Annotated in this window: 56 protein-coding genes and 1 pseudogene (2 of these 57 cut by a window edge); 28 read left to right on the forward strand and 29 right to left on the reverse strand. The window is 65.3% G+C overall.

What is annotated here, in order from left to right; genetic code table 11:
* Positions 1–382, forward strand: the final stretch of a protein-coding gene (locus MJQ72_RS19180) for a S8 family serine peptidase (protein ID WP_256464204.1). The gene continues 2,516 nt to the left of window position 1, outside the view; only the last 382 of its 2,898 coding nucleotides appear in the window; its start codon lies beyond the left edge, outside the window; it ends in the stop codon at positions 380–382.
* Positions 383–460: 78 nt separating this feature from the next.
* On the opposite strand, the gene MJQ72_RS19185 is transcribed toward MJQ72_RS19180, so the two are convergent.
* Complete coding sequence (locus MJQ72_RS19185; protein ID WP_240600732.1) at positions 461–889, reverse strand: SSI family serine proteinase inhibitor; 429 nt, start codon at positions 887–889, stop codon at positions 461–463.
* 376 nt (positions 890–1,265) lie between these two features.
* Here MJQ72_RS19185 and MJQ72_RS19190 point away from each other — a divergent pair, with 376 nt between their 5' ends.
* The 3 genes from MJQ72_RS19190 (at position 1,266) to MJQ72_RS19200 (ending at position 4,492) form a co-directional block, all read left to right on the forward strand.
* A complete protein-coding gene (locus tag MJQ72_RS19190) occupies positions 1,266–1,808 on the forward strand; it encodes a sigma-70 family RNA polymerase sigma factor (protein ID WP_240600733.1) in 543 nt (180 codons plus the stop codon).
* A gap of 473 nt (positions 1,809–2,281) precedes the next feature.
* A complete protein-coding gene (locus MJQ72_RS19195) occupies positions 2,282–3,202 on the forward strand; it encodes an SDR family NAD(P)-dependent oxidoreductase (RefSeq protein WP_240600734.1) in 921 nt (306 codons plus the stop codon).
* A gap of 264 nt (positions 3,203–3,466) precedes the next feature.
* Positions 3,467–4,492 (forward strand): transcriptional regulator TrmB, encoded by a 1,026-nt coding sequence (locus MJQ72_RS19200; protein WP_240600735.1) that lies wholly within the window; start codon positions 3,467–3,469, stop codon positions 4,490–4,492.
* A gap of 17 nt (positions 4,493–4,509) precedes the next feature.
* Here MJQ72_RS19200 and MJQ72_RS19205 read toward each other — a convergent pair whose 3' ends face one another.
* The 19 genes from MJQ72_RS19205 to wecB all read right to left on the reverse strand — a co-directional run bounded on the left by MJQ72_RS19205 (position 4,510) and on the right by wecB (position 26,552).
* Positions 4,510–5,385, reverse strand: coding sequence for an alpha/beta fold hydrolase (locus MJQ72_RS19205; RefSeq protein ID WP_240600736.1), 876 nt, complete (start codon positions 5,383–5,385; stop codon positions 4,510–4,512).
* A gap of 21 nt (positions 5,386–5,406) precedes the next feature.
* Positions 5,407–5,643 carry a hypothetical protein gene (locus tag MJQ72_RS19210; protein ID WP_240600737.1) on the reverse strand — a complete coding sequence of 79 codons (237 nt, stop codon included), beginning with the start codon at positions 5,641–5,643 and terminating at the stop codon, positions 5,407–5,409.
* 520 nt (positions 5,644–6,163) lie between these two features.
* Complete coding sequence (locus tag MJQ72_RS19215; protein WP_240600738.1) at positions 6,164–7,363, reverse strand: FAD-dependent oxidoreductase; 1,200 nt, start codon at positions 7,361–7,363, stop codon at positions 6,164–6,166.
* The gene (locus MJQ72_RS19220; RefSeq protein ID WP_240600739.1) at positions 7,356–8,267 is read right to left on the reverse strand and encodes an alpha/beta fold hydrolase; all 912 of its coding nucleotides are present in this window, start codon (positions 8,265–8,267) and stop codon (positions 7,356–7,358) included. Before MJQ72_RS19220 ends, MJQ72_RS19215 begins: the two co-directional genes overlap by 8 nt.
* A gap of 140 nt (positions 8,268–8,407) precedes the next feature.
* Complete coding sequence (locus MJQ72_RS19225) at positions 8,408–9,178, reverse strand: 2-oxo acid dehydrogenase subunit E2 (RefSeq protein ID WP_240600740.1); 771 nt, start codon at positions 9,176–9,178, stop codon at positions 8,408–8,410.
* Positions 9,175–9,402 carry a hypothetical protein gene (locus tag MJQ72_RS19230; RefSeq protein ID WP_240600741.1) on the reverse strand — a complete coding sequence of 76 codons (228 nt, stop codon included), beginning with the start codon at positions 9,400–9,402 and terminating at the stop codon, positions 9,175–9,177. The genes MJQ72_RS19225 and MJQ72_RS19230 overlap by 4 nt, the downstream gene beginning before the upstream one ends.
* Entirely contained in the window at positions 9,399–11,333 is a 1,935-nt protein-coding gene (locus MJQ72_RS19235) for an HAD family hydrolase (RefSeq protein WP_240600742.1), read from the reverse strand. Before MJQ72_RS19235 ends, MJQ72_RS19230 begins: the two co-directional genes overlap by 4 nt.
* Positions 11,330–12,355 carry a 3-oxoacyl-ACP synthase III family protein gene (locus tag MJQ72_RS19240; protein ID WP_240600743.1) on the reverse strand — a complete coding sequence of 342 codons (1,026 nt, stop codon included), beginning with the start codon at positions 12,353–12,355 and terminating at the stop codon, positions 11,330–11,332. Before MJQ72_RS19240 ends, MJQ72_RS19235 begins: the two co-directional genes overlap by 4 nt.
* A 13-nt stretch (positions 12,356–12,368) precedes the next feature.
* Positions 12,369–13,373, reverse strand: a complete 1,005-nt coding sequence (locus MJQ72_RS44645; protein WP_315860908.1) for an acyltransferase domain-containing protein — start codon at positions 13,371–13,373, stop codon at positions 12,369–12,371.
* Positions 13,298–15,250, reverse strand: coding sequence for a type I polyketide synthase (locus tag MJQ72_RS19250; RefSeq protein WP_256464205.1), 1,953 nt, complete (start codon positions 15,248–15,250; stop codon positions 13,298–13,300). Before MJQ72_RS19250 ends, MJQ72_RS44645 begins: the two co-directional genes overlap by 76 nt.
* Positions 15,247–15,495 (reverse strand): acyl carrier protein, encoded by a 249-nt coding sequence (locus MJQ72_RS19255; protein WP_240600744.1) that lies wholly within the window; start codon positions 15,493–15,495, stop codon positions 15,247–15,249. The genes MJQ72_RS19250 and MJQ72_RS19255 overlap by 4 nt, the downstream gene beginning before the upstream one ends.
* A 35-nt stretch (positions 15,496–15,530) precedes the next feature.
* Complete coding sequence (locus MJQ72_RS19260) at positions 15,531–17,231, reverse strand: acyl-CoA dehydrogenase family protein (protein ID WP_240600745.1); 1,701 nt, start codon at positions 17,229–17,231, stop codon at positions 15,531–15,533.
* Complete coding sequence (locus tag MJQ72_RS19265) at positions 17,228–18,997, reverse strand: acyl-CoA dehydrogenase family protein (protein WP_240600746.1); 1,770 nt, start codon at positions 18,995–18,997, stop codon at positions 17,228–17,230. The genes MJQ72_RS19260 and MJQ72_RS19265 overlap by 4 nt, the downstream gene beginning before the upstream one ends.
* A 29-nt stretch (positions 18,998–19,026) precedes the next feature.
* Positions 19,027–20,775 (reverse strand): fatty acyl-AMP ligase, encoded by a 1,749-nt coding sequence (locus tag MJQ72_RS19270; RefSeq protein ID WP_240600747.1) that lies wholly within the window; start codon positions 20,773–20,775, stop codon positions 19,027–19,029.
* 221 nt (positions 20,776–20,996) lie between these two features.
* The gene (locus MJQ72_RS19275; RefSeq protein WP_240600748.1) at positions 20,997–21,596 is read right to left on the reverse strand and encodes a lamin tail domain-containing protein; all 600 of its coding nucleotides are present in this window, start codon (positions 21,594–21,596) and stop codon (positions 20,997–20,999) included.
* Between the two features lie 101 nt (positions 21,597–21,697).
* Positions 21,698–22,060 carry a helix-turn-helix domain-containing protein gene (locus tag MJQ72_RS19280; RefSeq protein WP_240600749.1) on the reverse strand — a complete coding sequence of 121 codons (363 nt, stop codon included), beginning with the start codon at positions 22,058–22,060 and terminating at the stop codon, positions 21,698–21,700.
* A 15-nt stretch (positions 22,061–22,075) separates the two neighbouring features.
* Positions 22,076–23,725 (reverse strand): DUF2334 domain-containing protein, encoded by a 1,650-nt coding sequence (locus MJQ72_RS19285; protein WP_240600750.1) that lies wholly within the window; start codon positions 23,723–23,725, stop codon positions 22,076–22,078.
* The gene (locus MJQ72_RS19290) at positions 23,722–25,386 is read right to left on the reverse strand and encodes a DUF2334 domain-containing protein (RefSeq protein ID WP_240600751.1); all 1,665 of its coding nucleotides are present in this window, start codon (positions 25,384–25,386) and stop codon (positions 23,722–23,724) included. Before MJQ72_RS19290 ends, MJQ72_RS19285 begins: the two co-directional genes overlap by 4 nt.
* Positions 25,386–26,552 carry a non-hydrolyzing UDP-N-acetylglucosamine 2-epimerase gene (gene wecB, locus MJQ72_RS19295; RefSeq protein WP_240600752.1) on the reverse strand — a complete coding sequence of 389 codons (1,167 nt, stop codon included), beginning with the start codon at positions 26,550–26,552 and terminating at the stop codon, positions 25,386–25,388. The genes MJQ72_RS19290 and wecB overlap by 1 nt, the downstream gene beginning before the upstream one ends.
* A gap of 407 nt (positions 26,553–26,959) precedes the next feature.
* On the opposite strand from wecB, the gene MJQ72_RS19300 reads away from it, so the two are divergent.
* Positions 26,960–28,249, forward strand: coding sequence for a glycosyltransferase family 2 protein (locus MJQ72_RS19300; RefSeq protein WP_240600753.1), 1,290 nt, complete (start codon positions 26,960–26,962; stop codon positions 28,247–28,249).
* A 36-nt stretch (positions 28,250–28,285) separates the two neighbouring features.
* Entirely contained in the window at positions 28,286–28,939 is a 654-nt protein-coding gene (locus MJQ72_RS19305; RefSeq protein ID WP_240600754.1) for a hypothetical protein, read from the forward strand.
* 115 nt (positions 28,940–29,054) lie between these two features.
* On the opposite strand, the gene MJQ72_RS19310 is transcribed toward MJQ72_RS19305, so the two are convergent.
* Entirely contained in the window at positions 29,055–29,357 is a 303-nt protein-coding gene (locus MJQ72_RS19310; RefSeq protein WP_240600755.1) for a hypothetical protein, read from the reverse strand.
* A 79-nt stretch (positions 29,358–29,436) separates the two neighbouring features.
* On the reverse strand, positions 29,437–29,919 hold the full coding sequence (locus MJQ72_RS19315; RefSeq protein ID WP_240600756.1) for a bifunctional DNA primase/polymerase: 483 nt from the start codon (positions 29,917–29,919) through the stop codon (positions 29,437–29,439).
* Positions 29,920–30,561: 642 nt separating this feature from the next.
* Between MJQ72_RS19315 and MJQ72_RS19320 the strand changes: the two genes are divergently transcribed.
* The 15 genes from MJQ72_RS19320 (at position 30,562) to MJQ72_RS19385 (ending at position 47,111) form a co-directional block, all read left to right on the forward strand.
* Complete coding sequence (locus tag MJQ72_RS19320; RefSeq protein WP_240600757.1) at positions 30,562–31,377, forward strand: helix-turn-helix transcriptional regulator; 816 nt, start codon at positions 30,562–30,564, stop codon at positions 31,375–31,377.
* A gap of 5 nt (positions 31,378–31,382) precedes the next feature.
* On the forward strand, positions 31,383–31,580 hold the full coding sequence (locus MJQ72_RS45100) for a DUF397 domain-containing protein (RefSeq protein WP_396426963.1): 198 nt from the start codon (positions 31,383–31,385) through the stop codon (positions 31,578–31,580).
* Positions 31,581–31,893: 313 nt separating this feature from the next.
* A complete protein-coding gene (locus MJQ72_RS19330) occupies positions 31,894–33,867 on the forward strand; it encodes a hypothetical protein (protein ID WP_240600758.1) in 1,974 nt (657 codons plus the stop codon).
* Complete coding sequence (gene pgsB, locus MJQ72_RS19335) at positions 33,824–35,197, forward strand: poly-gamma-glutamate synthase PgsB (protein WP_240600759.1); 1,374 nt, start codon at positions 33,824–33,826, stop codon at positions 35,195–35,197. The genes MJQ72_RS19330 and pgsB overlap by 44 nt, the downstream gene beginning before the upstream one ends.
* Complete coding sequence (locus tag MJQ72_RS19340) at positions 35,095–35,571, forward strand: poly-gamma-glutamate biosynthesis protein PgsC/CapC (RefSeq protein WP_240600760.1); 477 nt, start codon at positions 35,095–35,097, stop codon at positions 35,569–35,571. Before pgsB ends, MJQ72_RS19340 begins: the two co-directional genes overlap by 103 nt.
* 17 nt (positions 35,572–35,588) lie before the next feature.
* Positions 35,589–36,380, forward strand: coding sequence for a hypothetical protein (locus tag MJQ72_RS19345; RefSeq protein ID WP_240600761.1), 792 nt, complete (start codon positions 35,589–35,591; stop codon positions 36,378–36,380).
* A 3-nt stretch (positions 36,381–36,383) separates the two neighbouring features.
* Positions 36,384–37,127: a BTAD domain-containing putative transcriptional regulator gene (locus MJQ72_RS19350; RefSeq protein WP_396426964.1), complete on the forward strand. Its 744-nt coding sequence runs from the start codon at positions 36,384–36,386 to the stop codon at positions 37,125–37,127.
* Between the two features lie 114 nt (positions 37,128–37,241).
* The gene (locus MJQ72_RS45105) at positions 37,242–37,370 is read left to right on the forward strand and encodes a keywimysin-related RiPP (RefSeq protein ID WP_396426965.1); all 129 of its coding nucleotides are present in this window, start codon (positions 37,242–37,244) and stop codon (positions 37,368–37,370) included.
* A 69-nt stretch (positions 37,371–37,439) separates the two neighbouring features.
* Positions 37,440–39,233: an asparagine synthase-related protein gene (locus MJQ72_RS19355; protein WP_240600763.1), complete on the forward strand. Its 1,794-nt coding sequence runs from the start codon at positions 37,440–37,442 to the stop codon at positions 39,231–39,233.
* Positions 39,230–39,484 carry a lasso peptide biosynthesis PqqD family chaperone gene (locus tag MJQ72_RS19360; RefSeq protein WP_240600764.1) on the forward strand — a complete coding sequence of 85 codons (255 nt, stop codon included), beginning with the start codon at positions 39,230–39,232 and terminating at the stop codon, positions 39,482–39,484. The genes MJQ72_RS19355 and MJQ72_RS19360 overlap by 4 nt, the downstream gene beginning before the upstream one ends.
* Positions 39,481–39,909: a lasso peptide biosynthesis B2 protein gene (locus MJQ72_RS19365; RefSeq protein ID WP_240600765.1), complete on the forward strand. Its 429-nt coding sequence runs from the start codon at positions 39,481–39,483 to the stop codon at positions 39,907–39,909. The genes MJQ72_RS19360 and MJQ72_RS19365 overlap by 4 nt, the downstream gene beginning before the upstream one ends.
* The gene (locus MJQ72_RS19370) at positions 39,906–41,735 is read left to right on the forward strand and encodes an ABC transporter ATP-binding protein (RefSeq protein WP_240600766.1); all 1,830 of its coding nucleotides are present in this window, start codon (positions 39,906–39,908) and stop codon (positions 41,733–41,735) included. The genes MJQ72_RS19365 and MJQ72_RS19370 overlap by 4 nt, the downstream gene beginning before the upstream one ends.
* A 121-nt stretch (positions 41,736–41,856) precedes the next feature.
* A complete protein-coding gene (gene fxsT / locus MJQ72_RS19375) occupies positions 41,857–44,298 on the forward strand; it encodes an FxSxx-COOH system tetratricopeptide repeat protein (RefSeq protein WP_240600767.1) in 2,442 nt (813 codons plus the stop codon).
* Positions 44,299–45,742: 1,444 nt separating this feature from the next.
* Positions 45,743–46,636 (forward strand): DUF6192 family protein, encoded by an 894-nt coding sequence (locus MJQ72_RS19380; RefSeq protein WP_240600768.1) that lies wholly within the window; start codon positions 45,743–45,745, stop codon positions 46,634–46,636.
* A 4-nt stretch (positions 46,637–46,640) separates the two neighbouring features.
* Positions 46,641–47,111, forward strand: coding sequence for a hypothetical protein (locus MJQ72_RS19385; protein ID WP_240600769.1), 471 nt, complete (start codon positions 46,641–46,643; stop codon positions 47,109–47,111).
* A gap of 212 nt (positions 47,112–47,323) precedes the next feature.
* Here the strand turns inward: MJQ72_RS19385 and MJQ72_RS19390 are convergent, their stop codons facing one another.
* Positions 47,324–47,713 carry a hypothetical protein gene (locus MJQ72_RS19390; protein ID WP_240600770.1) on the reverse strand — a complete coding sequence of 130 codons (390 nt, stop codon included), beginning with the start codon at positions 47,711–47,713 and terminating at the stop codon, positions 47,324–47,326.
* Positions 47,714–48,568: 855 nt separating this feature from the next.
* Between MJQ72_RS19390 and MJQ72_RS19395 the strand changes: the two genes are divergently transcribed.
* Positions 48,569–49,033 carry an RICIN domain-containing protein gene (locus MJQ72_RS19395; protein ID WP_240600771.1) on the forward strand — a complete coding sequence of 155 codons (465 nt, stop codon included), beginning with the start codon at positions 48,569–48,571 and terminating at the stop codon, positions 49,031–49,033.
* Here MJQ72_RS19395 and MJQ72_RS19400 read toward each other — a convergent pair.
* Both MJQ72_RS19400 and MJQ72_RS19405 read right to left on the reverse strand, forming a co-directional pair.
* Complete coding sequence (locus tag MJQ72_RS19400; RefSeq protein WP_315860909.1) at positions 49,003–49,203, reverse strand: epoxide hydrolase N-terminal domain-containing protein; 201 nt, start codon at positions 49,201–49,203, stop codon at positions 49,003–49,005. The genes MJQ72_RS19395 and MJQ72_RS19400 overlap by 31 nt on opposite strands.
* 60 nt (positions 49,204–49,263) lie before the next feature.
* On the reverse strand, positions 49,264–50,349 hold the full coding sequence (locus MJQ72_RS19405) for an epoxide hydrolase family protein (protein ID WP_240600772.1): 1,086 nt from the start codon (positions 50,347–50,349) through the stop codon (positions 49,264–49,266).
* A 166-nt stretch (positions 50,350–50,515) separates the two neighbouring features.
* Here MJQ72_RS19405 and MJQ72_RS19410 point away from each other — a divergent pair, with 166 nt between their 5' ends.
* Positions 50,516–51,079 (forward strand): TetR/AcrR family transcriptional regulator C-terminal domain-containing protein, encoded by a 564-nt coding sequence (locus MJQ72_RS19410; RefSeq protein WP_240600773.1) that lies wholly within the window; start codon positions 50,516–50,518, stop codon positions 51,077–51,079.
* Here the strand turns inward: MJQ72_RS19410 and MJQ72_RS19415 are convergent.
* Positions 51,018–51,497, reverse strand: coding sequence for an amidohydrolase family protein (locus MJQ72_RS19415; protein ID WP_240600774.1), 480 nt, complete (start codon positions 51,495–51,497; stop codon positions 51,018–51,020). The genes MJQ72_RS19410 and MJQ72_RS19415 overlap by 62 nt on opposite strands.
* Positions 51,498–51,748: 251 nt before the next feature.
* Between MJQ72_RS19415 and MJQ72_RS19420 the strand changes: the two genes are divergently transcribed.
* The 4 genes and pseudogenes from MJQ72_RS19420 to MJQ72_RS19435 all read left to right on the forward strand — a co-directional run.
* Complete coding sequence (locus tag MJQ72_RS19420; RefSeq protein ID WP_240600775.1) at positions 51,749–52,072, forward strand: hypothetical protein; 324 nt, start codon at positions 51,749–51,751, stop codon at positions 52,070–52,072.
* A gap of 16 nt (positions 52,073–52,088) precedes the next feature.
* On the forward strand, positions 52,089–52,454 hold the full coding sequence (locus tag MJQ72_RS19425) for an ANTAR domain-containing protein (RefSeq protein ID WP_240600776.1): 366 nt from the start codon (positions 52,089–52,091) through the stop codon (positions 52,452–52,454).
* Positions 52,451–53,233, forward strand: coding sequence for a GAF and ANTAR domain-containing protein (locus tag MJQ72_RS19430; RefSeq protein WP_240600777.1), 783 nt, complete (start codon positions 52,451–52,453; stop codon positions 53,231–53,233). The genes MJQ72_RS19425 and MJQ72_RS19430 overlap by 4 nt, the downstream gene beginning before the upstream one ends.
* 66 nt (positions 53,234–53,299) lie before the next feature.
* Positions 53,300–53,842, forward strand: a pseudogene (locus MJQ72_RS19435) (transposase); the annotation flags it as partial.
* A gap of 12 nt (positions 53,843–53,854) precedes the next feature.
* Here the strand turns inward: MJQ72_RS19435 and MJQ72_RS19440 are convergent.
* From MJQ72_RS19440 to MJQ72_RS19450, 3 genes are all read right to left on the reverse strand, one after another.
* Entirely contained in the window at positions 53,855–54,472 is a 618-nt protein-coding gene (locus MJQ72_RS19440) for an IS30 family transposase (protein WP_240601370.1), read from the reverse strand.
* Complete coding sequence (locus tag MJQ72_RS19445; protein WP_240600778.1) at positions 54,409–55,128, reverse strand: helix-turn-helix domain-containing protein; 720 nt, start codon at positions 55,126–55,128, stop codon at positions 54,409–54,411. The genes MJQ72_RS19440 and MJQ72_RS19445 overlap by 64 nt, the downstream gene beginning before the upstream one ends.
* A 720-nt stretch (positions 55,129–55,848) precedes the next feature.
* Positions 55,849–57,129 (reverse strand): hypothetical protein, encoded by a 1,281-nt coding sequence (locus MJQ72_RS19450; protein ID WP_240600779.1) that lies wholly within the window; start codon positions 57,127–57,129, stop codon positions 55,849–55,851.
* A 460-nt stretch (positions 57,130–57,589) separates the two neighbouring features.
* Here MJQ72_RS19450 and MJQ72_RS19455 point away from each other — a divergent pair, with 460 nt between their 5' ends.
* Positions 57,590–57,671: the start of an aldehyde dehydrogenase gene (locus tag MJQ72_RS19455; RefSeq protein ID WP_240600780.1), read on the forward strand. Its footprint extends 1,523 nt past the window's final position; the window shows 82 of its 1,605 coding nt (coding positions 1–82); it begins with the start codon at positions 57,590–57,592; its stop codon lies off the right edge, out of view.

Raw genomic sequence — 57,671 nt, forward strand, 5'->3', positions numbered from 1 at the left:
ATGCCTTGATAGCTGGCGGAAGTGTAGCTACCAACCGCTCATCACCATTGGCTACCAACTCGGACTTGATCTGCTCAACCAGGCACCCGCCGGTCAGGTCCACGTCTTCGATGTCACGGCAGGTCACCACGACGGCGCGCAGGGAGCGGGCCGGATCAGCGAGTTCCGGCTCTGGTACTCGACGAACGACGGCTCCTCATGGAACCAAGCGGAGGTGGTTCGCGCCGGTGACGGCCGCTACACGGTACGGGTTCCGCATCCGAAGCTCGGCGACACATCGGGGTTCGTCTCGCTTCGCGCTGAAGCTTGGGACACCGCCGGAAACCGGATGAGTCAGACTCTCGACCGCGCGTACGCGCTGACGGACCATCCCGCCCCGTAACGCTGTATCCCCGGTCGCCGCGCGAGGAGAAGCGATCCTCTTCGCGCGACGATCGGCATGCTGAGGCTCCAGTGCACTCTAGAACTGGAACACCGGACCGGTGCTGGTGCGGAGAATGCACTGGTTCCGGTAGATGTGGTTGAAATAGACCGGCAGCCCTCGCCACTCGCCCATCGCGGTGACTTTCACCGGAGCGTAAAGTCCGCTGCAGGGTTTGCCGGGTACGCCGGGCAACCTGTCGAGGTTGCCGCGGGCGATATCGAGATCATGGCAGGCACCGGCTCCGTGGGGATGATTACCGCCCGTCGGGTCACAGTACAGGTATCGCGAGCGCGCGACGACCGACCCGGCCGGCCCATCGGATACCTTCAGTTCCATTTGTATGAACGGCTGTGACTGTCGAGCCGGTCGTTCTGCTGTGGCTGCGGCGCTTGTGGCACCGACGGTGCCGGCGTGCGCGAGAAGGATCATGGCCAGGAATGGCCAAAGAGAGTATTTGTAGATCACTTCGAAACTCCGCTTTCTTCCCCTCGGCGAGATGAGGGGATCACATGGCGCAGGGTGCTTGGTCTACGTGCTCATCGCCGACGATCGGCAGAGACCTCAAGGCAAGGGCCAGGCCGCGGCCATCCACTTCCTCGACTTCACCTTGCTTTCGGGTCGCGGGGTCGGATCTCGCATGATTAGCTCGAATGGCTGCCGCGCGTACCACCGCACGGTCGAGCGGGGCGCGTGTGGAAATACTCCTGCGTAGGAGGCTTACGGCCCTGGTTTTTCCGTCCTAGGAAGGTTAACGTTCGTTCATGAAGCGGTCCTGACCCGCCTGTGACCGCTAGTGGAACAAATGCGTCGGCCGAGATTCGATACACGGGAGCGACTTCTGATGCCGATCCGGGAGCGCCGAGGGACGGCGAGCGTTGTGGCACCGGGGGATCGTCATGATGACTTGTCCAGTACCTACTGGCGGGAAGCCGCCAAATTGCGCGGATTTCTGATCCGGGTTGCGGCGAGCCGGTGTTCCTCGAGTTCCGATCCAGAGGACATCGTGCATGAGGCGCTCGTTCGCGCAGCGTGTTATCCCGACCTTGATCTGGAGCGCCTTCCGCAATTTCTCGTCACGGTCGTGATCAGGCTGTGCATCGACGAAAGCCGCCGTACCACGGTGGCCGTACGGATGGCCCGGGATCGGCGGTTGTTCCCCGCCAGTTCGCAGGACCCCTCCGAGTCCGTGTGCGACAGGGCTGAGGCGCAATGGCTCGAGCGCCGACTTGCCAACTTTTCTTCGCGCGACCGGAAGTTGGTGTCGATGGTTACGGACGGCCTTCCTTCCGCGGAGATCGCGAGAGTGCTGCACATCACCCAGCAGGGAACGTATTCGGCGCTCTATCGAATTCGCCGCCGGATCAACAGCTGCTACGCGGGCTAGAAACCTGAATCGTGCTCACGACCGATTGGGCTGCAATACTTTCTTGAACCGAGTTCAACCGGCGCGGTCCGGACTTCCTGTTGTGTCATGCGGGTGATGGCGCGATGCGTCCAGATGGTCGTCGCCTGGAAGATGCGGCTCCGGCGGCCAGGAAACCTCGATCGAAAACAATTCACGTCTTACTCGGGGGATGTAATCAAAACACACGATCGGGTGTTGTGTGTAATTTGGGGTCGCGCCAGGATTGCAACACGTTAAGCATCGGTCACGCGCTGACCGCCGGTTGGGCGAGATTGGGGATGATCGAAGCTTGGGTTCGTAACTCTGCGATGCAGTGTTTCCTCATGATTTGTGCCCTTGTTGTCAGTGTCCTGGCCATGCCGGGCGCGGGTGGCCGGGGCGTTCGGCTGGGGGATTGAGCGCCGGTTCCGCGCGTGATGGCGCGGACGTCGGTGGATAAAAGGTCGTGATACATGGAAGCAGCGAAAGACAATTCAGCTACTCGTGGCCGGTCGGAATGGAGAACTGTCGCATCGCCTGGGCAAAGGTTGTTGGCTCTCGTCACCGGGGCGACCGATGGGATCGGCGAAGCGGTGTCGCATCGTCTCGCCGGGATCGTCGACACTCTTCTGGTGCACGGTAAGTCGGCGTCACTGTTGAGCGCGCTCGCCGCCGAGCTTGCTCCCGCTCATCCTGGCACCAGTATCGTTCCGGTCTTGGGCGACCTGCGTTCCTTCGCTGACGTGAGACGGATGACCGCGTCGATTCGGATGACCTTCGACCACATCGACATTCTCATCAACAACGCCGCGACCGCCGGCCGGCATCCACGTGCAGTGACCGAAGACGGTAACGAGTCTATCTTCCAGGTGAATTATCTTTCTCCGGTTCTGCTTGTGGCAGAACTCTACGATCTGCTGCGGGCGGCCCGATGCTGTCGTGTTGTCAACGTTGTCTGTGATATACATCGTCAGGCGAGGGCGATCGGCTCGGGCTGCGACGACAGTCGACGTTATCATCCCCTGATCGCCTACGCGCAGTCGAAGTTCGCCTTGGCGGTGCACACCGCGACCTTGGCGTCGGCTTTCGCGGAAAGTCGATGTACGGCCGTTTGCCTTGATCCTGGCGTCGCTGAAACCAAGTTACGGCGAAAGCTGGTGGTGCTGCCGGGAGGTGTGGTTTCCGAGGCGGCCGACAACGTGCTGTACGCCGCCACGATGCGGCCGATGCCTCGCGAATTCTATCTACGGGGGAAAGAGATCGTGCAGCCGGAACCCGAGCTGCTCCGCGCTCACGTCCAGCGAGAACTCGAAGTGATGACCGTGGGTGCGCTCGGCAGGCGACTCCCCTGGGGGGAAACATCGGAGACGGGACCTTCCACGGCTTGCTGTTGACGAAATCGGTCTAGCTGTGGAAGTGCCGAGTGGAACAGTGCTGCTCCACGTGTTCCACCCGGCATCCCTCTCCAGTCGCCGTCCCCTGGCGACTTCGCACTCCCTTGTGGCGATTTCGTACCCACTCCTTGCACTGCCGTGGGTCTTATGATTCCGGATGAACACGCGAACCGTCAATCTCAGTCTATGGCGTATTCTGGCCAGTTTCGACTTCTCGCCAGCTTTGCCGTCAGATCGAGCTGAGGTAAGCGAGAGGATCGAATCATGCTTGAGATTGTAGGCTTGGACGCGGCGGCGCAGACCGTGTATGAGTTCCTCGTCGACAGCCCACCGGTCACTTTCGATGATATCCGCGGTCAAACCGGGCTCGGCGGAGAGCAGCTTCGGCGACTGCTGGACAGGCTGGAGGCCCTTAGTCTGGTCATCCGAACAGAACACAGTCCACCGGCGTTCACGACTCCCGCACCCGATGCCGCGCTCGAGGTGCTGCTCCTCGAACAACAGGAGCGGATCAAGCGTGCCCGGATCTATGCCGAGCAACTCTCGGCCCGAAATCTCCGTACCGCCGCCGGCTGGGAGCCCTCCGAACTGGTCGAGGTCGTCACCGGCGCGGACGTGGTCGCTCAGCGGGTCGAACAGTTCCTCCGCGGCACCAGCAAGGAGATCCGCTTCGTCGACAAGCATCCGTATGTGGTGGCGCCCAAGGTTCTCGCTCCGGTCGAGGCTCAAATGCTGGAACGAGGAGTCGTGTTCCGAGCGCTTTATGACACGGCAGGACTGGCGACACGCAGTGTGCAGACCGAGGTCGAACCCGCGATCGCGCGAGGAGAGCAGGCGAGGGTGCTGCCCGAGGCACCGGTCAAACTGATCTTGTCGGACAACCGCCGTGCCATGCTGCCACTTCAGGTGGATCCGACAATGGTCGAGAGTGTTGTCATCGTTCATCCCTCGGCTCTGCTGGACGCACTGGGTGCGTTTTTCGAGGTTCTGTGGCGATCGGCTGCTCCGCTGTCGGCAGCGGAGCAGGGGGAGTTGTCCGCGGACTCGGTCGGCGTCGAAGATCTCCGGCTCATCGGTTTGCTCACGGCAGGACTGCCCGACCAGGCCATCGCCCGGCAACTCGGGTTGTCGTATCGCACGTTCCAGCGGAGACTGGTCTCCTTGATCGAATCGCTGGGTGCCCGGACCCGCTTCCAGGCAGGCCTGCAGGTGGCCTTCCGCGGCCTGGTTCCCAACCCGGTCGCGGACAGCACCCAGCGATCGACCTCTCGAGCTCCGCTGGATCCCTGACCCCACGGTGGTGAGGTTCAGGACCTGGCAGGCGCCAAGGTACGGAGAAAGTCGATCACCACCGGAGTGACGGTCTCCATGTCTTCGGTGTGCGGATAGTGCCCGGCCCCAGGGACCATCACGACGGTCGCCGGACCGCCGAGACGAGCCGCGGTGTTCTGCGCCTCGACGCCTGCGTCCCGGAAGTCCGGATCCTGGTCGCCCATCAGAACGAGCGTGGGGCAGGTGACCTGGCCGAGCGCCTTCTCCGCAGAGGCTCGGCTGCTCTTCAGCATTTCCCTGGCGGCCACGAACCGGCCGGGCTCAGCGAGATTGTCGGCCAGTTCCTGATGGCGCACCTCGAAATTGGCCGGTTTCTCGAAGCCGAAAAGCTTGGGCCAATAGGACATCCACAAGGTCTGTCCCAGTCGCGGTAGAGTCGCCAGCCGCATCATCGCCCGCTCGGCCTGGCCGAGCTGCACGTCCCGGACGACGGCGCCGCTGAGAATCAGCCCGGAGACCAGATCGGGCGCTTTGCTCGCGGCGATGACGGCGGCGCCACCGCTGAAACCGTTTCCGATCAAGATCACGGAGTCCGCATCATGCGCGCGGGCGATGGCAAGCAGATCATCGGCGACGTCGTCGGCCGAATAGGACGGCCAGTCGACGCTCGAACCGCCATGGCCTCGCAAATCAGCGGAGATCACCTTGAATCCGGCGGACGCCAGGTCTTCGGCGAGATAGGTGTAGGTGCTCCTGAGATCGCCGAGGCTGGGGGAACACACGACAAGTTGCCCTTCCCCGATCACCGTGCAGGCGAGCTTTCCGTCGTGTCGTTCCACAAAACCGGTGCTGCCGTTCATAAGTGCCTTTCGAAGAGGGTGCCGCCCGGTCCGACGACCGGGCGGCACCACGGGATCAACGCCTGTGGTGGATCAGCAGCCGATGGTCAGATACTGATCGAGGCGCAAGAGCTTCCCGGCCAGCTCTCCGGAAACACACCCGCGGTCGGCATGGACCATCCCGGCCAGCCCGCCCAGCCGTACCCCAAGGTCCATGCCGCTCGCCGTCACCGCTTCCTGCCGCGGTGCCGCCGCGGCGGTCGAGGGAGCCACGAAGGGGAGGGCGATCGCGGCTGCGGCGATGAGCAGAACCGAGAAGATTCGACGCACGCTGGTACCTGCCTTTCTTTGTTCGTTGAGGACGCGGCGATTCTTTCCGGGGTTCGCGGTGGATCGGAAGAAGCCAGCCGGCTGGCTCCCTCCGTGGCAGATGGTGCGAGGCCGAACGGGTGACACCGGGTTGTTAGGAGGAACTTCTGTTGATGGGTAAGGCAAAGGTGTCGTGTCGACTCGCTGTCGTGAGTGGCGATTCGTGTTCTAAGCCGAATCGCCACTCACGACTCCCTGGACCGAACCGGGAGTTTCGCGTGACCGGGTGGACGGTAGGGGTGATCAAACGGACGGCACGCGTGACTGGATGGACGGCACGCGCACGCGGCCGGTCCGCCGCGACTCGTCCGCCGAGTCACGCGTGTCGTCCGCTCCGTCACGTCTGTCGTCCACCCGGTCACGCGAACCGTCCGAGTTGCAGGTGTCTGAGACACGGTTGGCTCTGGCCGGAATCACTACTCATGACGTGAGTGACACAGCCCTTCGTCGCAGGGCTGACGTCATGCCGACCTACCGTCGATCAACGGTTCTGCAGTTGGAAGAAGACGCTGCCCAGCAACCTTTTCTTCAGCCAAGGACTCCGGTTCAGCGATCGATAGAACGTGGACCGCAGGGCTACTCTCACCGGGTCGGAAAAGGTGAACATTCTTTCCTGTCGAAGCTGCAGCGAACGGGAACGCCGTAAGCTGGGTTCCCTGATCCGCTGGAACTCCCTGGCCGCCATCGTCACTTCATCGGGTCCCTTGGCAAGCGCCTCGGACAGGAGCGGTGCCAAGGTCATGGCATCGAACAAGGCATGGCTCACCCCTTGGCCCAAGATCGGCGAGAGCGTATGTGCGGCGTCACCGATGAGTAACAGGCCAGGCCGGGACCATCGGGGGACGACGCTGGTGAAGATGTCCAGAACCGAGGTGTCCGACCAGTTCCGGATGCTGTCTCGGACCAGGTCGGCGAGTTCGGGTGCGAGCTCGTCCAGCCGGGTGTGCAATCCGGTGAGACCTGCTCGCCGAAGGTTCTGGAGTCCGCCCTTGGGGATGTTGAACCCGACTCGCATGAGGTCCGGATAGGTCGGGATGAACAAGCCGTGCCGGCCACCGGCGATCCGGATGTGGTAGGTGTCGCTCGTCCAGTCCGGTGGGGCGGGAAGCTTCAGCCACACGACATCGCGCTCCAGCGGTGTCCGGCGGTAAGGAAGGCAGGACATTTCGAGCATCTTGCTGTACCGGCCGTCGGCGCCGACGGTCAGTCGTGCCCGGATTTCTTGCTCGCCTGCTGGACTTCGGCTGCGAACGCCCGCGACTGCTCCGTCGGTCTCCAGGAGTCCGACCGCGGAAGTGTTCCGCAGCAAGGCGAAGCCGGTGTGCCGACCGGCTTCCTGTGCCAGGATGGCCAGCAACGTCGGCTGAGGGACATCCAGCGGGTGACGATGGCGATGGGGAAAGTCGTCGAAATCGACTTCCAGAAGGGTTCGCCCGTTTTCCGTGAGCTTCATCTTCCGATTCACCAGCGCGCCGGCGTCCGTGACACTCTCCAGGATCCCGAGACGGGCCAGCAGTGACACCGCGTCCGGGGAAATCGTCTCCCCACGGAATGATCGGTTGAAATGACCGGTCTGCTCCAGGACGGCCACGTCGCACCCGCGGCGAGCGACTTCCAGGCCGAGGGTCATCCCGGCCGGGCCGCCGCCGATCACACAGACATCCACGGACAGCTTATCCATTGAACCCCTTGAGGAATGTGGCCGTATATCCGGCCGTACGAAGGCGAAGGAGGGAGTGGACGATCCACAGCTTGGTCTGGAGCACATGACCCGGTGAGCCGTGTACGTCGTCGAACCGAACCGCCTTGAACTTCGCGAGGTGTCGCTCGAGGACGCGAGTGTCGGCGGAGGGAATGATCTCGTCCCGGAGGCTGACCACGGAATACACCGGAACCTGTACCTGGGTGAGCTCGTCGGGCCGGAGGGCGAAGGCACCGAGACGTTCCGGAACCTCGCCTTTCGGGACTCGGAGGAGATGGGCAAGGGCGCGCTTCGTGGTTTCGGGCACCCCTGTCCACCAGATGCGGTCCCGGAAGAAGGCCGATACCGGCGGGCCGACGGTCACCAGGCCGCTCAGCCGCGGATCGTGCGCGGCGCAGCGCAGCGCGAGGTGACCGCCGAAGCTCATGGCGACCGCGTATACCTCGCGCACCGGGGCGATCTCAGTGATCTTGTCGATCATACCGGAAAGCATCCGCCAGCTGTCGTGGCCGTAGGGGAGCGGGTTTTCCCCCACGCCAGGCATTTCCGCGGCGACGGCGGCCATGCCGAGCCTCCTGGCCGCCGGCAGTGAGGGTGCCCATTGCTCCTTGACGCTCACGATCCCGCCGATTAACAGCAGCAGCGGGCGGGGTACGCCGGGATCGAGGCCGGTGGCCCACACCGGCACACGGTGCCCGGACAGTTCCAGCTCAAGCCGATCGATCCCTCCCCGGCTCGACCGCCACTGATCGAACTCGGCCACGCAACGGTGTGCGGCGCGCTCCTGCGCAGGGTTCGCCGGAAAGGGAAAGCGCGCCAGATTGTTCAGCTTGCAGGCGTCGAGATGGCGCCCTGACTCGGTCATCCGGTCGGCGGCGAGCACCCATTCCCGGCACCAGGATCCCGGTCCGTCGCCGTCGGTGCGCTCGATGCGTTCGAGTATCTCCCGGCACAGAGCGTCGGGAAGGCGTTGGACCCGCGCGTGCAACCGGACGAGATCGCTCAGTTCGGCGAGGTACGACATCAGGGGATCGGCCCGCCGGCATTCCGGCTCGTGAGGGTTTCGAGCCGGTCCTTGAGGTTGCCGAGGACGTCGGCCGCTGCGGCGCCGTCGATGACGCGGTGGTCGAAAGTGAGCGAGACCGGGAGGATCGGCATGACGCACAGTTTTCTCTCGCGCACCGCCGGCCGGTCGGTGATCCTGCCCAGTCCGAAGGTCAGCGTGGTGCCACCCGAGGAGAAGAACCGGGTGACCGGCCGATGGCCCAAGGACGTGACCGCGACGGTTCCCATCCGCCGGTGGCGGCTTCGCAGCCGGTTGGCCCAGCCGAAGGCGACCCGTCCGACGGGCAACGGGAGCCGCTGAAGTACACGAGCGCCGCGAAGCTCGGGGATCTCTTCGCCGGCCGTGTCTCGGAGGCGGTCCACGGTGTCCTGGATCGCGTCGAGGCTCATGAGATCGCAGTCGGGAACCACCACCGAAAGCACCGCCCGCCGGCCGGCGATCCCCTTGTCGAGGGCCAGCTTCACATCGACGGACTCGCGGTTCACGATGCGTGGACGGAGACCTCCCGCGCAGGCGGCGTTGGCCTCGGGGCACTCGGCCACGGCACGGCTGACGCCGTGCATCACGTAACTCACCACGGAGTACCGCCGGTTCGCCGCATGCTTGTGCGCCAGCAACCTCGTGGCGTCCACTTCGGTGTCCAGATAGACAGGGCTGGCGGTGCGGACGAACCGGAGGAAGTGCCAGGTATGCCGTCGTGCCGCGGGCAGCGACCGGATCGTCGTCATTCGGTGGACTCCACCTGTGCGTGGAGTTCGGCCAGGCTGCGAGCTTCGAGAAAACGCATGGCGGACAGGAGCCTGCCGGTCGCGGCTTCGAACGCGGACAGCAGTTTCAGCAGGTGGAACGAATCCCACCGCGGGAGTTTGTCGAAATCGGTTCGCAGATCGTCTCGGGTGAGATACAGGCCGCATTCCTTGCCCACTATTTCGAGGAATCCGTCGATACTCATTCGGCCGCCCGATCGCCGAGGCGTTCGCTCAGCCGCACGACGAGTTCGAGATGAGGCGGATTCGGTGGAACCGTGCTCAGGTCGTGCGAGAACCCGGTGTCGTCGTCTTCGGCATCGGGATCGGCGGTGAACCCGTTCAGCGGATAGAAGTCCTTGACCTTGTCGTTCATGCCGGTCAGGCGGAAGGCGGCGGTGACCTTGGTGGCACCCGCCCGCGCCGCCTGGCGGAGGATCGCCCGCAGGCAGGCGGTCTCGACGTCCCGGGCCAGGACGCGGCAGGACAGGACGAAATTGTCGATATGCAGCACCGGACCCCGTCGGCGCGTGAAAATCGCGCCGATCGTTCCGTACTCGCCGAATCGGTCGGTGCAGCGGACCGCGATCACCTCCGTGTCCTGGCCGGCGATCAGCTCGAGCACGGCCGCGGTGTCCAGGCGGTCCGCCGTGAGATTGAACCTGTTGGTGCGCTGGGTCAGTTGTGCGACCCGTCCGGCGTTGCCATGACCCGCGTCGAACAGTTCCACGGTGGTCCCGAGACCTGCCAGGTAGTCGGCTTTCGATTCGACCTCTTCGCGGAGCTTCACGCGTTTCCGGTCGGTCAGATAGCGCTGGACGCGGGTTCGATCCGCCTGGGTGATCTCGTCGGTGACGAACCACCTGTCGGCGAGCAGGCGACGAACGTGCAGTGCGGGCTCGTCGGCGTCGACCGCGATCACCGGGACCGCGGGTAAGGCGTCGCGGACCACACCGCGTTCGGCCGCCGAATCGTCCACGAACACGAGGCTGTTCACGTCGATACCCAGCTTGTCCGCGATCTCGGCCAGGTTCCCCGGCTTGGCACCCCAGTTGACGGCCATCGCCACGATGTCGTCCGCGCCCAAAGCCAGTTCCGGGTTCTGCTTGAAGACCTCGAGGACCTCGTCCTCGTCGTTCTTGCTGCACACGGCGACCAGCACACCCTGGGCGCTGAGTTGTTTCACGGCCGTCTGGAAGGCGTGGAACGCCTCACCCCGGAAACCTTCGCTGATTTCGATGCCGTCCGGTCCGTCGTCGGCGAGGTTTCCGCCCCACAGCGTGCCGTCGAGATCGATGACGAGGCATTTGCCGGCGCGCCCGGTGAGCGACCGCACCACGTGCCCGATTTCCCTGGCGTAGGCGGAAAAGAACTCGTCCGAGAAGTGTACGTTGGCGTAGCTGCTCGCTCGGGGATCGGCGAGGGCACCGGTCTCGCCCAGCAGCGGTTCGGTGTCCACGGCGAGCACCCCGGGCCGGTTCGTGGAGAACGTGAGCAGATGCGCGTTGAATTCCCGCCACGTGGCGCCGAGCAGCGCACGCGAACAGTGGTCGATGAGCTGGGAGGCCCAGTACCAAGGCAGTGGAACGGTGTTGAAGACCAGTGTGCCGGTGTGCTTGGCCTGATACGCGTCAGTGATTTCCTCGAGATGCGAGCTCAGCTGCCGCAGCGCGTACCGGACGTCCGCCGGTGTCCAGGGAGTCCGGAGCCGCTGGAACACCGCGTCGGCGTCCAGCAGGCACACCGTGACGTCCGGTTCGGTCGCGAACAGCTCGTTGTGCGTTTCCCTGAGTTCGATCGCATACTGGCCGTAACCGCCGACCTGAATGCGCGGAACGAAACCATGCCGGGCCAGCTGGGCGCTCAACGGCGACACCATCGGCCGGATGGTCGAACTGCCGGTGATCGCCACGGTGGCCTCGGGAAGGCCGGGGTGACGTCGGAGCAGGGCGTCCGGGTGTACCTGGGACAGCACGGTTCCGGCGCGAAGCAGGGCGGCTTCGTCCAAACCCGCCAGCAGTTCCGGCACCGCGGTGTAGCTGTCGATGAGTTCTCCGGTGGCGTGCAGGTGGCTGAGGCGGACGTCGCCGGGCGCCGGGCACTTGCCGAGCAACTGGGGTGCGGTGGTCGTCGTCACATTCCCTCCACGGTGAAGGCGCCCTTGATCCATTTGCTGGACTCGATCGCGATCGCGACGGCACGTTCGCCAGGCCGGATTCGGTCGTAGAGCAGATCGAGCTGGAAGAACGGAGTGGCATTGCCGGTATTGCCGGTTTCCGCGACGCAACTGATCTCCGCCGCCTGCCCCAGAGCGAGATCGGAGGTGATCCTGCTGGTCATCCGCCCTGACAACTGCGGTGGCAGCAGATAAGACGTCGACTCGCGATCCCAGCCCGTCGACGACAGGATCTCGTCAAGGGCTTCCCTGGCCAGCGGCGGTACTCGCTCCTCGATCGCCTTGTAGTCCTCTTCGAACGGCGGGTCGGGCTCGGACTCCGTACGGGCCAGATCTCCCGCACCGAACCAGCGCACGATTTGGCCGGGTGCGCGGCCGAGCCCGGTGAACCGGTTGAGCACCTGGCGCAGCACGATCGCTCCCGGCACGGCTTCCGACGTGACCACGATGGCACCCGCGCCATCGCCGAACAGGACGTAGTTGACGAGTTCGGCGGTGGGAAGGCCTTGCATTTCCCGGTCGGCGACGAAGTGTTTCACGCCGGCGTCGCCACCGATGACCAGGCCGAGGCGGTGCTGGTCATCGAGTAACCGTCGAGCGAGATCCAGCGCCTGCACCGCGCCGGCACAGCCGGACTGGAGCTGGTAGGTGGAAACGTGGTTGAGGCAGAGCCTGCTGGCGATCAGGTTCACCGTCGCGGGCATCAGCGTGTCGGGAGTGGCCGTGGCCAGAATGACGAAGTCCAGCTCTTCGGGTTCGAGGCCCGCTCTGGCGAGCGCCTGCGCACCGGCTTGCGCGCCCAGATCCGCCAGCGTGTGCGTGGGTTTGCCGGTTTCCAGATCGATGGCGAAATGCCGTTTCCTGGTGCCGATGAACATTTCGATCCATTCGGCGCTGATGCCGAGTTTCCCGGCCATGACCTCGTTGTCGATCACGTCGCCGGGCAGGGCCGTTCCGGTGGACACGATATGTGCCGCAGGCAATGGTTGGTCCTTTCTAGGAAGCGTTGTGTCGCGCGGAGACGTACGAGACGACGTCCTCCACGGTTTCGAGCTGGGGAAGTTCGGAGAGATCCATCGGTCCGTCGAGGCGAAGGATCGTCGTGAGCCGGGCGCTCAGCCGGATCAGGGTGAGCGAGTCGTAGCCGAGGTCGTCGAGCAACCGGGCGTCCCTCTCCAGACCGGCCGCCGAATGGCCGCCGACCTCCGCCAGCGCCGCAAGCGTTCGCTCGACGATCGAATTCGGGGCCTCGGCTGTCGTGACGGGCGAACTTGCGTGATCGTCGAAAACATAGGGCGGCAGCCGCCAAGGTACCTGTTGTTGTTTGGTGTACAGCCGCTGCCAGCGTGGGGTAAGCCCTTGGCGATACAACTCGGCCAGCACCTCGGAGATCTCGTGACCGGTGGCCGCCCCACCGGGGCATGGCGTGAGGATGGACGGCTCATGGCAGGGGTCGGCGCGCCGGATGAGGTCGAGGGGCATCGGTGCGGGACCGATCTCGATCAGGTGGGTCGGAGCAGGCTCGCGCACCGCGGCCAGCGCGGCGTCGAACCGGACCGGGGCGGTGAGCTGCTCGACCCAGTAGGCGGAGTCCAGCTCGTCGTCGGTGACCAGACGGCCGTGCACGGTCGACGCGATCGGGACGATCGGACGATGAGCGGGGATACCGTCGGCCGCCCTGCTGAACTCGGCCACCACCGTCCGCATCAGCGGCGAGTGCAAGGCCGCGGAACCGAGAATCGGCTTCGTGACCACTCCGGCCTCTCGGAGTGCGCCGGTAACCCGGGCGACACCATCGGTGTCACCTGAGATGACCAAGTCGCGAGGACTGTTGTACGCGGCGATCGCGACAAGCGGTTCGGCATCGATGTGCGGTTTCACTTGAGCGGCCGTCGCCTCGACGGCGACCGTGGCGCCGTAGTCCGTCAGTCTCTGGATCGACGCGGCGAGCGCGACGACGATTTCGCAGGCGGCGGACAGGGGCAGAACCCCGCGAGGCAGGCGGCGGCGTACTCGCCGATGCTGTACCCGAGCATGGCCTCCGGCCAGACGCCGAGGTCCCGGAGGGTGGCGCCGAGCGCGTACCCGACCGCGAACGACGCGGGCTGGGCCAGCCCGGGGTCGTCGATGGAGACACTGTCGGGATACATGTCGTCGATCACCACGGACGCTATCGACCGGCCGAAATACGGGCGCATGGCCGAGTCCACCTCATCGAACCGATCGCGGTACGCGGGAAGGTTGTCGTACAGCGCGCGGGTCATCCGGGGGTATTGGGCGCCTGGTCCGGTGAACAGGAAGATCACCTTGGGGGTGGCATACCCGCTGCCGACCGGCATTCGCGGATCGCCTATCTGCGCGCGTAGCTCGGCTTTGAGTTTCTCGCGATTCCACGCGGGCAAGGCCCACCTGTGTTTGAGGGAGGTCTTCACGAGGTTGGTGCTGTGGCAGATTTGGGGCAGGCGTTCCGACGGCTCGCGATCGATCATCTCGGCGAGGGTGGCAAGGTTGCGTTGCAGCGCCCTGATCGTGTTGGCCGAGACGGTCAGCACACCGACACCGCCTCGTTCCGGCCCGCGGTCCGCGGCCGGGGGAGTCGCCAGCACCAGATGAGAATTGGTACCGCCCAAGCCGAAACTGCTCACCGCGCCCCGAACCGTGCCCTCGGCGGGCAACCGCATCGGCAGCCGGGCCAGCCACAGGCCGTGCTGGTCCAAGCGCAGATCGGGGTTCTCGTTGTCACTGTGCCTGCTGGGCGGCAGTACGCGGCGATCCAAGGCGAGGCAGGTCTTGATCAACCCCGCGATGCCGGCAGCTCCTTCCGTATGTCCGATGTTCCCCTTCACCGAGCCGAGCGCGCAGGGCTGTTCCCGTTCGCCCGCGTGCACAGCGCCGAGAGCCTGGACTTCGATCATGTCGCCGAGCGTTGTGCCTGTTCCATGTGCCTCGACGAAATTGACCTCGGCGGGCCTCACGCCGGCCCGGGCGTAGGCGTTTCCGATGACCTGTTGTTGCGACCACCTGTTCGGGGCGGTCACGCCATTGCTCCGGCCGTCGTGGCTGACCGCCGATCCTTCGATCACCGCGTAGATGGGCTGCTTGTGGGCTATGGCGTCGCTCAGGCGCCGCAACACGACCACACCGACGCCCTCGCCGCGGCCGATCCCGTTCGCCTTGGCACTGAACGGCTTGCACTCGCCGTCCGGGGCGGACAGGCCCGCCTGCGTGTAGAAGATCGAAAGCGCGGGGGTGAGGATGATGTTGACGCCCGCCGCGATCGCGAGGTCGCAGTCGCCCGCGGACAACGCGGCGATGGCGAGGTGTACGGCCACGAGGGACGACGAGCAGGCGGTGTCCACCGCCACACTCGGTCCCTTGAGATCGAGGTGGTAGGAAATACGGTTCGCCGCCATGTGATAGCCGTTGCCCGTACCCCGTTGCGGGGTGATCTCCGCGTAATCCGCCATGTTCAGCACGGCCCATTCGCTGGACATGATTCCGACGTGGACACTCGTCCGGCTGCCTGCCAGCGACGCCGGGTCGATGGCGGCGTCCTCGACGGCACGCCAGCTCGCCTGGAGGAGGAGGCCCTGCTGAGGGTCCATTTCGAGCGCGTCGTGCGGTGCGATACCGAAGAATTCGTGATCGAAGGACTCCGGGTCGCTGAGAAAGCCCGCCATCGTGGTGTTCATGGTTCCCGGTTTACCTTCGGCGGAATAGAACGCCTCGGCGTCCCACCGATCGGCGGGTATCTCGGTGATTCCGTGATCGCCTTTGAGTAGCATCTCCCAAAAGGCGTTCTTGTCCGGCGCTCCGGGGAATCGGCAATCGATGCCGACCACGGCCACGGGACTGATCGGTCCGGCTCCCCAGGTCATCGCCGTGCCACCAGTTGGGTGCGCAGATACTCGGACATGGCCGTCACGGTCGGGTAGTCCCACGCCATCGTCGGTTCGACCGGTACCCCGAAATGGTCTTCGATTTCTCCGCACAAGGTGAGCGCGTACACCGAGTTGAGTCCGTATTCGGCCAGTGGACGGGTGATGTCGATCCGGTCCGGCTCGATCGCGAGATAGCTCGCGACCTTCTGGATGAGCCACGCGGCCGTGTCGATTTTGGGCATGATCTTGTCCTTGTCGTGGGAGGTCGGTTCGCCGCTCAACGAGGAAGCGTCCGGCGGACCTGGTCTTCGTCGAGGCAGAAGCTGGTTTCTTCGGCCGCTCGAGTGAGCAATTCGGTGAACAGCTCTTCGTCCAGCTCACTCGCGCTGGGTGGGGTGCCGGGCATGAGACGGCCGAGCAGCCGGCGCAGCGCGACCCGGATCCAGGCCGAGCCGGCCAGCACTCGCCGATCCCGGTTGTGCCGCCAGATACCCAGGCACGCGGTCACGGTCAGCAAGATCGCATAGCGCTCTGCCAGCGTGTCGCCGTCCAACCTGTTCGCCGGATCCAGCTGCCAAACGTGTGCCCGGCCGACGTGGGTCGCGAGCTGGTCCAATTCGGTGAGCAGGAGGGTGGCGATGGTCGAGAGGTCCGTGGCCGCCTTCGCCTCACCGCGCAACTCGTCCAGCCAAGGCTCAAGGCAAGCGAGCAGCGGATCGCCCTGCACACGGGTCGGATGCTCGTTGTGCGCGAGCGGGGGTAATGCCGTCTCCGAAATGAAAATCGACTCCGATGCGGCGGAACTCGAGGGATAGCGCTGCGCGTGGGCGAAGGCGGGCAGGTGTGCGGCGATGGTGATCTCTTCGGGTGTGCGGTCCGGATAGACCAGGCTCAAGGAGGGAAGATCACGGAAATGTTTGCCGAAGATCGCATGTTCGCCCTCGCGAAGGTAATACCTCGCGCCGAGAACCACTGACAGCTCGTTCATCGCGTTTTCGATCACCAGCGGAACCAGATACCGAGCGGCCGCCGCGTAGGCCCTGGAATGGCCCGGCAGGACGTGCAGGGCCCTGGTCGCCGTCGTGACCATGCTGTCGGCGATCAGCAGATCGGCGAACGCGCCGGCGATGGTCGCTTTGGCATGAGGGAGATCGCTGACAGCACGGCCGTACAGCCGCCGGTGAAGCGCGAACCGCAAGACGGTGAAAAGACTGGCGTCGAGCATGCCGAGGGACAGTCCCATGGTCAGACAGCCGCCGATCTCGGAAGAGCGACGCGCGAGACCGGCTCCGCATCTCGCCGAGCCGATGAGGCTGCCCGGCGGGGCGGGACACATGCTGAACTCCAGGCCGCCGAGATGACAATCTCGCAGCCCGAGGGTGCGGACCCTGGGGGATCTCCGCAGGCTCTCGTCGGGAAGAGCCGTCAGGTCGACGAGCAGCAGAGACCTCGAGTGCTGATTCTCGGTGTAGGCCGTTCGCGCGACGATGACAGCGTTGTCGGCACGGTCGGAATTGAAGACGAGACCGGCATGCCCGTCGAGGACACACCGGTTGCCTCGCTCACGAGCCGTGACCTCGAGCGCGGCCGGATCCGGATACATTCCCGGTGTCCCCTGAGCCAGACAGACCTTGCTCCCGCCCAAGATCTTCTCGGCCAGGGCATCCTGCTGCCGGTCGTTGTCCGCCGCGAGCCACACGTTGAGAGACGCCAGCAGAGTCGGCACTCCGTAGCCGATGCCCAGTGCGGCATCTCGCCGGAACACCGGTCGCAAGCGCCTGATGAACTCGTCCGCGGAGCCCAGCCTGCCACCCAGCCACTGTGGCACGAACTCCGCGTTGACGGACAAGGAATCGAGCAGTTCCTCACCGGCTTCGAAGACCTCGCCTCGTTCGTCCGCCTCGATGATGGCGTTGTACCCAAGCGGGTTTCCGGGCAGGTATGGATCCCCGAACTCCTTTTCGAGATCCACCGTCATGACACCTTGCCGTAACTGTTCGGCGTGCCTGCGGCCGTCGCCTCGGCGAGCTGGAAACCGAAGAGCGACGGGAGTTGTTCATTCCTCACCTGGTCGGCCAGGACGTCGAAGAGGAGATCGAACGGCGGGGTGGCGACGCCGCCGCGCTGGTCGCCGGTCGTGGTCAGGATCCGGTGGAGCGCGGCATGAAGCCAGACACCGTTACGCCACAACAGATCCTCGGCACGCCTCGGACGTCCCGCGGGTCGCCGGGCCGGGACCTCCTGATGGTTTCGCAACCACAGTTCGATCGCGACCGCTCCGGCGAAATAGAGCGCGGAGCGCTTGGCGACAGAGAAGAGGTGGTTTGAGATGTCCGTTCCGGACAGGGGTTCCTCCGCGATGTCCATCCAGAGCTTGTCCAAGGCCTCTCCCAGCCGTTGTGCTGTCGTGGCGAGCGGCATGAGCAGCGCGTTGTCGTTCGCGAGCGCGGTGACCTGGGAAATCGACGATTCCGCGGCGAGGAGAAAACTCGCGCCGCTCCGCGGTATCAGGGCCAGTTTGCCGAGCTCGGCCCGCGGTATCGGCCGGGACAGCTCACAGCAGGCCGCGAGCCCCTCGTGGTCCGGTGCGAGCCGCTTGTCACGCGCTCGGGCGAGGAGTGAGAACATGCTGATCAGCGAATGCAGGTTGACCACGGTGTTGCCGTCGAACAGCGAGACGACACGATGGTCGCGCTCGACCTTGCCGAGACAGCCCCGGCGCCGGCCTTCCTGGTAAAGCGCGGCCGGTCCCATGAACCTCCGCAGGCGCGCGATCGCCGCCTCCGTGCGCGTGGGAACGAGATACTTGGCGACGGCGGCGATCACCGCGAGTTCGGAGGTGAGCGTGTGAACGGCGCGAACCGCCACGACGGAAAGTGCCTCGGAGAGCAGGTGATCCGCGTAGGCGAGCGCTATGGTCCTCCGCGCTCGACGGAGATCGATGTCGGGACGCCCATTCCGGCTGTTCTTCTCCAGGAAGTCGACGGCGATCCGGAGCGCGTGATCGCTGCTGCCGAGGGACAGCGCGGAACACAACGTCCTGGTGACCTGTAGTCCTTTGAGGACGGTTTCCAGTCCGGAACCCTCGGGGCCGATGAGTGTATCCGCCGGTACTTCGGCGTCACAGAACACGATTCCGCTGACGTCGGCGCACCGATTGCCCAGTGTGCGCACTTTTGGCAGACATCGATAGCTGCCGAGCAGTGTTGACTTGTCGACAAGGAAGAGGCTGAAACCCCGCGGTCCACCCCGGGGATCGGTTCGCGCCAGTACGCACATCACACCGCACCTGGTCGCGTTGTTGATCGGCCACTTCTCGCCTCGCAGCCGGTAGGAGGTGCCGGTCTTCTCCGCGACCAGTTCACCGCCTGCCAGGTCGCTCCCGTGGTCCCGTTCGGTGAGGCCCCAGGACACCGGGACGCCGGCGGTGATCATTCGGCCGAGGGAAGCCGCTTGGGATCGGTTCCCGGCAAGCCAGACACAGACGGCGCCGAGGTAGGTCTTGGCGTGCGCGACGGCGACTCCCATATCCCGCCTCGCCAGCATCCGCACCATGTGTGCGGTGGTTTCATAGCTGGTGAGCAGTCCGCCGTGTGGCGCGGGAACGTAGTACCGGCCCAGACCGAGCTCGTCCAAGTGGCGGCAGACATCATGCGGGAACTCGCCGGAGTGGTCGAGTGCGGCGAGCCGCGCGTAGCCGAACTCCAGACACCGGTCCTCAGGGTTTCCGAGGACCGTCTCCAAGCGCTGGATGGGCTCCCAAGGGCGGTATTTCACAGACTCGCCTCCGAGCCGGCGAAGGTCACGGTGGTCGCGGACGCAGGATGGGGTTTCAGCTGCCCGGAAAGGAACTTCTCCCGCATCAGCCGTCGCTGTACCTTGCCGCTGGTCGTCTTCGCGATGGCGCCCGAGCGCACCATGACCACGTGCGCCAAGTGGACGTCCAGCTCGGCCCGAACTTTCCGCCGTACCAGCTCGGCGAGTTCGTCGGCGCTGGCCTCCCGCAGCCGCGCCGCGCTCACTTCGTGCACGAGAACCACCTGGTCGCAGCGCTCGCCGACAGCGAAGGCCGCGGCCTTTCCCTTGCTCAGCGCCGGATGGGCCAGATGCGCGGTTCGCTCGATATCCCACGGATAGAGGTTGCGGCCGTTGACGATCAGCAGCTCCTTGAGCCTGCCGATCACATAGAGTTCGCCGCCGTCCAGCACGCCGAGATCTCCGGTACGGAGAAAGGGGAAGTCGCCGTCGGTCGCCGTCGCACGGAATATCTGTACACTCTCCATCGGCTGGTTCCAGTACCCGGCCGCCACGCTGCCGCTCCGTACCCAGATCTCACCCACCTGGCCGTCCGGCAACGGCCGGCGAGTGAGCGGGTCGACGATGCGGATCGTGACCCCCGAGGGTGTTCCGCAGCTCACCAGAACAGTGCGGCTCGCCGGCGAATCCGCGTCCTTCAGTTCGTTTTGTTCCAGCGCCTGGGGGTCCACCGCGCGGGTCACCATTCCCCGGCTCTTGGTACCTGTGACGAAGAGAGTCGATTCGGCGAGCCCGTAGCACGGAAGAATCGCACGTTCGTCCAGCCCGGCGTGGCGGAACCGCTCGATGAAAGCCTTCAGTGAATCGTGCCGCACGGGCTCGGATCCGTTGCAGAGCACGCGGAGCGAAGACAGGTCCAGCTCCGCGAGTTGCTCGTCGGTGACCCTGTCCGCGGCCAGGCCGAAAGCGAAGTCGGGTGCCACACTAACGGTGCCGCGGTACCGGCTGACCGCCCACAGCCACCGGTGCGGACGTATCAGGAACGTCATGGGGGACATGAAGTGCGTAGTGCCACCCAGATAGAGCGGATGCAGCAGCTGCCCGATCAAACCCATGTCGTGGAAGTGGGGAAGCCAGCCGACCAGTGAGATATCCCGGCCCGTGCCCAGCGCCTGCCGGATGAGGTGCTGGTTGCTCATCAGGTTTCCCTGCGTGACCACGACTCCCTTGGGCCGATCGGTCGAGCCCGATGTGTACTGGAGGAACGCGGTCGTCTTCCAGCGAAGTTTGACGGGGCGCCAGGTACGCGGCGAGGCCGCGGGAAGCATGTCCGTGGCGGCGTGACGTATCCGGCGAGGCAGGACATGATGATCAAGCCAGTCCCGAATGGTGGCGGCGTGGCTGCTCTCGGTGAGAATCACGCTTGCTTGAGCATCGAGTGCGAGAGCCCGGGTCCGAGCGGCGCCGTTCCCGCCCGCCGCGGTGAGCGGCGCGGGTACCGCGATGACGCCGGCATAGAGGCATCCCAGAAAGCCGACCACGAACTCCGGACCTGGCGGGAACAGCAGGATCGCCCGCTCACCCGCGGTGGTGTTCTCCTGCAGCCAGATCGCGACACGCCTGGCCCTCGAATCGAGATCGCGATAGGTCACGCTCTCTTCGGTCATGCCGGTCCCTGACTCCCGGAGAAAGACGAGCGCACGCTTGTCGGCGTGTTCGGCAACTCGGTTACGGAACAAAGTGACAAAATCGAGTCCGTCGCTCAACAGGGAAGACCTTTCCATCAATACGCCGGTATTTCACGCCCGATTCGGGTGCCGCAGGGCACGGACTGTGCGATCGGGCCGTCACAGTCTGCTGGCGGGCGCGGAATCGAAAAAGAGGCCACCTCGGCGGCCCCCTGGTCGCGGATGGCGAGGTACAGCTATAGAGGGGCTCGGGCCAGAACCTGGCCCGAGCCCCCGGATCAGTTGTATCGCGTGCGAACTCAGCCAGGACGGCCCGGGCTGGCCGGGAGCTTCTGGAAGTCGACCTGGTTGCTGCCGGTGAAGAGCACTCGGTGGAGCGACTTCCGCTGCACCGCGTCCTGCTGGGTGAGCGGCGAAGCCGGGATGCCCGACCGGTACGCCGTCCGGTACGTGGTGCCCACGACGTCCAGCTGCCGGCCCATGACCGTCTGGAGGGAGATCCCCACCGAGTTGGGGATGTCCATGGTGGTCGTGAAGATCTGGTCCGGCTGTACCGACCCCGCGAGCCGCTGGCTGGCCAGCAGGTAGGTCTGTCCCGGCGCCAGCCGGGTTCCGGTCGGGATCTGGGCGATCTCGAACTCGAAGTTGCTGAAGTTGGCGAGCAGCCGGGCGCCGCCGATGGTCACGGTGTAGTTGGCACGGTTGGACAGTTCGAGGAATTCCTTGAACGTCGCGTCGGGGCCGACGCCTTGGGTGGAAAGCTCGCTGATGAAGACGCTGCGCGGCACCGCCGCAGCCTGTTCGTCGGCAACGGCCACATCGGCGACGGCCACGTTGGCGGCGCCGATGCTGAACATCGCCGCGATCGCCGCCGCGATCACGGAAATCGTACGCTTCATAATGGAATCTCCTGCTTTGGGTTTCTGATGAATCAGGGTTTCTCCTAGGGGCCCTGAGATAGATGTTGTCAACGTGGTCGGCCGCATAAAAGAGGCCATCATCATGGCTCCCGAAAATCCTCTTGGTCGTTCGCCTCCGGGCTCCGCCGATCGAGTTCGAATGGCAGCAGGGTCCACGGCTGCGGCCGCAGCATCGTCGTCAGCAGGCGTTCTCTCCTGGCGAGCGACGCCGCGTACTGCAGCGCCGGTAAGGGGACCTCGAGTACCTTGCTCAGCCAGCTCAGCCAATGACTGGTGGGGATGCGTTTTCCCCGTTCCCAGCGGGATATGTCCACACGGGTCACGGTGTCTCGGCCAGAAGCCGCGACGAGCGCCTCGGCGAGTTCACGCTGGCTTATCCCACGCCTTTCCCTGATCCATTTGATCAGCTCCGCAATCGATTCAGGTGGTTCCCGGTCGTACACTTGGTTTCCTCGCGCTCAGCCACATTGGATGTCCGCCGCGTCGACGAACACGAAACCCAGGCCCTGGATTCCGGGCACCACCTGCTCGAGGTAGCTGGTGCCCAGATACGGGTGGTAGAAGAAGCTCGCCACACCGCCACGGACCGCCGCGATCCGCTTGGCGGTGGCCAGGATGTCTTCCGGAAGCCGGCGGGACTCATCAGGTCCCGCCGTCGGGGAGACATGGTCGAGCGATTCGGGAATGACGACAGATCCGTAGATATCTCTTACCAGAAACGGAAAACGTTGACTCGTGGTACGAGAGTAATCCGGCTTTCCGGAGCCACACGCGCCGTCCGGGCACCAGCCCGCAGCTAAGAATCCCTGGTCGTATCGGGCGTGGAAGCGCTCGTTCACCACGGCGTAGTCGACCGCTGAGCCGACGTAATGGGGAAACTCGAAGATGGTCGGCACGGGCAGCCCGGCTCGCCGGAACTCTCTGGCGGCGGCCGCGAGCCGTTGCCCGGCCCAGGCCCGGGAATCGGCGGCTACCGGCCCTTCGTAACGCAGGCCGCCGTGGTCGTCGAGACGCACTCGATAGAACTCGTAGTCCTCGCCACTCACACCGGTGTAGGGATTCGAGTCCTCTCCGTACTGATGTGTGTAGCCGTGCATCACCAACGTTCCCCGCCGCGCGGTCATGTAACGCAGGGCGTCGACGACCGCGGGCGTGTCCGCCAGCGTCTTGTCCACCGGTTTGCCGTTGTTGTAACGGCCTCGTGGATCTCGGTAGCGGGGGTAGACCGCTACCGAGAACGGAACTCGGCGCGCGTGCAGGTAGTCCGCGATCGCTCGCAGTCGCGCGGGATCGGCGTCCGGGCCGACGTCTTCGATCCGGACCAGGGCGCGCTTGTCCTCCGGCCTGGACGGGTTCGCGTGCCGGGACAGGACGTCGGCGGCGGCAAGGTAACGATCGTCGGGACCGGTGAACGAGAACGGGACTTCACCCAGATAAGTCAAGTGCCGGGAGCGCACGCCCCAAGGAAAGCGGCTGCCATCCTTGCGAACCGCCGCGCCCACGGTGGTCACGCGGGCAGGGTCGGTGATCTCCGAACGCACGATGCCGGTCGAAGACGCGGCACGATCACGGTCGAAGGATTCGCCGCGGTAGTCCACACGGGTTATCGCACTCGTGTCGATCCCGGCCGGCCGCCAGCCGAATCTCGTCGAGAAGTCGTGGCTCCTGTCGTGAAGCCTGCCGATGTTCGCGCCCATCCACAGCACCGGCGTGCGCGTCGTCAACACGGCGTCGAGGAACGCGCCGGGCAGCGATCTGTGCTCACTGGTGCCGACGTAGACCACAGCCGTGTAACCCTGGAAGTCCTTCCGAGGATGCTGCTGGACCGGACGCAGGGACCAGGCGCCGCTGTGGGACAGGAGATTGCCCGCCATGACCGCGTACGACTCCCCGAGCCAACCGTATTCACCGTCGGCGTCGTAAAGCACGAGCGTCCGCCTGCCCGGATCCGCGCCGGGAGCGGCGGGGTACAGACGGGTAGTGGCGGGACTCGCGGCGGGGGAGGTGAGCACCAGCGTGGTGCTCAGCACCAGAAGGGCCATGATGATTCGCCGGACACCAAACTTTCTAGTCACAAAGAACTCCGTATCTGTGTGATCTCGTCTCAACCGCGCCCGATCTCCGCGGCGGGCGCGAACCGGTAGCCGGCGGCCTGAATGCCGTCGATGACCTTCCCGAGCGCCTCGGCACCGAGCGAGGGGTGGTAGAAGAAACCGGCGACACCGTCGTCGACGACGCGGAGGGCCCGGGCCTCGGCGACAACCGCGGCTATCGCGCGGTCGCGTGCCGAATCGTCCTGCCACGCCGGGAGATAGCCGAGATTCTCGGGGACGACCACGGCGCCGTAGACGTCGCGGACGACGTAGGGAAAGGTCTGCAGGTAGATCCCCGCCGGATCGACCGGGCCGGGGTGGCCACAGGCAGGTTCACACCACCCGCGGAAGTAGGTTCCCCGGTCGTATCGCGTACCGAATGCCGCTGTCGCGGCTTGATAGTCCACCGCGGAGGCGGCGTAATGCGGGAACTCGAACATCGTCGGCCGGGGTAGCCCGGCTCGGGCGATTTCGGAGAGGGCTTGACCGATCCGGTCCCGTGCCCATGTGTACGAGTCACCCGGCACCGGCCCGACCAGTTCGGTCGCGTTGCCGGCGCCGAGACGGGCGCGATAGAACTCGTAGTCCGCCGCGCTGACACCGTTGTGCGGATTGGGCTCATCGCCGTACTGATGCGTGTAGCCGTGCAGCACGAGCTCACCGCCGCGGTCGATCAGATAGCGCAACGCGTCGACCAGATCCGGCCGGTCGGTCAGCCGGATATCCAGGGAGACACCGTTGTTCGCTACTCCTCGCGGGTCTCGATGGCGGGGATATCCCGCGACCGTGAAAGGGATCCGGCGTTCCGCGAGGTGGTCCGCGATCGTCCTGAGAGTGCCGGGATCGGTGGCCGGACCCACGTCCTCCAGACGAACGAGAGCGCGCGGAACCCGTGCCGGAGACCCTGGAGGGCGCAGGAGGTCCGCGGCGGCGAGGTACCGATCGGCTTGCCCGACATAGCTGAACGGGATCTCCGCGATATAGGTCAAGGTGCCCGAACGCACGGCCCACGGAGTCCGGTTGCCGTCGTCGTGAACGACCTCGGCGAGGACCTGAGCCTTGGCTGAATCCAAAAGTTCGACCCGGGCCGGCGGGTCGGCGCGGTCGTCCCGGCCGAGCCGGACTCCCTTGTAGTCGATACCGGCGATGGCCTGCTCGTCGCGGCCGGCGGGCCGCCACCCGAGCTTGTGCTGGTAGCCCGGATTCCGCGTGAACAAGGGCTCGATGCCGTGTCCCACCCACGAGACGGGCTTGCCTGTGGTGGCCAGATCGGCGAGCAGGCCATCAGAAACAGGAGTCGTGCCGCGATGACCGATGTACACGATCGACGAGAACCGGGAAGCGTCGCCCGGCCGGTACCTGTCAGCCTGACGCAGCTCGAACGAGCCAGCATGGGAGACGAGGTTCGCCGCTTGCACTCCATGGACCTCACCGCTGGAGCCATCCGCACCCGGTTCGTACAGCACCAGCGTGCTCCAGCCCGGCTGAGCACCGGGCGCGGGATCGCCAGGCTTGCCGGGCGCCGACGGTGTTTCCGCCGGCGTGATCCGCGAGCCGGTGTCCACGACGGACAGAGCCACCGGGACGGATCCGATGAGGACGATCGCGCAGGCAAGCCGGAACCATGCGGGCCATGAGCGGGTGCGCCGGTGGAGGACGGTGGTGAGGACGCTCATCACTTCCCCTTTGCCAGTTGGGCCTGTGGCACTGCCGCGGGCCCGCTGGAGGTGAGTCCGAGTAGGCGCGCGATGGCCTGTTCGGCCCTGACGGCAGCCTGGCCGTCGCCGAACGGATTGAGCCGAGCGCTCGAGCTCTCGACGGGATTTTCGGCCAACAGCCGCGACGCATGGCGCGCGATCAGGAGGGGATCCGGCCCCGCCAGCACCGAAACACCTGCCTCGACGGCTTCCATGCGTTCGGTGATCTCGCGCAGCACTACGCACGGAACCCCGAAGCTCGGCGCCTCCTCCTGTACTCCGCCGGAATCCGTGAGCACCAGCCGCGCGAAGGAGAGCAACCGGCAGAACTCCGCATAATGCAGAGGTCCGGTGATATGCACACGCTCCACGCCGAGGAGACCGTCGACCACTTGGTCACGGACTTCAGGGTTCGGGTGGACCGGCAAGACCACTTCGACGTCCGCGTGCTCCTCCACGATCGCGCGCAGGCCAGCGAGGATTCCCGCCAGGGGAGCTCCCAAGGATTCCCTGCGGTGCATGGTGGCGAGAAGCAGGCGGGATTTGCCGGTGGCGGCCCGATTCTCGAGGGAGGGAAGCCGGTGATCGTGGTACGCCACCGGCGTCCGCGCGATCGAAAGCACCGCGTCGACCACGGTGTTGCCGGTGAGCAGTACCTCTGGGCCCGCGATGCCTTCCTCGAGCAGGTTGTTCACCGCGCGAGCCGTTGGTGCCAGATGCAGCGTGCTGAGCTGGGCCACGAGTTTGCGGTTGGCCTCCTCGGGGAAAGGTGCCCGCGGATCGTGGGAACGAAGTCCGGCCTCGACGTGGACCACGGGAATGTGGCGCCAGAAGGCCGCAAGCGCCCCGGCGAGCGCCGTGGTCGTGTCGCCCTGAACGACGACAGCGGCCGGCCGGAGCTGTTCGAGGTGGACGTCGACGGCCTTCACCAGCTCACTCAGGAGTTCGGACAGACTTCCCGTCGGGCGGTCGATGTGCAGCCGGACATCCGGGCGCAGCCCGAAAGACGACAAGGCTTGGCTGAACATCGTTTCGTGCTGCCCGGAGGCGACCAGCACCGGCTGCATCCGGTCTTGGACCCGCATCGCTCGCGCGATCGGTGCGAGCTTCACCGCCTCGGGCCGGGTGCCGCCCAGCAGTACCACGTCGGGTGTCGTTCGTGGTGTATCGGACTCGATTCCGATGTCGTCCCGGTGGTTGGCCCCTGAGCTACTCCGAACAGTGCAATCCATTAATACTCCCACTCGGTGAACCCCGCGCGAATTTTCATGGGACTGTTGCCCAGGCTGTGCAGGGTGGGTTCAGTGTTAATGGGAGTGGCCGCTTCCGCGCTCTGCAGCAGATACTTTAATGTATCGCACGCCTTCAAAAGGATTGTCAAGATGTCTGTTACATCGATTCCGGCGACCGGGGTCCCCTTGTGCATGGGATTCGCTCTTTCAGGATCGTCCGGAGTGGCGCAAGCGACCATGCACGTACTTGTGGTCGCCTGTTCTTTGCTCGCGCTACGATCCCTCGGCCTGCATTTACGACGGGCGGGCAAGTAGTAACGATGCAGATCTACTCGCTGATGCTGGCGCTCCTGCTCGGTTGGCCGATTTACAATATTGTTCTGTCTTTGCTGAGCCTGAGAAATCCTCGTCCGGGCTCGCCTGGGGTAGGCAGGCCGTTGTGTTTCTGGCTTGTCGTACCTGCGCTCGACGAGGAACTGGTGATCGCCGGCACCGTCCGGTCTCTCCTCGCCTTGGCCGACGGCGATAATCGGCTGCGGGTGCTGGTGGTGGACGATGGGAGCACTGACCGGACGTCGACGGTGCTCAAGGCCATCGATGACGATCGGATGATGATCCTTCGGCGTGAGCTGCCGGAGGCGCGACAGGGTAAAGGTGCCGCCCTCAACGCCGCATACCGGCTGATCCGCGACCTGGCGCGGGAAGAGGGCACGGCCGGCGAGACCGTGGTGGGTGTGGTCGACGCGGATGGCCGGGTCAGCCCCAACCTGCTCACGGAAGTCGATCGATATCTCGCCGACGGGACGAGCGGTGCGGTCCAATGCAGGGTCCGTATTCGTAATCGGGACAGTTTGCTGGGCTTGTTGCAGGACATCGAGTTCGGCTGCGTCGCCGACGCGGCCCAGACGGTGCGTGACACCGTCGGCACGGTCGCGCTGGGCGGGAACGGCCAGTTCGTCAAGCTCTCGGTGCTCATCGCCTTGGGGAACGACCCGTGGTCGTCCTGTCTGGTGGAGGACACCGAACTGGGGCTACGCCTGCATCGGGCGGGGGTTCGAGTCCGGTACGTGAGGCATGCCGTCGTGACCCAGCAGGCCGTCGTCGACATCCGACGGCTGCTTCGGCAACGTGCCCGGTGGGCACAGGGGAACCTTCAATGTGCCCGTCATCTGCCAGGGCTGCTCGTGTCCCGTCACATTTCCGCTTTCGGGCTTGTCGACCTGCTGCACTACTTGATCGTTCCTTGGTTCGTACCGCTTTTCGCCCTGCTGGCGTTCCTGTTTCTCGGTATCGCCGTTCACGTCGGACTCGGCGGGACGGCTCTGTTCCCGCTCACGAGCGGCACGACCGATGCGGCGTCGGCATGGATGACGTGGCTGGGCGCATTGTTGTTGCCCGGTACCGTATGGGGATTCACTCATCGGTTGAGGTTGCGTGATGAACCCTTGTGGCGCTGTGTGCTGACCTCGATGACCTATCCGGTCTTCCTGGTGCTCGGTTCGGTCGCGGGATGCCGTGGAGTCGCCCGGCATGTCGGCGGCCGTGCCGACTGGGTGAAAACGGAACGGCTGGCCGAGCCTGCCGTGGCCAAGGGGCGACATGCGCGATGACCTGGGAAGCACGTTGGGCGAAGGGCGTGAATCGGTATGCGAAGACCCGGCGGCAAGGGCGGTCGTGATGACATCACGACCATCGCGATCGTCATCTCGATCGTCTTCGGGCTGATCGGATGCAAGCCGACCCGCCCTGAGCCGTCCAAAGGATGGCTGATCACCGTCTACTACACCGCTGTCGAAAGCTATCATGCGGGTCCTTCCGCGGAAGTGTTCGGCTGCCCGGACAGTGGCTGCGCCTGGGGAAAGCAATCGTTGGGCCGCTATCCGGCCGGGTTCGCGGATGCCGTGCGCGATGAAGGGACAGGGCGAATTACCGCCGGCTCGCAGGCGGGCCGGTATCTGAATTGGTCGTACGACATCGGATACTGGCTCGCGAATGCTCCGCTGGACAGTCGCGGCGAACCGCTGGAGCCGTTCGTAAGTGCCGCGGCCGACCGCGATGTGCTGACCTTGGGCTCGCGATTCTCGGTTGTTGCGTGCGGTACGACCGAATCGGGTGAGACCCCGCCAAGGGCGGTTTGCGCCAAGATCGGTGCGGCGGGGTGGCAGATTCGCGACGAGTTCACCCCTGGTCTCGGCGGCCCGCGGCACATTGATCTCTACATCGGCGAGGAAAGCGGGCCGGAGTTCAGATCGGACGTGTGGTACATCTCGTTGCGGGACGCGAGCATCGTGATCGGCTGACCGGGGCGCGGTGGGTCGTGAGTGGCGTTTCGGGTTAGAACCCGAAACGCCACTCACGACCCACCGCACCCGATGCAAAGGTGGCTTTCGCGGCGCCTGACGTGGCGAGGTCCGCTTATCGGACCGGTATCGGTGGAGCCGGAATGCCGGAGATCTCGAACATCTTCATGTAGATGTCGTCCAGCACCGCCATGACCGAACCCTGGGCGTTGGCCTTGTCTCGGACATCGGCGATCTGCACGGCCTGGACCTTGGCCGGTCTGTCCGGTGCGCACAGCGTGAGTCTCAGGGTTCCCGTGGCCTGCTGGATTTCCGCTTCGAGCTCCCAGTCATCATCAGCGTTGTGCCAAAGCGGTCGTCGCGGGATCAAACTCACCCAGTTTTCCGCGGCTGACAGTGTCGCGGTGTAGTTGAACACAGCAGGAGCCTTCCTTCTTCAGTCAAGGATTGAACATCGTGGATCACGAAGCCCATCGAACCGACTTACTGGACACGGCTTAGACCGGGCACATCGCAGCGGAGGTGCGGAGGGCCCCGATGACCGCGGTCCAAGGCGGAAGCGGCCTGGTCGGTTTCGGTCCGCTTAGCCAGCGCACCGCGTCGTCGCCGCTCTTCGACGGAGGCAAGGGGATCAGAAATCCCTTGTCCGGCAGGCGAACGTCGAGCCGTTCGAGGTCGGCCGTCGTCGCGTCGCACAGGTGACAAGCGGGGCCTGTGAGGAAGGCGCAATTCGCGCCGGGCAGGGAAACGACGGGGCCGGCGATCATCCGCATGGCGAGCAACGACAGGGCGTCCTCGCCGAGTTCCCTCCTTGTCACGATCGCGCTCACTTCATCGGACACAGTGAGCACGACTTGCCCGGTCGTGTGGTTCACGCTGGTCGGCCAGCCGTAGAAGTGTCGATAGGCTCGCGCTGTCGCGAGCATGTGTTCCAGCTGCGAACTGTGCGCGACCGCTTCCGCAACGCCTTGGGACGGCATGTCTGGAACCCGCTTTCCTTGTCTTCTCGCAGAGCGGCGGCCGCGGATTCCGACGGCTGGGTGCTCGATGGCACGCGGAGGTGCGGATCGCGGTGACACGGGGTTTCTGCGCGGTTGGTGGGGGAGGCGGTGAGGCTGGTATGTCGGGGAGGATTCCAGCCTCACCGCCGCTCTGGATGCCGGGCGGCGGCGCGTGCCCGAGGAGTGCGTCGCGCACGCCGCCCGGCGGAACTGGTACCGGTCTAGCGGACAAAGATTCCGATACCAGAAGAACTGATCATTGACGCCGCACGAAGCGCTGCCGATCATTTTCCGGCAGTCCGCAAGAATGGCGATGATCCTTCATGTTTCGGCGATTCTACGCCGTTGTGATTACCGCCGGATGGACGATACGGGGTCGTGAATCCCATTCATGTACTTGCCGGGGCTTGACCGGATCATGGGCGTCACATGGGGTTTTGCCGGATTGGTCATGCGAACAGCTTGGCCTGTACGTACACGTCTGTACATCCGCCGTCAGTGTTGTCGGGGCGTTACTCTGTCTGGGTCTATCGCGGATAAGCACAAGTGGTGGAAGCTACCCGGCAATGAAAGGGGTAAGAATTGGCCGCTGACTACAGTCCCACTGTCCGTCGTAGGCGTTTGGATAGCGAACTGCGCCGTCACCGGGAGAAGGCAGGCAAGAAGATCGGTGAGGTTGCCGAGTATCTGGGATGCCGGCACTCGAAGATTTCGCGCATCGAGAACGGCCATGGCAGCATCAGCCCAGGTGACGTCCGTTTGATGCTGGACTTGTACGGCGTGCACGGAGTCGAAGCAGATCGTCTTGTCCAGGCCGCGAGAGAATCTCGCGTTCGGGGCTGGTGGCACAGCTATGGGGACGTATTGCCCGAGTGGCTTGCGACTTACGTGGGGCTGGAGGCGGAAGCCGCCATGAGCCGGACATACGAAGGCGAAGTGATCACCGGGCTTTTGCAGACCAAGGAGTATGCCCGTGCGGTCACGGTGGCGACCGTGGTTCCCCGGACGGAAGACCAGATCGACCGGCAGGTCATGCTGCGTATGAAACGTCAGGAACGCCTGCATTCCAGCCGTCCGATCGGCTTGTGGGCGGTGCACAGTGAGGCTGCTTTACGACGGCCGGTCGGCGGCAATGCCGTCATGCGGGACCAGCTCACGCACCTGTTGGAGATGGCGGACCTGCCCCATATCAACGTGCAGGTGCTGCCCATCGCGGCCGGCGAACACCCGGCGATGGTAGGCCCGTTCACGGTCTTGGAGTTCCACGAGGAGTCCGATCCCGACGTCGTCTACGTCGAGACTCCCGTGGGTGGGCTGTATATGGAGCGCGAGAGTGAGATCGCGGGGTACACCTGTGTTTTCGGCCGGCTCAAGGAGCTGGCTTTGTCCCCGGAGAAGACCGTCGGTTTTGTCGACAAGATCATCAAGGAGTTGTAGCGGGAGTGGAGCAGGGAAACATCATTCCGCCGGACACTGTCTGGCGGAAGCCGCTTCGCAGCGTCGGTCAAGGTGCGTGTGTCGAGGTCGCCATGTTGTCAGGGCACGTCGCGATACGCGACTCCAAGGACCGTTCGGGACCCGCGCTGGTGATGACCAATGCGGCATGGGTGGTTTTGATGGACTCTCTGGATCGCTCTTGAGCCTGCGGTAATCCCGCGGCCGGCATGGTGCGACTCTGTGCCCGGGGGCCAGATGATTGGCTCCTGGACCGGCGGCCTGTGAAGCGGAATGATGCCTTCATCGTGCAGGGCTGATCAAATCGCCGCGCTCAGGTCGAGAGGAAAACAATTCGTGCGGAAGCGCACAATTCTAGTGGAGAAGCACCTTGCCGAGGCTGGATTCCCCAGAGGCGTCGGTGTCCCTTCCGCCGTTGTTCTGGCGTTGACCTTGATCCTTGCCGCGGCGTGTGTCCTGTTGCTCGATTCTCCGTCGGCGAGACCGGTCCCTGCTGTCGTGACGCAGTCGCAGGAACGTTTCGTCGAAGCGACTGCCCACGCGTTGGCGAAGACGGTGACGGAATCCGTCATGGACCTCCGGTTCGGGGTGACGCAGGCCGGCGGTGTTCAGGGGCGAGCACCGGAGGACCTGCTCGGTTCGCTGGGTGAGGTGTATCCGCGATGGCGCGGGATGGCACTCCTGCAGAGCTCGACAGGACGATTGCTCGCCGCTCGTGGCGAACCTCTGCCTTTCGCGGCTCTCGACGGTGGAGCCACGAAAGAAGCGAGCGTTCGCCCTGTGGCATCGACGGATAGAGGGGTCGTCATGGTCGCGACCCTCCCGGTGCTCGACGGCACCGAGCAGCGGACACTGGTGGCGTTCTCGGACCTGGTGACTTCCGATGTTCCGTTGGACTCGGGACTCGGACAGAGCGTGCTGGTGGTCACGGACGACGGTCGGATCCTCGATTCCCAAGGTCCTGCTTCCACGGTGGATGCCCAAGTCCGTCAGGGGGTGATCAGCAAGGCCGCGACCGAATCGGCCGGGGGACGCATCGGGAGCAGCGTTGACCTTGTCGCCGGAAAGGGACCGGGACCCGACGGCGTTCGCGAGACGGCGTTGGTGGCCGCCTATGCGCCGCTGACCGTCGCGGGTCTGTCCGGGGCGTGGAAACTCTCGCTGGTGTCGATGGCCCACGTGCCGGTGGAAGGGAATACGCAGACGGGCGGCCACCCGGCGTCGATCGTCGCCCTGGTGGCTGTGGCGGTCTTCGGTTTCGTACTGGTCCGCAGGACCGTCGTCGGTCCCGTCCACCGGCTGCGAACCGGCGCGCTCACGGTCGCCTCCGGGGGCGGTGCGCCGAAGATAACTGGCTTGGGAGTGCGTGAGGTGCGCCGGATCGCCGCGGTGCTCGAGCGGCTCGGTCGTCCGGCAGAACTCCGGCAACGCCCGCGGTGGTGGGTGCCGTCGGCTCGACAGGTGATCGTCGTCGCCGCGGCGGCGACGTTTGCCTGGTCCTGTTCTCTTCTGGTGGCGGCCGGCGGTGCGGTGCCCAGAGTGCCGGAACTCGTCGTGCGTGAACGCGGAATGGAGGTTTCGCGGATCGCGGACACGGTCCGCCGCAGCCTGAATGGAGCGGTCGCGGACCTGAAACTGCTCGTGAGGTCCACGGGGCAAAGGAACACGGCGTCCGTGCTCCCGCTCATGGAGCGGCTGATCGCCCGAGAGGCCAGATACCGGAGTATCTATGTCGTGGATTCGGCAGGCCGGACAGGCGTCCGGACGGGTCGGCCCCCGCTGCGGACCGAAGAACGGCTGCCATCCGGTGAAGGGGTACGTCAGCACAACACCGTCGGGAGTCTCCCGGTGATCTTCGCGTACGCGAAACTGCCGGATACGCGCCAAGGCGTTGTGGCCGAGCTCGATGTGGAGCATCTTTCGGAACTATTGCACCGGCGCGCGGGCCGGGTCCGGGTCGTCGATCCCGGTTTCCGGACGATCGCCGACACCGAGGGATATCTCGCGTTCCACACGCTGTCCGAGGACTCCCTCCGTCGAAATGCGAGTGAGGCACTCGCGGGGCGCCCTCGTGCGGAGATAGGCCGTTCCCAGGGCGGTGAGTCGGTGATCGCTTCCGCCGTGATCGGTGCACCGGGTCCGGCCGCCACCCTGCGATGGAGTGTGGTCTCCGAAGAAAAGACCACCACGCTGGGGCTTCCAGAGAACGAATTGAGCAGGCGCAACCTCGCGGCCGGTCTCATCGGTCTCGTCATCGCTTTGCTGAACTTCGGCTGGCATGAGTTCATCGTCGTACGGCAGTTGCGGCGGACGGCGACGCTCGCGGAGCGGTTGGCATCCGGAGACCGCGTGTCCGGGATCCACCCGGTGAGACAAGACCAGATCGGCACGATCACCTTCTGCCTCGAGATCTGCAGGAAAACAGCGAGTGAATCCGAGTATCGGAAAGAGCTCGCCCGGCGAGAGAGCTGATGTGCTTTTCTGTTACGTCGTATATATCGTTGCTTGTGTATTCATCCTGGCGGCCGGCATCGTCGAACAGCGCCGCCACCACGCCAATCTGCGGGCCATTCCGGCCAGAGTCCTGGTCAACGGTACTCGCGGGAAGAGCTCGATAACCCGGTTGTGCGCGGGAGCGCTGCGCGGCGGCGATCTGGTGACCGTCGCCAAGACGACTGGAACGGCCGCCCGGTTTGTTCATCCGGACGCACATGAAGACCCTGTGTACCGGAAGTTCGGCATCGCCAATGTCATCGAGCAGATCGGCGTTGTGCGTCGCGCGGTCGCCTACTCTCCCGACGTCTTGGTCGTCGAGTGCATGGCGGTGATGCCGGAGCTGCAGGAGATCAACCAGACCAAACTGATCTCCTCGACGATCGGTGTCATCTCCAACGTCCGCCTGGACCATGTCGAGGAAATGGGTCCGACGATCGACGACATCGCGTGCTCGCTCAGCAGGTCGATGCCGGAAGGAGGGATTTGCGTCACTGCCGAGCGTGAGCGGCTTTCCGTATTGGAACAGGAGGCTGCTCGGCGATGTTGCGAGCTCGTCGTGATCGACCCGGAGACGGTGACGGATGAGGAAATGGAGGGTTTCGGCTGGATCACTTTCAAGGAGAACGTCGCCATAGCCCTCGCCGTCGCAGAGCTCCTGGGGGTTGATCGCGGGGCGGCCTTGCGCGGAATGTGGTCCTCGCCCCCCGATCCGGGGGCACTGACCGTCGACCGGTTCCGGGTGAAGGGGAAACAGCTCAGATTCGCCAACCTTCTCGCCGTCAACGATCCGGAATCCACCTTGATGAACATCGAGGAGCTGATCTCCGAGAAGCTCATCACCCGGCCGCTGCATGTGGTGATCGGGTGCCGCCCCGACCGTATCGAGCGCAATCGCCAAATAGCTGCGCTGATCCCGCAGCTCGCCCCAGAGCGGGTTGTCCTGATCGGTGAGCCGACACGAAGTGCGAGGACAGCTGTTCCCGGCCCATGGCATGGCCGGGTATGCGATCTCGGCGGTCGTCGCAGCGCGGTGGAGCTTCTCGACGGAGTCATCGACGGAATCGAGGGCGAAGCTTCTGTCGTCGCGATCGGCAGCATCCACGGACAGGGCGAGAGACTCCTGGGGGAATTGCAGGCTCTGGAGCGAATACCGGCCGACGCCGTCGTCTGGACCCCGAACGGGGAAGGGAGGGATCGTAACCGATGGGAACCTTGTTGCCGGGCGTCGCGACACTGGGGTTGGCCATCGGCCTCCTGCTGGCGCTGGGTTGTGTGCTGCTCACCAATCTGTCGCCCGGCGGGATGATCAGCCCGGGCTGGCTCGCGCTGACACTGGTCGAGGACTACCGGCGTGCCGCGATCGTGGTAGTGATGACCGCGCTCACCTATGCGGGCTCAAAGGGGCTGCAGCGCCTCACCATCTTGTACGGAAAGCGGCTCTTCTCGGCCATCGTCCTGCTCGCCGTCTTCTTGCAGAGCACGCTCTTCCTCGTCCTGCAGCACGACTACCCGCTGTTGTTCGCGCATCAGACGCTGGGCTTCGTGGTGCCGGGGCTGATCGCCTACCAGCTGATCCGCCAGCCGCCCATCGCCACCATGCTGGCGACCGGGACGGTCAGCCTGGTCACCGGCGCGGTGCTGACAAGCGGTGTGCTGGCCGGTTTCGTTTCCACAGTCTGACAAGCAGAGGATCGACCATGCGAAAGTCCCGGATTTCGCCCCGGAAGAAGTGGGTTCGCGCCCTCCGTGTCGCGATCTGGCTGTCCGTGATCATCTCATCCGTGGTGACCATTTACCTCGGGCCAGGTGTGCGTACGGTGACCGGCGTCCCGCCGGTGAACGCTCTCGCGGTCCGGATCATGGCTGGGCCCTATCGGGTCGCCGGGTACCGCTTTGAACGTTTGTCACGGCCCGCTCGGACCGTGGTACGGAATGACGCGGGTGCGGTCGTGGCGACGTTCACCGACGGCGCCCGTACCGTTGTGCTGGCCGGATCCGCTCGAGACTTTCTCGTATCGAAGTCCGGATCGTCTGTCGTCAAAAGCGAAACGTGGGTACGTCTGTTGCCGCTGCCGTGGAAAGAGGGTGGCGAAGGTGGTGAGTGGTTCCGCGCCTGGCTTGATACCGCACTCGCCGACCGGAGCCCTGACGTGCTCGCTACCGCTCGACGACAATGGTCCGGGGATGGTCCGAAGATCAGCGGCGCGCGATTGATCACACTCGTTTACGGCTTGCCGCGTAAAGCCTCGGTCGCCATCGTGAAATCCTCCACCGGAGGAGTGACGATCTCAACCGAGGCGCGTGAGCAGAGTCTGCTTCAGCCCGGTGACCTTCTTTTCTTCGCTCTCGATGCCCAAGGCGACCGCGTGGGTGTGTACCTCGGCAGGGATACCGGCGGCCACCATCGTGTTCTTCTCCGAGGATCCGCACCGGCCATGGATCATGGTGGCAGGCTGTTTCAAGGATTTCACCTCGCCAAACGGATCTGACGAATGAGGTTCCGGGTACTGGGGAGTTTGGAGCTGAGCGGCCAGGCCGAAGGACCGGTCTGTGTCCGGCCGCACAAGCCGCGGACTCTCCTGGCATTGTTGCTTCTGCATGCGGAACGCTGGGTGTCCAACGCGTTGATCGAGAACACGCTCTGGGAGGGACCGCCACCTAGATCCGCGCCGGGGAATATCAAGACCTACGTCTCGCAGTTGCGTCGGACACTGGCGGCGCTGGGGGACGTTCCCGGCAGGATCGTCAGCCGGGTCGGCGCATACCGGATCAGCGTGGAGCCGGGTGAACTCGACGTCTTCCGATTCGAGGAGTCGGTACGTCTGGGGCGGGAAGCACGGCATCGGTCCGCCGACGGCGAGGCCGTCGAGCATTTCCGGGCGGCGCTGGGGTTATGGCGCGGCGAGCCGTATGAGGATCTGCCGCTGTCCCTCAGGCGTCCCGTGACGGCTCGTTTGGAAGAGCTGCGCTGGGCTGCCCGCGAGGAACTGATCGATGTACGGCTGGTGCTGGGGCAGCACCATACGGTCGTCCCGGACCTTCGTGCGCTGACGATCGAACACCCGACGCGGGAACGGCTGTGGTGCTTCCTCCTTCTTGCTCTGCACCGCTCCGGACGCCGGGCTGACGCCTTGGACGCATACCAAGCGGCATACCGATCACTGGCGAGCGGGCTTGGCATCGAGCCCGGCGCCGAGCTGCGCCGGCTGCATCAGCAAATGCTCGCCGATACGTGATCCGCTGTGCCGGGAATGTACCGGAAATAGTTAGCCTTCGGGCAGTATCGCATTCGTCGCGCCGGATGGTTCCGGTCGGCTGTCGCAATTCAATCGAAATGCAAGGGAGTAGCTGTGAAGGGTGTTTACGAGTCCCCGGCGCTGCAGGCCGCTGGGGCCTTCTCGAAGGTGACCGGATGCGGCAAGTGCGGCTGGGGCCGTGACCGTTTCTGCCGGCGCGGCCACCGCCACTGGTTCTGGTGAGAGGCATAGGTATCTAGCCAGATGATGGATTTCCCTGCCTTGGCGCCCGACACTTCATGGTTCGTCGTCATGCCGGATGCCGACGTGACAAGCACGGTCACAAGGCTGTTACGCGCCCAGGGGCGGGCGTCCGTGTCTCACAACTCCGGCCGCCCCTGGCTGGTGGGCAAATGGAGTGACGACGAGATCGTGGTGGCCGAGGCGGGGAATTCGCGGGTGGCGGTGATCGGGCCTGCGTCCGTCACCGCCACCCGTCTCGCCGGTATCCTCGCGAGGACCGGCGATGTCACCGCTGTCAACGCGGTGCTGTCTTCGCTGCCCGGCAGTTATCACGTGATCGCGTACGTCAACGGCCGATCTCTGGTGCGGGGGACGGCGGCCGGTGTTCGCCAGGTCTTCCAGACCATGGTGGACGGGCAAGTGCTGGCCGCCGACCGCGCCGACGTGCTCGCCGGAGTGCTCGGTACCGAACTGGACCTCGAGGCGGTGGCACTGTCGCTTTTGGACCCGTTGCCGCCATATCCGCTGGACGATGTCCCCATGTGGAAGGGCGTCGAAGCCGTTCCACCGGATCGCTTCCTGTTGATCGACGAGGCCGGACGACCGGCGACCTTCCGGTGGTGGTCGCCGCCGGAGCCGGTGGTGCCGCTCGCGGACGGCGCACGCGCGCTTCGCCTCGCACTCACCAACGCGGTCGCGGTCAGGACTTCCGCCGGGGGCAAGGTGAGCTGCGACCTTTCCGGCGGGCTCGACTCGACCTCGATGTGCTTTCTCGCGGTGGACAGTCCTGCTGAACTGATCGCCTACACCACGGTCGGTCTGGACCCGGCTGACGATGACGTGCCGTGGGCTATGCGGGCGATCTCCGCCTTGCCCGGGGTGGGGCACGAGATCTTGCCCCGAAACGAACTTCCCTTGGTTTACCAGGGCATCGCCACCGCGGACGACTGCCTGGACCGGCCCTTCATCGGGCAGATAGACCGGGCTCAGATACTGACGGCCTTCGAACGGATGGCCGCGCTGGGATCGCGGGTCCACCTCACCGGCTTCGGGGGCGACGAGGTCCTGGAAGGTGATCTGAACTATCTGCGCTCGCTGATTCGCAAGGCGCCGTGGATCGCGTTGTCCCGGCTGCGGGCATACCACGCCCAGGGGCGTTGGCCGCTCATGAACGTCGCGTGGCAGCTGCTTCGACCACGTTCGTACGGCTCTTGGTGGGCAGGCACTGCGGGACGGATCACCGATCCGCGACAGGCGCTGCGGTCTCCGAGGTTCGACTGGGACGAGCCACCACGGTTGCCGCCGTGGGTCAGTCCCGACTGCGTCGATCTTGTCCGCCGGATGCTTCGGGCGAAGCGAGAATCCGTACGCCCGCTGGCAGGTGACCCCAGCAAGCACGCCGATCTCCTCGCGATCCGATCGAGCGCGCGGATCGCTCGATCGTTCGGGCAGTTGGTGGGACCGACCGGTGTGCCGTTCGCTACGCCCTTTCTCGACGACCAGGTCGTCGAGGCGTGCTTGGCGGTCCGCGCGCATGAGCGGTCCACGCCCTGGGAGTACAAACCGCTGATCAAGGAAGCCATGCGGGGGATCGTCCCAGCGGCTTCGCTCGAACGTACGACCAAGGCGGAGAGTTCCGCTGAGGAGGAGGCAGGGTTGCGTGCCAACCATCTTGACCTGATGGCGTTGTGTGAGGACTCCCGGCTCGCCGATCTGGGACTCGTCGAAGCTGACCAGTTGCGGGCAGCCAGCCATTATTCGCCTTCGCTCACCCGGCCGCACGAGTCGCTTCAACAGACTTTCACTGCCGAGGCCTGGCTTCGACGACTCAAAGTGTCAGTACAGGCAGGACCGCGATCGTGAAGCTGGCCAAGAACGTCGTCTTCTGTGAAACCGACTACGGTGCCGTGCTGCTGGACGAACAGAGTGGCCGGTATTGGACACTCAACCCGACCGGCGCCTTGGCCATGGGTGTGCTGCTCGATGGCAAGGACCAGGGCGAAGCGGTCGACGCGGTGGTCGAGCTTTATCCGGCGCAACGCGACACCGTTTCCACCGGCGTGAGCAACCTTCTGGATCAGCTCCACGACGCCGGCCTTCTGGAGGAGAAATGACCACACCGATGACCTTGCCCCGGTATGGCGAGGGAATCCCTTTGCCGCGGCGGCTGCTGGCGCGGGCAGCCGTCGCGCTCGCCCGGCTGCTCGCCTTGTTGCCACCCGCGCGGATCCGGGCGGTACTCGTCAACGTCCGCAGGGGAGCTCGTCCGGCGGGCCTCGGCCAGGCGTCGGCCGCACGTGACGCGATCACGACGGTGAGCCTCGTGTGCCGGGGCGCGCAGGGGTGTGTTCCCCGATCCATCGCCACCGCGTTGCTCTGCCGTGCCTGGGGTGTGTGGCCGACTTGGTGTGTGGGCGCTCGGAAGGTCGGCCCGTTCGCCGCGCACGCGTGGATCGAGGTGGACGGCGTCCTCGTCGGGGAAGAGTTCTCCGACGACTATTTCCGGCGCCTGATGACCGTTGCCCCGGTGGCCTCGTGAACGAGGAGAACCGGAGTACCGACCCGGCCGGCGATGGTTCGCTGACTCGCTTGCCTCAGTTGTGGGGATTGCTGCGCGGTCACGGGCCGCAGGTCTTCGTCGCCACCCTGCTGACCCTGCTGGGCACGCTCGTCGGGCTGGTCCAGCCGGTGCTGGTGAAACAGGTGATCGACGCCGCGCAGACCGGCGCGGTCGCGAGCTGGCTGGTGGTCGCGCTTCTCGCGGTGTTCGTCACCCAGGCCGCCGTCGACGCCGTCGGCCGGTTTCTGCTGGACCGTACGAGCGAAGGGATCCTGCTCGGTCTCAGGTTGCGACTGACGGCCCAGTTGATGCGTTTGCATATGCGGGTCTGCGACCGGCAGCGGATCGGTGACCTGATTTCCCGGGCGAACACCGACACGTCAATGGTGCGCGAGGCGGCGACGCACAGCTTTTCCGATATCGTCACGAATTCTCTCGGTGTCGCCGGCGCGGTCGTCCTGATGCTGTGGCTCGACCCCCAGCTGTTCCTGCTCGTGCTGGCCACCGTTGCCGTTGCCGGTGCCACCGTGTTCGCGGTCTTGGCACGCATTCGACGTGCCTCCAACGAGGCTCAGACCAGCGTCGGCGACATGACCGCGGCACTCGAGCGTGCGCTCAGCGCGATCCGGACGGTCCGTGCCTGCCAGGCCGAGCGGAGGGAGATCGAACGCGTCGGTACTCATGCCCGCGACGCCTATCGAGCCGGAGTGCGGCTGGCCAGGCTGGACTCGACGGTGGCGCCGGCCATCGAGCTCGCGGTCAACGGTTCGGTCCTGGTCGTCTTGCTCATCGGCGGGCTCCGGGTCGCGAGTGGTACGACGTCGCTGGGTGATCTCGTCGCGTTCCTGCTCTATGTCACCTATCTGGTGATGCCGCTGTCGTCACTGTTCAACGCCTTTTCCACGGCACAGCGGGGCCTGGGGGCGCTGGATCGCGTGAACGAGGTTTTCGCGATGCCACGGGAGAAGGACCGAGCACTGACGAGTGGTCAGGCGGTGTCACCTCGAGGAGTGCTCGAGCCCCCGGTAGTGGAGTTTCGCGACGTCTGGTTCGGCTATGGTGACCGCCCTGTCCTGAAAGGACTTTCTTTCGCCCTGCCCAGCCGTGGTCATGTCGCGCTGGTCGGCAGGTCCGGGGCTGGCAAGTCAACGGTGCTGGAGCTCATCGAACGCTTTTACGATCCGGACCGTGGACAGATCGAGCTCGACGGGCGCCCGGCGAGTTCGATGACCCGGGCGGACGCCCGCACCCTGGTGAATCTTGTGGAGCAGCAGGCACCGGTGCTGCATGGGACACTCCGCGACAACATCACCTACGCCGTGCCTGAAGCGACGGAGGACGAGGTGCTGTGGGTCGTCAACGAGGCATGTCTCACCGAACTGGTGGCACGGCTGCCTGCTGGTCTCGATACCGAGGTCGGTGACCACGGCACGCTCCTGTCTGGCGGGGAACGGCAGCGCATCGCGATTGCCAGGGCTCTGCTCGCCCGCCCGGCGTTGCTGTTGCTGGACGAGCCGACCTCCCAGCTCGACATGCTCAACGAGCGCGCTCTCACCGACACGATGCGGGAGGTTTCCACGCACCGTGCGCTTCTGGTGATCGCGCACCGGATGTCCACCGTACGTGCGGCGGATCAGATCATTGTGCTCGATGAGGGCCGGGTGGAGGCAGTCGGCTCTCATACGGACTTGCTCCAGACGAGCACGCTCTACCGGCGGCTCCTCTCCGCCGGCCCGGATCCTGAGGCTGACACCCTGGCAGGGGAGCCTGGGAACGACTCGCTTGTTCCGGAACGCCGAGTTTGAATCAAGCAGGACTGTGAGCGCCGAGATGCCCGAGACAACTGAACTTCCCACTGCGGCCACGTGTACGACAACGGTCATCGCCGGCGGGTTTCCGGCCCGTCAGACGGACGATCCGCCCTGGGTGTTCGGCAATGTCCCGCCGCGCAATCCCCTTTTCACCGGTCGCGGCGAGCTCTTGAAGCAACTGGCCAAACGGCTGAACGGCGGTACCACGGCTGTGGTCCGGTCGGCGTTGCACGGCCTCGGCGGTATCGGCAAGACGCAGGTGGCCACGGAATACATCTACCGGCATCTCCAGGACTATGATCTTGTCTGGTGGATCGACGCCGCGCTCACGACGCAGATCCGCGCCAGTCTGACGGAACTCGCCGGTGTCCTCGGCATCGCTTCCGAGGTGAATACCGCAGTGCCCGAGGTGATCGAGGCACTCCGGACCGGGCAGCCGTTCCGCCGCTGGCTCCTGGTATTTGATGCTGCGGAGAGCCCGGAGGCGGTGTTGCCGTTCTTCCCGCGCAATGGTCCCGGTGAAATCCTGATCACTTCGCGGAACTCCGACTGGGTGGGTATCGCGCGTCCGCTGGAACTCGCGGTGTTCAAACGTGAGGAAAGCGTCGAGCTGCTCGGCCGCCGCGGTCCGGAGATCGACCCGGCCGACGCCGAGGAACTCGCCGAGAAGCTCGGTGATCTGCCTTTGGCCGTGGAGCAGGCGGCGGCCTGGCGCGCGGTGACGGGGATGCCGGTGCAGGAGTATCTGCGTCTGTTCGACGAGTCGGTCGACGAAGTACTCGACACCGTCGCCGCCGCGTGGAACGTTTCGTTCGAGGAATTGAAGACCCGTAACCCGGCGGCTCATCAGATCCTGCACATCTGTGCCTTCTTCTCGCCGGAACCGATCTCGCGTGACCTGCTGACCGGGGTCAACCGGGTGTCGATCTCGCCCGAGCTCGACGCGGCGCTGCGTGATCCGATCAAGCTGGCCCGCGCCATCCGTGACATCAACCGTTATGGCCTGGCCAAGATCGACCACGGGAACAACACCCTCCAGCTGCATCGGCTGGTGCAGCTGGTGCTGCGCAACCGGGTGATGGCCCGGCAGGTGCACGCGCGGATGCAGCACGGCGCCCACCAGCTGCTCGCCGCGCTCGACCCCAACGACCCCGAGTCCAGCAGGCACTGGTCGCGCTACCGCGAACTGCTGCCGCACGCCTACGCGGCGAACGTCCTGGACTGCGACAACGACTGGCCGCGTCAGCTCTACATCAACCTGATGCGCTACCTGTTCGAGTACGGCGATCACGAAGAAGCGGCGCGGCTCGGCCTCGAAGCGCGCAAGCGCTTCACCGAGACCCTCGGCCCCACCCATCCGCAGACACTCGAAGTCTCGTCGCGGCTCGGGCTCTACCTGTGGGCGGTCGGCCGGTACGACGAAGCCGCGGAGCTCAACCAGCGCACTCTCGCACTGCGCATGCAGATGTCCAGCGAGGAGAACGAGGAGACCTTCGCGCTTCAGCGGAACATCACGATCGATCTCCGGGCCCAGGGTGATTTCGCGGGAGCGACCAAGCTGAGCGAAGAGATCTTCCACAAGGCCAAGCGGATGTTCGGCGACGACGACCCGGAGACGCTCTACGCCGCGTTCCAGCACGGGATCAGCCTCCGGTTGGCCGGCGCCTACCGGGAGGCGCTGGAGCTGGATCAGGACACTCTCCGGCGGCGGATCGAGGTCCTCGGCCGCGATCATGTCCGCACCTTCAGCGTCAACAGCTCGAGGAACGTGGACTTGCGCGAGGCGGGTGAGTACGGCCAGGCCCGGATCCAGCAAGAGCGGCTCACGGAGAGCTTCATCGCCCGTTTCGGTCCGGACCAGCTGGACTCGGCGGGTAACTCGCTCCTGCTCGCGATGGCCAGGAGGAAGGACGGTGACCACCCGGGGGCGCTCGGCCTGTCCACGGAGGTCCTCAAACGGTTCCGGCTCGCTTATGGCGATGACCACGGCACGACGATGGCCTCCGCGCTGGCTCATTCGATCGATCTTCGCCACTCGGGTGATCTGGCCGCGGCTAGGAAGCTCGGCGAAGAGACGTTCGAGCGGTACCGGCGTGGTCTCGGCGAACATCACCCGCATACCCTCGTGGCCAACGTGAACCTGGCGGTGACCCTCCGGCTGATGGGCGACCCGGCGGCCGCGCGCGTCCTCGACGAACGTGCCCTCGAGCAGTTCCGTGCCACCATCGGCCCGGACCATCCCTACGCCATCATCGCCGCGATCAACCTGGCGAGTGACCTGGCGGCGGTGGGCGAGCTCGACCGGACGGTCGAGCTGGGGCGAGACGCGATCGAGCGCGGCACGCAGGTACTCGGCGAGGACCACCCCACGGTCCTGGCGGCATCGTTCAACCTGGGACTGGATCTGGCCGCGCTCGGCCGGACGGAGGAGGCCGCGCCGTTCCGCGACCCGATCCTGGCGCGGTACCGCCGGATCCTGGGTGAGGCCCACCCCGGAACACAGGCGGCCGGCCGCGGTATCCGTGCCAACTGCGACATCGACCAGATCCCGATGTGAGCGTGCCCGGGGCGGCCGGGTGTCACCGGCACAGCTCGACAACAGAGTCCCCTTGTGGGGTACAGATGGTGACGTTGTCCGGGGATCGTGCCACGATTCACCGGGCGGCTCCACGTCCCTCCCCCTGTACGTGGAGCCGCCCCTAAATGCTGCGATATACCTTCGCCAGAGCCACGTTCAACGGGGACGGAGGCACTCTGGCCGACAACAACGGCGAAACCTGGCTGTCCACTATGGACCAGAGAGGCGGATGGGCATACCCCGCTATTCCGCAGGTACCGTGCTCGCGACCTTGGCGTACAGGTGCCGACTGGGGTACCGGCCCTGTCGTCTCCACATCGGCTGCCGATCACCTTGGCCAAGCCTCGCGCAGGTGTTGCGTCCCGTGCGATCGTGACCTTCGACGAGGCCATCGAGCGATTCACAGCGCCGGCGCCAGACTGGTGCTGGTTGCCGCTGCTGTGGTTCGGGAGGCTCGCAGCTATCGGACGGGCTGGAGCGGGCACTGAAACGAGGATATGGCTGCATCGGGAGCTATGGCGGTGAGCGACCATCTTGTGCGGAAACCTGAGGGGCAGTCTTCGGGCGGAACCGACGGTCGCATCACCCCGGAGCCCGTCTGGCGCAAGACCTGCGGCACCCTCTAGCGCTTCGACAGCCGCGAGCCTTCCGTTGTCTTAGCGGAGGGGTTCCTCCCCGGAGACGTCGTCAACGGCCAATACGACATCGACAAGTGCCTTCTTGTAATCAGTCCTCCCTGTACGTCGACAAAATCACCAAGACGGGGATCATGAACGATTGCAAGGACGACCCGCATTACAACCCTGCCACCAGGGGGCTGGACGAGGGGCGCCGTTGAACATTCATCGGGTGTGTCGCCGCTGGTGCGGACGACCGCCGGGTCCTACCGTTGCCGGGTGGGACGACGGAATGCTGGCGGGTTGTGGCTGGTGAGCGGCCCGGCGCAGGCGGCCCCGGAGCAGCGGTGGTGTCCGAGTTGTGGATGCCGGTTGCGGGCGTCTGCGCGGCGGGACGCGGTGTACTGCGGCACGAAGTGCCGGGCCTTGCACTGGAGATGGGTGGCCACGAGCAGGATAAAGGTGGCCGCGATCAGGGCCGCGTCGGAGTCCGGTCGGGCGCGGTGCCCGGAGTGCGGGACGGAGTGGTCGCCAGGGGTGGAGCACCGGCGGTCGGCGACGTATTGCTCGCCGCGGTGCCGGACGAGGGCATACCGGCAGCGGCTAGCCGTTCGTTCTACCGTCACCGTGACGGCAGAACGAACGGCTCCCCGAAATCAGTGAAGATCGCGGATGACCTGCGGAAATAAGTCCCCGAATGGGGGTATCTCTCGCAGGCGATCCGGTTGGACACTGACCGCTGCCACCGTGCCGGGTCCTCTCCGGCGAACCCCTCGCCGCGCCCGGGTAGCTAGGAAGTGATCACCGTGGGCTCGAAGATCGGGAACGTGACCAGGCGCCGCTATGACCAGCTGGTTCAGGTGAGCCGGGAGGCGGTCGAGGCGGGAACGACGAGCCGGTTCACGATCGGGGATTCGGCGCTGGAGATCGAGCCGATGCGTGACCACGGCGGCGCTGCCGGGGACGAGCCGATGCCGGTGTCGGAGGCCTTGGCGATGTTCGCCGAGGACATCGGTTTGGCCTATACCACGGTCCGCGGCTATCGGTGGGTATCCTCGCGCTGGCCGGACAAACGTATCCGCCGTCGGAATCGACTGGTGTCGTACAGCGTGTTCCGTATCCTGGCTTCGATCCCCGAGCCCGAGGAACGGGCCCGGCAGTTGGCCGATCCGCCGCTGCTGAAGTGCACCGGCGATTACCGGTGGACCCCGGACGCGGCGAAACGGGTCGTCGGCTGGGCGGTGGACACTCCTCAGTCGCCGCAGGAGAAGGTCAACAGGATTCACGATCTGGCCCGCGACGACGAAGTTGCGGCAGTGGTGGCGACGGACCTCTTACGGCGGCCGGAAGTCGCGTCACGGGCGATGACCGACCACACCGCCCGGCACGCGGTCAACCGCGCCCAGGTCGACCATGCGCAGCAGGCTGAGCAGATCGCCCGCCAGCGTACCCCGGTGCTCGAGCAGCTGAGCCGGACCGGCGGGTTCGTAGAGCTGGTCGGGGCGTGCTCGGTGTTCGTCGCTTCGGTTTCGCGGGTGCTGCCGAACTTGCGTGGGCACCGGTTCAGCAAGGAGGAGACGGCGACGATCGCGACGAACGTCGCTCGGGTCCGCTCTACCGCCGACTGGATCGAGAGCTCGGTGGCAACTGGGGAAATGTCGATGGACGAAGGGCTGGCGAAGCTACTGCGCGGCGAGTGACATCGTGAGACGCGCGCTTCCGTCGCCCGTGTGCGCCGAGCAGATCCGGGTCGCCCTGTTGGAAGCCCGCCCGGTAGGGCTGACCACCCAGCAGCTGATCGCCGCGACGGGACTCAGCTTGGCGCAGGTCCGGCGCGGGGTTTCCTATCTGCGAGATTTCCTTGCCGCGCAACACCTTCAGCCGCTGATCTGGACCCGCGGTGAAGGTTACCGGCTCGACCCGCCTGTAAAGGAGCTGATCGCCTACGAGATGGCGCAGTTCAAGATGAACCTGCATCGGATCACCCGGTTCCTCGCCGCGACTGTCGATCCGCATTTCGGGCAGACGCCGAAGGAGGAGTGGATCGGGCTAGTGCACGACCAGCTAAACGGGCTCAAGGCCGGGTTCAAGGCGTTGACGCTGCTCGAACCACCGCCCGAGCAGCGCCCGGACGCGGCGCGGGCCCGGCCGAGCCGACGGCGGGTCGGCTCGTGACCGCGCCAATGACGATCTGTGTCCCGCCACCCTTCAGTCGCCACCGGGTCGAGTGGCGGCTGATCGCGTCGCTGCTGCCTGTCCCTGTCCTGCGGCCAGTCACCCCGGCAGAAACGCGAATCCAGATGGACCATCAACTCGGCGTCGATCCACTTCGCCGGCGCCTGCGTGGCCTGTGGGCCTGACGTGACCGCGCCTGCGATGGCAGGGACTCACCGAACCTTGCCAGCGACATGGCGACAATTCGGCTGGGCGCCCTCCGGGTTCTTCGTCGGCCTTTGGCAGAATACTTGCGAGCCGGCGGCGTCGAAGATCATATTGCTGATGATCTGTCCGACCCCGTCGGTCAACTTGAGCAGATGGTCGACACGCTTCCTCGGGTCTTCCTTTCGCATTCGCCAGCTGGGCAGGATCAGGAAACGATGGGGGGCGAGCGGTAAGACGACGTTCCAGAAGGATGTCGCCAGGAGCTGGTTCTCATGGTCCTGGCCGTTCACCGGGAGGACGGGAACATCTCCCGTCCATAGGCACAGGTCGCTGAAGCCGAGGCCCCACGGGCGATCGAAGATCACCCAGCTCAGGTGGGCGATCTGGTTCGCCATGAACTGGACGTGTTTATCGCGACCGGCCAAGGCTTGATCGACTGGGGAAGCTCCAGTGCTTCGTTTTCTTCGCCTGAGAGGTGCTGCAAGCGCTTCCGCTGACGAACAGTACGTACGATTTGGCAGCGATCCACCAGGCGAGTGCCGCACGTTCCTCCCTGCCCAATGGCCATTGTCCAGGACCGGGCAAGGCTCCGCGCGGGCCCTCCAATATGGTGTCGAACGCGGACACCGCCCTGGTCTCGAGGTTGCACAGCAACCTTTCGACTCGCTTCCCGTAAAGAGTCTGTGACCGCGGCGACCTTTCGGATGTTCATCGTGAACGGTCGATCGAGTCGCTCGACGTGTCGGGTGGAAATGAACCACTCGCGGCTGCTTGGCTTCGGACGTCAACCGAACCGCCGCAGATACATCTGCGGCACGGTGTGATCGATACTCGCCGCATCATCCCCGCTTCGCCACGTTCCCGAAAGGAAACCACCCGGCATTGGCATGGGGTGACCTCACCACGTACGCCCAGTCTCGTTACAAATACCAATCCGATGTCCTCGGTACGGCTGGACTGTTCCAAAATGACGTTGATCGTCAAGGAGCCCCCGGCATGGCCACTTGGCGCTTCCAGGCCCATTGACGCAGACTGGCTTTACTGGTCGTGAGCCATTCGGTCCACGATAGATAGTTCGATTCATCAGGAAACTCTCCGGCAGGAGGACAGGCATGCGAACGACTCAATCCCACACTGTCCGACGACAAAGATTCGGGATCGTTCTGACAATATTCTTCACGGGCATCGCCGTCATGGGCAGCCCACCTGCGTGGGGTGCGGAAACCGCTGAGCGGCAAGACGCAGTCGCGATGGCGGCGACAATCGATGCCCCTCCCCAGCCCGAGCAGTTCCGCCGGTACGCGATCAATGTGAGACACAGTGGCCAGTGCCTGGACGTCGCTGGGGCGTCGCAGAGCAACGGTGCCCACCTGATCCAATGGCCCTGCCACTACAACCAGAACCAGCAATGGACCCCTGTCGCAGCCGGCTCCGGCTACTACCGGCTCGTGGTGAGACACAGCGGGAAGTGCCTGGATGTTGAAGGGGCGTCGCAGGGCAACGGTGCCCACTTGATCCAATGGCCCTGTCACCTCGGGACCAATCAGCAGTGGCGGTTCGTGTACCTCGGCAACGGTTATTATCGGCTCGTGGTCAGGCACAGCGGGAAGTGCCTGGATGTTGAAGGGGCGTCGCAGGGCAACGGTGCCCACTTGATCCAATGGCCCTGTCACCTCGGGACCAATCAGCAGTGGCGGTTCACCGCAGTGGCGTAGGAGCCCAAAGGCCTTCCCGCCTTCATGGATGCGACCTCCTCGGCTCGCCAGTCACAGCCCTCCCGCCAGTACCGGGCCAGGGCCTGCGTATAGCCCGGCGGGATGCCCTGGGCCCGCCCCACGCCGGGTGCCTCATCGGGCCGGCGCCCCGCGTCCAGCCGCCGATACAGGTCATCGAGGCCGCCCCTGCGGAATGTCGACGCGGAAGCGACGAATGCCGGCTGACCCGGTCACGGAAGATCACCTTTCGGCACGCAGGGGGCGAGGTCCGTTGCGGAGCTGCCGGAAGAAGTCGCGGATGTCGTCGACGAACAGGTCGGGGACTTCGAAGGCAGGGAAGTGCCCGCCTTCGGGGTGGTCGCGGAAGAAGGCGCCGCCCTCGCCTGGGCCGAGGGCCTTGCGCAGGAGAGGGTCGCAGTAGAACAGTGAAACGGCACCGGCGAAGACCCGCCCCAGCTGGTGTTGGGGGCGTGGGTCATTTCCCAGTAGAAGTCGGCCGCCGCGGGGCCGGTGCGGGTGAACCAGTACAGGCTCGCGGTGATCAGGACGTCGTCGCGGCTGATCGGGGAGGCGGGGTGGGCCCATTCCTCGAACTTTTCGGCGATCCAGGCCAGCTGCAGGATCGGGGAGTCGGCCAGGCCCGCGGAAAGCGCGTTGGGCTCGGTGGACTGCAGCACCCGGTAGCCCTTCATCTGCGACCAGCTGTGTTGTGCTGCTTCGAGTTGTTTACGCACGACGGCGCTGAGGCCGTCGGGAACGGGGAAGTCCTCGCCGACCATGCCGAGCTGGAGCCGGTCGCCGTGGGTGTGCGCGCCGATCACCCGCTCGGGCAGCAGTGCCGCCACCCGGCCGGTGACGCCTGCACCGATATCACCGCCCTGAACACCGAAGCGGTCATAGCCCAGACGGGTCATCAGCTCCCCGAACGCCAGGGCGGTGCGGTCGAGGTTCCAGCCGCGTGCTGACAGCGGGCTGGAGAAGACGAACCCGGGCAGCGACGGGATGACCACATGAAAGGCATCGGCCGGGTCCCCGCCATAGGCCCGCGGATCGGTCAGCGGCCCGCTGACGTGCAGGAACTCCACGAACGAGGTGGGGTAGCTGTGGTTGAGCAGCAGCGGGGTCGCGTCCGGCTCGGGTGAGCGCAGATGCAGGAAATGGATGGTTTGCCCGTCGATCTCGGTGACGAACTGCGCGTAGTTGTTCAGTTTGGCCTCGTGGGCGCGCCAATCGAATCCGTGGGCCCACCACCCGGCCAGCTCCCGCAGGTAATCGGGGGCGATGCCGTGGTCCCGGTCGGACCCGGCGCCGGGCACTGATGCGGCGAGCGGGTGCGGGCCAGACGGTCCGCCAGATCATCGAGATCGGCCTGCGGGATCTCGATCCGGAACGGAATGACGTCAGCGCTCATGACGAGCAAGCTAGAGGCCACGTAAGGATTACGCAGGTCAGAACCGGTCCCAGATCACCCGAACGGGCACGGTGCCACGTCAGTTCGGCCTTCATTTCCGGAACAAGGACGAACTGCTGCTCGCTCTCGTCAACGCCTCGCACGAAGAGGAACTGGCGAACACCCCGCCGCCCGCCGACGACTGGGCGAACGACCTCATGCAGATCGCGATCCACACGCACGACGCGTTTCTCCGCCATCCCCGCGTCGGGGCCCTCTCGGCGGCACGTACCGCGCGCCGGGAGAACGAATTCCGTACCGTCGAACGCAAACTCGACTGCATGCGCCGGGCCGGGCTGAACGACACCGACGCGGCCCGGTACCACCGGGTCTTCGCCGACGCCGTGCTGTCCTACAGCGCCATGGACGCCAGCCTGGCCGCGCTGCCCCCGGATGTCCGGGAAGCGGACCTGCGCGCCTGGCAGACGGACTACCTGACCCTGCCTGCTGACCGCTATCCCAACATCGCTCGGGTCGCCCCGCGGTTCGTCGGGCTCGACGACCCGCAGAATTTCGTGACGGCCGTCCAGCTGCTCATCGAACAGATTCGGGCGAGAGTCGAAGCAAGGCGAGCGCTTCCCGGGCGAATCGAGTAGGGCAGGTGCGGTGTACCACCGCACCTGCCACCACGGTGAGGGCGATGGGCGCGTCGGCCAGTTCGTCGGGATCGGCGCGCAGGGGGGCGAGCGCGAAGGCCGTGAGGTCGGCCGCCGCTCCGGCGGTGATCGTGCCGGTGCGGTCGGCGGCCGCGGCGGCGAGGCGGGTGTAGCCCTCGAGCGCCATCAGCGGGGTGAGTCCCTGCCGCGGTCGCACGGGTGGGACGTCGGGCTCGCCCGGCGGACGGCACAGCCGGGCCGCGGCGAGGACCCGGCGCCGGTCGAACTGGGCGACCGGCCAGTCGGAGCCCAGGACGACGGGGACTCCGCCGGGCTCGGTCGGCGCGTTCGCGGCCGAGGCGGGACGACCAGTTGTCGGTGTGGTCGGCCCTGGTGAAGTGGCAGTGGATGGCTGCATGCTCGCGACGACACCCTGCCTGAGATCCGGCCACGACGCCGGCGACCTGGCCTCGGTCAGTGGACACCCGGAGCCGTGGCTGTTCCGGGGTGTCGCGTTCCTGGCGTCCCGACGGCCTGTCGGCGCGGCCAGTCGGCCAGGAAGTGACGGAAGACCCTTGCTGGTTTGTCCGGGCGGATAGATTCTGGAGGCAGGCTACGGGCCGGGTCCCCGCCTGCGACAGTTCTGCCTGGCTGAAAGGGATGCCGGTCATGTCTCTGGACGGGCGCCGGTGGCAGGTCCTCGCTGAGATCAATTCCGATGGCGGTCTGATCGACGCGGCGGACGCGGCGCGGCGGGTGTGTGACTACTGCCTGCGCCGGTCCGGGGCCAGCGACGTGGCATTGAGCCTGATGACGTCCACCAGGGCGGTTCACCTGGTCGCTTCCGCCGGACCACGCGGCGGGGAGTTGTCCCGGCTGCAGTTCACGATGGGCGAGGGTCCGTGCCTGGACGCTTATGACAGCGGCCAGGTGGTGCCGGTCGCCGACCTCGACGACGCGGCGGTGGCCCGGGTTCAGCACCATCGCGAATGAGGCCGGGATCCGTTCGGTGACCTCGGTCCCGCTCCAGTCGGCCGGCACCACTATCGGCAGCCTGGACCTGACCTGGGACAGTCCCGGCGCCCTGACCGAGGACATGCTGGCCGACGTGCTGCTCGCCGCCGACGTCGCGACCAAAGCGCTGCTGCTGATGCACTCCAGCTCCAACGGGAATGACGCCCTCGACGGTCTTCTCGCCGACATCGCCGGTGAGTCGATGGCGGTGCACCAAGCCTCGGGCTACCTGTGCGCAGACTTGGACATCAGTGTGGGTAAGGCCTTGTCCCGGCTGCGCGCGCACGCGATGTCCACCGGCACATCGTTGTACGAACTCGCCCATCAAATATTGAGCGGAACGGTGAGGTTACCGCGATGAACTCCGCACCCGGATCCCCCAAACCCACCGCCGAGGCCGACCTCGGCCGTGAGGCGCTATTGGCCCGCGCCCTGGTAGAACTGGCCAACACCCTGATCCACCAGTTCGACGTGGTGGAGTTCCTGCACCGGCTCACCACCCACGCGGTACTGCTGACCCCCGCGGAAACCGCCGGGGTGGCCCTGGTCGATGAACACGGCGTACTCCAGGTGATCGCGGCCTCCACCGAACAAACCCGGCTGCTGGAACTGGTCGAGCTGCAACGCGCCGAAGGACCATGCCAAGACGCCTTCGCCACTCGCGCCGCCGTCCAAGGCAGCGGCGAGGCCGCCCGTGCACGCTGGCCGCACTTTGCGCGCGCCGTGTTCGCTGCCGGATTCCACACGATGGCCGCCGTGCCCCTGACACTGGAAGACGAGACCATCGGCGCGCTCAACCTGTTCCACGTCACGGAAGCCCCGTTCACCGACGCTGACATGTTCATCGCCCGCGCGCTGGCCGACATCGCCGCGATCAGCCTCCTGCAGGAACGCGCCCTCCGCGATTCCCGCATCCTCAGCACCCAGCTCCAGCGCGCCCTCACCTCCCGGATCACCATCGAACAAGCCAAAGGCTTCCTCGTGCGCGAGGCCAACGTCTCCCTCGATGACGCCTTCCACCTCATCCGCAACTACTCCCGCCGCAACAACCGACGCCTCGTCGAAGTCGCCCGCGACATCGTGACCAAACAACTTCCGGCCACCGACCTCCCCCCCCCGCACGCCCCCCTCCGCAACTGAACCGCCCCGGGTTTCTTGGGGACTGTAAAACGTTCTGTGTAACTCCCGATCATGGAAGTGCATCTGATGACCGACATGATGTCCGGCGTGGAGAACGCTGAGGACTCGAAGCCAGAGATGGGTTTGGCTGGTCTGCACGACCAGCTCGTCGAGCAGTTGGTGAGCCGTGCCAAGGCCGGTGGGTTGAAGCTGACCGGCGAGGGCGGGGTATTGCAGCAGCTGACCAAGCGGTTGCTGGAGTCCGCGCTGGACGGCGAGATCGCCGATCACCTGGGCTCTGACAAGCACGACCCAGCTGGCCGCGGGACCGGCAATTCACGCAACGGCACCCGCTCCAAGACTGTCCTGACCGACGTCGGGCCTGTGCAGGTCGACGTGCCCCGTGACCGAGACGCCAGCTTCGAACCGAAGATCGTCGCGAAGCGGCAGAAACGCCTGACTGGTGTCGACGAGATGGTGATTTCTTTGGCTGCCATGGGATTGACCACCGGAGAGATCTCCGCGCATCAAGCCGAGGTTTAAGGTGTCGAGGTGTCGCGGCAGACCATCTCCACCATCACCGATAAGGTGGTCGAGGGCATGGTCGAGTGGCAGAACCGGCCGCTGGACCCGGGGCGGTTTCTACCGATCGTTGCGAATGATCTTGGCTATGAGTCGACGTTCCCATTGTTGCATGAGGTCGTGTGGGGTCTTGTCGTTGAGACACAATCGCGGCCGGTCGTTGAGTTCGCTGGCGATGTGATCGAGCTGGCCACGGGTCCACACGCTCAGGTCGGTGCCCTTGGGGCGGTACTGGCGGGGGAGGCCGTTGGTGTTTTCGTTGCTGCCGCGCTGCCAGGGTGCGTGCGGATCGCAAAAGTAGATCTTCAATCCGGTGCCGAGCTCGATCCTGTGATGGTGGAACGTTTCGTTGCCCTGGTCCCAGGTCAGTGTGCGGCACAACCCGGCTGGGAGGCGGGTAAACGTGCGGATCAGGGTGTCGCCGACCGTCTGGGCGCTGTGGTCCGTCGCGAGTGGACGCAGGATCGTGAACCGGGTTTTGCGTTCCACCAGCGTGATAATCGCGGACCGCTGCCCGGCCCCGACGAGGAGATCGCCTTCCCAGTGGCCGATCTGGCGTCGTGACTCGACCGAGGCGGGTCGTTGCCGGATCGAGCGCATCGCGGTCGGCTGTTTCAAGGCGCCATCTCGAGTTCGGCCCCGGCCGCGGCGATGCCGGTAGGTCCGCCGTGTCCGCAAGGTCGCTTGCGCAGCCGGGCGATCAGGCCACGGTAAATCGCATCGTAGAGCGTCTCGTGGCACACATGCGAACCTGGGCGACGCGGGTAACGGCGGCGCAGCCACCGGCTGATCTGAGCCGGAGACAAATGCTTGCTTAGCTTGCCGGCCACCGCCTCGCGCAACCCGGTGTTGACCGCACACGTGCGCGGTTTGGGGCGTCGGCGGCGCAGGTGAGCCTGATTGTGCGCATACCAGGGCTGATAACGACCGTCGGGCTTGCGGTTTCGGTTGATCTCCCGGTACACGGTTTGAGAGCTCTTGCCGATCCGGGCGGCGATCGCCTTGACCGCGTCGCCGCGATGAAGCCCGTCGGCGATCTCGATCCGGTCGTCCTGGCTCAGAAGCCGCGGGCTGATGGGCTTGTCCACGAAGTTCACCTGGCCAGCGTCGATGAACCACAACGACCCGCAGCTGAGCGACACGCCCACCCGCTCGGCGGCCGCCGAGCCCGACATCCCGGTCCTGATCAGCTGAAAATACCGGCGTTTGACCACCACCGGCCTCTTGTCCCACGCGTACCTCGGCATGCGAATCCCATCCTGTCGAGATTCGCAACGACCGATAGAACTCAAGCGGTCTATCCGGTGATCTTCATCGACGCGATCGTGCGCCACGAGGCGCCATGTAACCGAGTGGAGGTGAGAGACCTCCACCGTCTGGCCGTCGCAGCGGCTGGGCTGGAGCTGAGGGCAGCCTGATCCGGGGAACGCCGGGGAGGGTGGGAGCAGCCCTGACAACGCCGGGACGGCTTGGTACTGCCAGACGGGTCGGGTTCGGCAAGCGAGACGAGAGGGCATACGAGAGGAACCAGCGAAGACGTCCCGTAAGCGATGAACCGGCTCGAATCTGGTGGATGTGGGCCGGGATGCAGTGCACGGCCGCCGCGATAAACGGGGGCCGACTTCGTGCAGGGTCGATAGTGCTCTGCGCGGAGGCCATGGTGAAGGTCTGCGGCGTAGCCATGGCGATGCTGCCAGGACAGCAGCTGGTGCAGGACTCGTCGACCCGGACTCGGATGCGCCCAGGGTGCTCGGCGTCGACGACTTCGCGCTCCGCCGTGGCCACCACTACGGCACGATTCGGCTGCCTCGAGTTCAGCGAGAGTGAGGGTTCCTCGCCGTGAGCCCCAAGGGGCCAATCCACCGAGGACCGGTGCTCGATCCGTGGGTTCGGGGTCGCCGTAGTATCCGCCGAAAATCGGGCGGATATGCCTGAGCTGCGCGTTTGACCTGCAGGATGTGCCGGTGGTCGGTGGGTCACGGCGGGCCTGTTATCACGGGTATCCCGGCTATCGTTGAGGGCGCGGCTGGAACGCGTACCGCCGATCGCCGCCGTCATTGGGTGCCCCCGCCACCTGGCCCTAGCCTTGCCCCGTGAGCACGCAGTTCCTGCAAGGCCGCTTCGAAGTCGGCCAGCATCTCAGGTGTAGGATTGTGTAATCTTTTGGCGACCACGTAAGCGTGCGTGGCCGCGTCCGCGATCTGATCCTGTGCCCTGGCCATCTCGGTGTAGGTCGGGTATTTCCTGTCCCCGTGGGCCCGTACTTCCTTCACCACCAACGGCATGTCGTCGACCACGTCGAAATCGTCCAGCACAGTCATCCGATCGAAGCAATACTTCATCACGTCCCGGTGATCGTGCTGGTCGGTTAGTGTTGCCTCCCAATACAAGCGCGTCTTGTCGTCACTGTCTCGCAGCGTCTCCTCCGTGGTCGTGACGGACTGGGACTCCGCATGAGCGACACGGTCCGGCAGCCGCTCGGTGACCCTGGTTATCGCCAGGCGACAGATCTTCTCTGAGAACAGCCGCAGGAACTCCTGGGACTGGTCAGGCAGAGCTCGACGCAGTTTCTTGGGCTCGAGTCGGGTCAGCTCGGCTGCGTGGTACTTCACCGGATCCCAGCTGGTGGGGTATGTGAAGAGTGCTGCAGCATGAATGTACGCCGAGAACACGTGGGAGCGCACGGCCTGCACCGACAGCTCCGCCACCTCGACCAAGCTCATGGCACGGTCCATGATTTGGTCCGAGATGTGTTTCAGGGCACGCCAGCTCAGATACATGGCTGTGACCTCATCGGCGAATGCTAGCCCGTCACGGCGGTGGGCCAGTGTGTGCACGCCAAAAGCAGTGAATGTGTGCGCCTGCAGATACTGCCCGAACAGGTAACCCGTCTCTGCGGGGACGCCCACATTGAATTGGACCCAAGGCCCCCTATCAGACCCCAATGCCAAAGGTCCGATCCGGGCGGCACGACCCAACGCGGTCATTTCCCAGCCATCCTGCGGGCGCAGCACCTCCGCCAGCGCCGTGTTCGGCCCATCACCCCCAGCTCCGGGGACCTCGGCCATCGCCTGGCTCACCATCCGGTAGATAGCCCTGCCCTCTTCCAGCGAAATATCGCGCACCTCGCCGGGCAGGTGCGGCATGACCCACAGAACCAGTTCCGGGTACCCGAATGTCACCGGCTGTACCATGCTCGCGGAGGCGCCCTCCTCGGTGGTGTGGAGCCGCCCCTGGTCGTCCTTGAAGAAGGTATCCACGTCCAGTGTCACCTCCGCGCCCCGGCAGCGTGCCAGTACCGCCGTCCCGTGACGCTCCAGCACCTCCTCAAGCACCTCCTCGATGTCAATCGAGTCGTCATCGTCGAGGTCGGCCCCGAAGCGGTCGATGTGGCCGCTGCGCCCTCAGGCATCCGATTTTGACAGTCTCTTCGGCCCCGGCAAGAAATATGATCTTGAAGTGTGTCCCAAAGTGCGGCAGCCCTCGAAGCGGTGCGGATTTTATGGTGCGGTGCAGCGCATGTCAACGTGTGAGGCGCGTTTAATGCCTGTCTATGTCTCAATGGGACATGTGCTGTGTGGCCGCTGGACCACACTCAACCCCGGTAAGTAGCTTCTTGGTCAACGCGAGGTCATTGCGGGGAGTATGCCTCTCCCGGCAGTTCGATGGCGCCGCGTGACAGCGGACAGTCTCGAGCTCCGGAGAAACAATATGAGCTTGGTCGCCTTCGATTCCTCTTCAGCGCCGCACTCTGCTGGTTCGCGGGAAACGCCGCCGCTCAGTTACCCACTTTACGTGTCCGGCCAGGACTCGGAAGGTGTCGGCTGGGTCTACACCGTCAGCTCACGTTCGCTCCTGCATGATGCTTTCACCAGTA

The organism is Amycolatopsis sp. EV170708-02-1 (assembly GCF_022479115.1).
Taxonomy (GTDB): domain Bacteria; phylum Actinomycetota; class Actinomycetes; order Mycobacteriales; family Pseudonocardiaceae; genus Amycolatopsis.

Excerpts from the sequence above, each read along its gene's own strand:
- MJQ72_RS19190 (WP_240600733.1), top strand. The coding sequence starts at position 1,266 with ATGCCGATCCGGGAGCGCCGAGGGACGGCGAGCGTTGTGGCACCGGGG.
- MJQ72_RS19195 (WP_240600734.1), top strand. The coding sequence starts at position 2,282 with ATGGAAGCAGCGAAAGACAATTCAGCTACTCGTGGCCGGTCGGAATGG.
- MJQ72_RS19200 (WP_240600735.1), top strand. The coding sequence starts at position 3,467 with ATGCTTGAGATTGTAGGCTTGGACGCGGCGGCGCAGACCGTGTATGAG.
- MJQ72_RS19215 (WP_240600738.1), bottom strand. The coding sequence starts at position 7,363 with ATGGATAAGCTGTCCGTGGATGTCTGTGTGATCGGCGGCGGCCCGGCC.
- MJQ72_RS19225 (WP_240600740.1), bottom strand. The coding sequence starts at position 9,178 with ATGACGACGATCCGGTCGCTGCCCGCGGCACGACGGCATACCTGGCAC.
- MJQ72_RS19230 (WP_240600741.1), bottom strand. The coding sequence starts at position 9,402 with ATGAGTATCGACGGATTCCTCGAAATAGTGGGCAAGGAATGCGGCCTG.
- MJQ72_RS19250 (WP_256464205.1), bottom strand. The coding sequence starts at position 15,250 with ATGACCTGGGGAGCCGGACCGATCAGTCCCGTGGCCGTGGTCGGCATC.
- MJQ72_RS19255 (WP_240600744.1), bottom strand. The coding sequence starts at position 15,495 with ATGCCCAAAATCGACACGGCCGCGTGGCTCATCCAGAAGGTCGCGAGC.
- MJQ72_RS19260 (WP_240600745.1), bottom strand. The coding sequence starts at position 17,231 with ATGACGGTGGATCTCGAAAAGGAGTTCGGGGATCCATACCTGCCCGGA.
- MJQ72_RS19275 (WP_240600748.1), bottom strand. The coding sequence starts at position 21,596 with ATGAAGCGTACGATTTCCGTGATCGCGGCGGCGATCGCGGCGATGTTC.
- MJQ72_RS19290 (WP_240600751.1), bottom strand. The coding sequence starts at position 25,386 with ATGAGCGTCCTCACCACCGTCCTCCACCGGCGCACCCGCTCATGGCCC.
- MJQ72_RS19300 (WP_240600753.1), top strand. The coding sequence starts at position 26,960 with ATGCAGATCTACTCGCTGATGCTGGCGCTCCTGCTCGGTTGGCCGATT.
- MJQ72_RS19305 (WP_240600754.1), top strand. The coding sequence starts at position 28,286 with ATGCGAAGACCCGGCGGCAAGGGCGGTCGTGATGACATCACGACCATC.
- MJQ72_RS19315 (WP_240600756.1), bottom strand. The coding sequence starts at position 29,919 with ATGCCGTCCCAAGGCGTTGCGGAAGCGGTCGCGCACAGTTCGCAGCTG.
- MJQ72_RS19340 (WP_240600760.1), top strand. The coding sequence starts at position 35,095 with ATGGGAACCTTGTTGCCGGGCGTCGCGACACTGGGGTTGGCCATCGGC.
- MJQ72_RS19345 (WP_240600761.1), top strand. The coding sequence starts at position 35,589 with ATGCGAAAGTCCCGGATTTCGCCCCGGAAGAAGTGGGTTCGCGCCCTC.
- MJQ72_RS19350 (WP_396426964.1), top strand. The coding sequence starts at position 36,384 with ATGAGGTTCCGGGTACTGGGGAGTTTGGAGCTGAGCGGCCAGGCCGAA.
- MJQ72_RS19355 (WP_240600763.1), top strand. The coding sequence starts at position 37,440 with ATGCCGGATGCCGACGTGACAAGCACGGTCACAAGGCTGTTACGCGCC.
- MJQ72_RS19365 (WP_240600765.1), top strand. The coding sequence starts at position 39,481 with ATGACCACACCGATGACCTTGCCCCGGTATGGCGAGGGAATCCCTTTG.
- MJQ72_RS19390 (WP_240600770.1), bottom strand. The coding sequence starts at position 47,713 with ATGGCGAACCAGATCGCCCACCTGAGCTGGGTGATCTTCGATCGCCCG.
- MJQ72_RS19395 (WP_240600771.1), top strand. The coding sequence starts at position 48,569 with ATGGCGGCGACAATCGATGCCCCTCCCCAGCCCGAGCAGTTCCGCCGG.
- MJQ72_RS19415 (WP_240600774.1), bottom strand. The coding sequence starts at position 51,497 with ATGCAGCCATCCACTGCCACTTCACCAGGGCCGACCACACCGACAACT.
- MJQ72_RS19420 (WP_240600775.1), top strand. The coding sequence starts at position 51,749 with ATGTCTCTGGACGGGCGCCGGTGGCAGGTCCTCGCTGAGATCAATTCC.
- MJQ72_RS19430 (WP_240600777.1), top strand. The coding sequence starts at position 52,451 with ATGAACTCCGCACCCGGATCCCCCAAACCCACCGCCGAGGCCGACCTC.